52 protein-coding genes and 1 riboswitch (2 of these 53 only partly in view) are annotated in these 57013 nt (G+C 71.4%); of the genes, 11 read left to right on the forward strand and 41 right to left on the reverse strand.

Annotation, left to right across the window (positions count from 1 at the left end; all coding sequences use genetic code 11):
- Positions 1–972, reverse strand: partial view of an acyl-CoA dehydrogenase family protein gene (locus tag ABTY98_RS27290; protein WP_352223637.1) — the 5' portion only. The gene continues 201 nt to the left of window position 1, outside the view; 972 of the gene's 1173 nt are visible here — the first part of the coding sequence; the start codon lies at positions 970–972; the stop codon falls past the left edge of the window.
- Between the two features lie 329 nt (positions 973–1301).
- On the opposite strand from ABTY98_RS27290, the gene ABTY98_RS27295 reads away from it, so the two are divergent.
- Positions 1302–2543 (forward strand): glycoside hydrolase family 18 protein, encoded by a 1242-nt coding sequence (locus ABTY98_RS27295; protein ID WP_352223639.1) that lies wholly within the window; start codon positions 1302–1304, stop codon positions 2541–2543.
- 58 nt (positions 2544–2601) lie between these two features.
- Here ABTY98_RS27295 and ABTY98_RS27300 read toward each other — a convergent pair whose 3' ends face one another.
- The 5 genes from ABTY98_RS27300 to ABTY98_RS27320 all read right to left on the reverse strand — a co-directional run bounded on the left by ABTY98_RS27300 (position 2602) and on the right by ABTY98_RS27320 (position 7601).
- Entirely contained in the window at positions 2602–3261 is a 660-nt protein-coding gene (locus tag ABTY98_RS27300) for a TetR/AcrR family transcriptional regulator (RefSeq protein WP_352223640.1), read from the reverse strand.
- Between the two features lie 65 nt (positions 3262–3326).
- Positions 3327–3467: an SCO1431 family membrane protein gene (locus ABTY98_RS27305; protein ID WP_352223641.1), complete on the reverse strand. Its 141-nt coding sequence runs from the start codon at positions 3465–3467 to the stop codon at positions 3327–3329.
- 96 nt (positions 3468–3563) lie between these two features.
- Positions 3564–4943 carry a C39 family peptidase gene (locus ABTY98_RS27310; protein WP_352223642.1) on the reverse strand — a complete coding sequence of 460 codons (1380 nt, stop codon included), beginning with the start codon at positions 4941–4943 and terminating at the stop codon, positions 3564–3566.
- A 181-nt stretch (positions 4944–5124) separates the two neighbouring features.
- A complete protein-coding gene (locus ABTY98_RS27315) occupies positions 5125–6579 on the reverse strand; it encodes an amino acid permease (RefSeq protein ID WP_352223736.1) in 1455 nt (484 codons plus the stop codon).
- 71 nt (positions 6580–6650) lie between these two features.
- Positions 6651–7601: a hypothetical protein gene (locus ABTY98_RS27320; protein ID WP_352223644.1), complete on the reverse strand. Its 951-nt coding sequence runs from the start codon at positions 7599–7601 to the stop codon at positions 6651–6653.
- A gap of 204 nt (positions 7602–7805) precedes the next feature.
- Here ABTY98_RS27320 and ABTY98_RS27325 point away from each other — a divergent pair, with 204 nt between their 5' ends.
- A complete protein-coding gene (locus ABTY98_RS27325) occupies positions 7806–8483 on the forward strand; it encodes a uridine kinase family protein (protein WP_352223645.1) in 678 nt (225 codons plus the stop codon).
- 534 nt (positions 8484–9017) lie between these two features.
- Positions 9018–10877 (forward strand): AAA family ATPase, encoded by a 1860-nt coding sequence (locus ABTY98_RS27330; RefSeq protein WP_352223646.1) that lies wholly within the window; start codon positions 9018–9020, stop codon positions 10875–10877.
- A gap of 80 nt (positions 10878–10957) precedes the next feature.
- On the opposite strand, the gene ABTY98_RS27335 is transcribed toward ABTY98_RS27330, so the two are convergent.
- The 10 genes from ABTY98_RS27335 to ABTY98_RS27380 form a co-directional block, all read right to left on the reverse strand.
- Positions 10958–12046, reverse strand: a complete 1089-nt coding sequence (locus ABTY98_RS27335) for a hemolysin family protein (RefSeq protein ID WP_352223647.1) — start codon at positions 12044–12046, stop codon at positions 10958–10960.
- A complete protein-coding gene (locus ABTY98_RS27340) occupies positions 12043–13371 on the reverse strand; it encodes a hemolysin family protein (RefSeq protein WP_352223648.1) in 1329 nt (442 codons plus the stop codon). The genes ABTY98_RS27335 and ABTY98_RS27340 overlap by 4 nt, the downstream gene beginning before the upstream one ends.
- Positions 13372–13627: 256 nt before the next feature.
- Positions 13628–14083 (reverse strand): PH domain-containing protein, encoded by a 456-nt coding sequence (locus ABTY98_RS27345; RefSeq protein WP_352223649.1) that lies wholly within the window; start codon positions 14081–14083, stop codon positions 13628–13630.
- Between the two features lie 14 nt (positions 14084–14097).
- On the reverse strand, positions 14098–14955 hold the full coding sequence (hisG, locus tag ABTY98_RS27350; RefSeq protein ID WP_352223650.1) for an ATP phosphoribosyltransferase: 858 nt from the start codon (positions 14953–14955) through the stop codon (positions 14098–14100).
- A 50-nt stretch (positions 14956–15005) separates the two neighbouring features.
- Positions 15006–15278, reverse strand: a complete 273-nt coding sequence (locus tag ABTY98_RS27355; protein WP_030946750.1) for a phosphoribosyl-ATP diphosphatase — start codon at positions 15276–15278, stop codon at positions 15006–15008.
- 34 nt (positions 15279–15312) lie between these two features.
- Positions 15313–15798 (reverse strand): 6,7-dimethyl-8-ribityllumazine synthase, encoded by a 486-nt coding sequence (ribH, locus tag ABTY98_RS27360; RefSeq protein ID WP_352223652.1) that lies wholly within the window; start codon positions 15796–15798, stop codon positions 15313–15315.
- A 28-nt stretch (positions 15799–15826) separates the two neighbouring features.
- Positions 15827–17128 carry a bifunctional 3,4-dihydroxy-2-butanone-4-phosphate synthase/GTP cyclohydrolase II gene (locus tag ABTY98_RS27365; protein WP_352223653.1) on the reverse strand — a complete coding sequence of 434 codons (1302 nt, stop codon included), beginning with the start codon at positions 17126–17128 and terminating at the stop codon, positions 15827–15829.
- The gene (locus ABTY98_RS27370) at positions 17125–17766 is read right to left on the reverse strand and encodes a nicotinamide mononucleotide transporter family protein (RefSeq protein WP_352223654.1); all 642 of its coding nucleotides are present in this window, start codon (positions 17764–17766) and stop codon (positions 17125–17127) included. Before ABTY98_RS27370 ends, ABTY98_RS27365 begins: the two co-directional genes overlap by 4 nt.
- Positions 17763–18368, reverse strand: a complete 606-nt coding sequence (locus ABTY98_RS27375) for a riboflavin synthase (RefSeq protein WP_352223655.1) — start codon at positions 18366–18368, stop codon at positions 17763–17765. The genes ABTY98_RS27370 and ABTY98_RS27375 overlap by 4 nt, the downstream gene beginning before the upstream one ends.
- Before the next feature lie 156 nt (positions 18369–18524).
- A riboswitch (FMN riboswitch) is annotated at positions 18525–18655 on the reverse strand.
- Positions 18656–18901: 246 nt separating this feature from the next.
- Positions 18902–20194, reverse strand: coding sequence for an ROK family transcriptional regulator (locus ABTY98_RS27380; protein ID WP_352223656.1), 1293 nt, complete (start codon positions 20192–20194; stop codon positions 18902–18904).
- 123 nt (positions 20195–20317) lie between these two features.
- On the opposite strand from ABTY98_RS27380, the gene ABTY98_RS27385 reads away from it, so the two are divergent.
- Complete coding sequence (locus ABTY98_RS27385) at positions 20318–21532, forward strand: MFS transporter (protein ID WP_352223657.1); 1215 nt, start codon at positions 20318–20320, stop codon at positions 21530–21532.
- Here the strand turns inward: ABTY98_RS27385 and ABTY98_RS27390 are convergent.
- Together ABTY98_RS27390 and ABTY98_RS27395 are read right to left on the reverse strand one after the other, a co-directional pair.
- Positions 21492–21950: an acyl-CoA thioesterase gene (locus ABTY98_RS27390; RefSeq protein ID WP_352223658.1), complete on the reverse strand. Its 459-nt coding sequence runs from the start codon at positions 21948–21950 to the stop codon at positions 21492–21494. The genes ABTY98_RS27385 and ABTY98_RS27390 overlap by 41 nt on opposite strands.
- An 86-nt stretch (positions 21951–22036) precedes the next feature.
- Complete coding sequence (locus ABTY98_RS27395) at positions 22037–23305, reverse strand: alginate lyase family protein (RefSeq protein WP_352223659.1); 1269 nt, start codon at positions 23303–23305, stop codon at positions 22037–22039.
- 162 nt (positions 23306–23467) lie between these two features.
- Here ABTY98_RS27395 and ABTY98_RS27400 point away from each other — a divergent pair, with 162 nt between their 5' ends.
- Complete coding sequence (locus ABTY98_RS27400) at positions 23468–24847, forward strand: uracil-xanthine permease family protein (protein WP_352223660.1); 1380 nt, start codon at positions 23468–23470, stop codon at positions 24845–24847.
- Here the strand turns inward: ABTY98_RS27400 and ABTY98_RS27405 are convergent.
- Entirely contained in the window at positions 24826–25968 is a 1143-nt protein-coding gene (locus tag ABTY98_RS27405) for a glycoside hydrolase family 6 protein (RefSeq protein WP_352223738.1), read from the reverse strand. The two genes, ABTY98_RS27400 and ABTY98_RS27405, sit on opposite strands and share 22 nt — an antisense overlap.
- Before the next feature lie 149 nt (positions 25969–26117).
- Between ABTY98_RS27405 and ABTY98_RS27410 the strand changes: the two genes are divergently transcribed.
- Both ABTY98_RS27410 and ABTY98_RS27415 read left to right on the forward strand, forming a co-directional pair.
- Positions 26118–26804, forward strand: coding sequence for a DUF5995 family protein (locus ABTY98_RS27410; protein WP_352223661.1), 687 nt, complete (start codon positions 26118–26120; stop codon positions 26802–26804).
- Between the two features lie 95 nt (positions 26805–26899).
- Positions 26900–27829, forward strand: a complete 930-nt coding sequence (locus tag ABTY98_RS27415) for an LLM class F420-dependent oxidoreductase (protein WP_352223662.1) — start codon at positions 26900–26902, stop codon at positions 27827–27829.
- On the opposite strand, the gene ABTY98_RS27420 is transcribed toward ABTY98_RS27415, so the two are convergent.
- From ABTY98_RS27420 to ABTY98_RS27465, 10 genes are all read right to left on the reverse strand, one after another.
- Complete coding sequence (locus ABTY98_RS27420; protein WP_352223663.1) at positions 27826–29523, reverse strand: flavin monoamine oxidase family protein; 1698 nt, start codon at positions 29521–29523, stop codon at positions 27826–27828. The two genes, ABTY98_RS27415 and ABTY98_RS27420, sit on opposite strands and share 4 nt — an antisense overlap.
- A 61-nt stretch (positions 29524–29584) precedes the next feature.
- Positions 29585–30373, reverse strand: a complete 789-nt coding sequence (locus ABTY98_RS27425; protein ID WP_352223664.1) for a carbon-nitrogen hydrolase family protein — start codon at positions 30371–30373, stop codon at positions 29585–29587.
- Between the two features lie 152 nt (positions 30374–30525).
- A complete protein-coding gene (locus tag ABTY98_RS27430) occupies positions 30526–30906 on the reverse strand; it encodes a DUF742 domain-containing protein (protein ID WP_352223665.1) in 381 nt (126 codons plus the stop codon).
- A 7-nt stretch (positions 30907–30913) separates the two neighbouring features.
- On the reverse strand, positions 30914–31369 hold the full coding sequence (locus ABTY98_RS27435) for a roadblock/LC7 domain-containing protein (protein ID WP_352223666.1): 456 nt from the start codon (positions 31367–31369) through the stop codon (positions 30914–30916).
- A gap of 397 nt (positions 31370–31766) precedes the next feature.
- Positions 31767–34064, reverse strand: a complete 2298-nt coding sequence (locus tag ABTY98_RS27440) for a sensor histidine kinase (protein ID WP_352223667.1) — start codon at positions 34062–34064, stop codon at positions 31767–31769.
- Between the two features lie 177 nt (positions 34065–34241).
- On the reverse strand, positions 34242–35693 hold the full coding sequence (locus ABTY98_RS27445; RefSeq protein ID WP_352223668.1) for an HAD-IA family hydrolase: 1452 nt from the start codon (positions 35691–35693) through the stop codon (positions 34242–34244).
- Positions 35694–35765: 72 nt separating this feature from the next.
- Positions 35766–36842: an ABC transporter ATP-binding protein gene (locus ABTY98_RS27450; RefSeq protein ID WP_352223669.1), complete on the reverse strand. Its 1077-nt coding sequence runs from the start codon at positions 36840–36842 to the stop codon at positions 35766–35768.
- 3 nt (positions 36843–36845) lie between these two features.
- Positions 36846–37664: an ABC transporter permease gene (locus ABTY98_RS27455; protein ID WP_352223670.1), complete on the reverse strand. Its 819-nt coding sequence runs from the start codon at positions 37662–37664 to the stop codon at positions 36846–36848.
- The gene (locus ABTY98_RS27460; RefSeq protein WP_352223671.1) at positions 37649–38548 is read right to left on the reverse strand and encodes an ABC transporter permease; all 900 of its coding nucleotides are present in this window, start codon (positions 38546–38548) and stop codon (positions 37649–37651) included. The genes ABTY98_RS27455 and ABTY98_RS27460 overlap by 16 nt, the downstream gene beginning before the upstream one ends.
- The gene (locus ABTY98_RS27465; RefSeq protein WP_352223672.1) at positions 38545–39705 is read right to left on the reverse strand and encodes an ABC transporter substrate-binding protein; all 1161 of its coding nucleotides are present in this window, start codon (positions 39703–39705) and stop codon (positions 38545–38547) included. The genes ABTY98_RS27460 and ABTY98_RS27465 overlap by 4 nt, the downstream gene beginning before the upstream one ends.
- 225 nt (positions 39706–39930) lie before the next feature.
- Here ABTY98_RS27465 and ABTY98_RS27470 point away from each other — a divergent pair, with 225 nt between their 5' ends.
- Positions 39931–40671, forward strand: coding sequence for a GntR family transcriptional regulator (locus tag ABTY98_RS27470; protein WP_352223673.1), 741 nt, complete (start codon positions 39931–39933; stop codon positions 40669–40671).
- A 171-nt stretch (positions 40672–40842) separates the two neighbouring features.
- Here ABTY98_RS27470 and ABTY98_RS27475 read toward each other — a convergent pair whose 3' ends face one another.
- The 6 genes from ABTY98_RS27475 to ABTY98_RS27500 all read right to left on the reverse strand — a co-directional run bounded on the left by ABTY98_RS27475 (position 40843) and on the right by ABTY98_RS27500 (position 46470).
- Positions 40843–41295: an Lrp/AsnC family transcriptional regulator gene (locus ABTY98_RS27475; RefSeq protein ID WP_046726552.1), complete on the reverse strand. Its 453-nt coding sequence runs from the start codon at positions 41293–41295 to the stop codon at positions 40843–40845.
- Between the two features lie 8 nt (positions 41296–41303).
- A complete protein-coding gene (locus ABTY98_RS27480; RefSeq protein ID WP_352223674.1) occupies positions 41304–42758 on the reverse strand; it encodes an amino acid permease in 1455 nt (484 codons plus the stop codon).
- 238 nt (positions 42759–42996) lie between these two features.
- Positions 42997–44439 (reverse strand): GuaB1 family IMP dehydrogenase-related protein, encoded by a 1443-nt coding sequence (locus ABTY98_RS27485; RefSeq protein WP_352223675.1) that lies wholly within the window; start codon positions 44437–44439, stop codon positions 42997–42999.
- 171 nt (positions 44440–44610) lie between these two features.
- Positions 44611–44922, reverse strand: a complete 312-nt coding sequence (locus ABTY98_RS27490; protein ID WP_352223677.1) for a barstar family protein — start codon at positions 44920–44922, stop codon at positions 44611–44613.
- 82 nt (positions 44923–45004) lie between these two features.
- Complete coding sequence (locus ABTY98_RS27495) at positions 45005–45967, reverse strand: Dyp-type peroxidase (RefSeq protein WP_352223678.1); 963 nt, start codon at positions 45965–45967, stop codon at positions 45005–45007.
- 155 nt (positions 45968–46122) lie between these two features.
- Positions 46123–46470, reverse strand: a complete 348-nt coding sequence (locus ABTY98_RS27500; protein ID WP_352223679.1) for an alpha/beta fold hydrolase — start codon at positions 46468–46470, stop codon at positions 46123–46125.
- Positions 46471–46774: 304 nt separating this feature from the next.
- Between ABTY98_RS27500 and ABTY98_RS27505 the strand changes: the two genes are divergently transcribed.
- Both ABTY98_RS27505 and ABTY98_RS27510 read left to right on the forward strand, forming a co-directional pair.
- A complete protein-coding gene (locus tag ABTY98_RS27505) occupies positions 46775–48070 on the forward strand; it encodes an MFS transporter (RefSeq protein ID WP_352223680.1) in 1296 nt (431 codons plus the stop codon).
- 65 nt (positions 48071–48135) lie between these two features.
- Positions 48136–48738: a TetR/AcrR family transcriptional regulator gene (locus ABTY98_RS27510; RefSeq protein WP_352223681.1), complete on the forward strand. Its 603-nt coding sequence runs from the start codon at positions 48136–48138 to the stop codon at positions 48736–48738.
- Between the two features lie 244 nt (positions 48739–48982).
- Here ABTY98_RS27510 and ABTY98_RS27515 read toward each other — a convergent pair whose 3' ends face one another.
- From ABTY98_RS27515 to fmt, 4 genes are all read right to left on the reverse strand, one after another.
- Entirely contained in the window at positions 48983–50026 is a 1044-nt protein-coding gene (locus ABTY98_RS27515) for a sugar-binding transcriptional regulator (protein ID WP_352223682.1), read from the reverse strand.
- A 78-nt stretch (positions 50027–50104) separates the two neighbouring features.
- Positions 50105–50791: a ribulose-phosphate 3-epimerase gene (rpe, locus tag ABTY98_RS27520; protein WP_352223683.1), complete on the reverse strand. Its 687-nt coding sequence runs from the start codon at positions 50789–50791 to the stop codon at positions 50105–50107.
- A gap of 163 nt (positions 50792–50954) precedes the next feature.
- Positions 50955–52382 (reverse strand): RsmB/NOP family class I SAM-dependent RNA methyltransferase, encoded by a 1428-nt coding sequence (locus tag ABTY98_RS27525; protein WP_352223684.1) that lies wholly within the window; start codon positions 52380–52382, stop codon positions 50955–50957.
- A gap of 84 nt (positions 52383–52466) precedes the next feature.
- Complete coding sequence (fmt, locus tag ABTY98_RS27530; protein WP_352223686.1) at positions 52467–53399, reverse strand: methionyl-tRNA formyltransferase; 933 nt, start codon at positions 53397–53399, stop codon at positions 52467–52469.
- A 334-nt stretch (positions 53400–53733) separates the two neighbouring features.
- Here fmt and ABTY98_RS27535 point away from each other — a divergent pair, with 334 nt between their 5' ends.
- Positions 53734–54282 (forward strand): hypothetical protein, encoded by a 549-nt coding sequence (locus ABTY98_RS27535; RefSeq protein WP_352223687.1) that lies wholly within the window; start codon positions 53734–53736, stop codon positions 54280–54282.
- Positions 54283–54512: 230 nt separating this feature from the next.
- Here the strand turns inward: ABTY98_RS27535 and ABTY98_RS27540 are convergent, their stop codons facing one another.
- Both ABTY98_RS27540 and metK read right to left on the reverse strand, forming a co-directional pair.
- The gene (locus ABTY98_RS27540) at positions 54513–56660 is read right to left on the reverse strand and encodes a primosomal protein N' (RefSeq protein ID WP_352223688.1); all 2148 of its coding nucleotides are present in this window, start codon (positions 56658–56660) and stop codon (positions 54513–54515) included.
- A gap of 143 nt (positions 56661–56803) precedes the next feature.
- Positions 56804–57013, reverse strand: partial view of a methionine adenosyltransferase gene (gene metK, locus ABTY98_RS27545; RefSeq protein ID WP_352223689.1) — the 3' portion only. 1014 nt of this gene lie beyond the right edge of the window; the window shows 210 of its 1224 coding nt (coding positions 1015–1224); its start codon lies beyond the right edge, outside the window — the gene reads right to left on this strand; it ends in the stop codon at positions 56804–56806.

Below are 57013 nucleotides of genomic sequence, written 5' to 3' on the forward strand. Positions count from 1 at the left end.
GGCGGCCTGCTTCGCGAACGGCCGGCCCGCGTCGCGCAGCCGGGCCGCCGCGAGGTAGAGGGCCCGGCCGGCCTCGATCTGGGTGGCCATGTCGGCGATCATGAAGCGCAGGCCCTGGAAGTCAGCGATGGGGTGGCCGAACTGCCGCCGGCCGGAGGCATAGGCGACGGCCTCGTCCAGGGCCGCCTGGGCCAGGCCGATCGCGCAGGCCGCGATGCCGAGCCGGCCGGAGTCCAGTGCGGACAGCGCGATGGCGAAGCCCTGGCCCTCCTCGCCGAGCCGCCGCTCGTCGGGGACCCGGACGTCATCGAGGTGGACCTGGGCGGTGGGCGACCCCTTCATGCCCATCTTCCTCTCGGGAACCGCGCCGCTCAGCCCCTCGGCGTCACCGGGGACCAGGAAGGCGGTGATCCCGTGCGAGCCCTCCTCGCCGGTGCGCGCCATGACCGTGTAGAAGTCGGCGATGCCACCGTGGGTGATCCAGGCCTTGGTGCCGTTGATCACCCAGTCGCCGCCGTCCCTGACCGCCTTCGTGCGCAGGGAGGCCGCGTCGGAGCCGGAGGCCGGCTCGGACAGGCAGTAGGCGCCGAGCAGGCCGCCGCCGAGTATCCCGGGCAGGTGCTCGACCTGCTGCTGCTTGGTGCCGTAGGCGGCGAGCGCGTAGCTCGCGAGGGTGTGCACGCTGACCCCGAGGCCGACGGTGAGGCGGGCCGTGGCCAGCTCCTCCAGGACCTGGAGGTAGACCTCGTAGGGCTGGTCACCGCCGCCGTACTCCGAGTCGTACGGCAGACCGAGCAGGCCTGACTCGGAGAGCAGGGTGAAGACGTCGCGCGGGAAGCGTCCGGTGTCCTCCTCCTCGGCCGCCCTGGGCGCGATCTCGCGCTGGGCGATCTCCCGGACGAGCGAGAGCAGTTCCCTCGCCTCTTCCGTGGGCAGCTGACGCTCCACCGGCTGCGGGTCGCGGTCGGACATGGCGTCGGTCTCCTCCCTGTCGGGCACCGGCGGTCACCGCCCGTCGGGTAGGGGCGGCTCCGCCTGTCGTTCGAGTGCGGCCGAGGTGGGCGTTCCGGGTCACGGACCTGCTGACCAGCGGCTGCGCAGTGAGTATGCCCGATCGGGGACCTTCCGTCACCAGTTAACGACCGCTTACTTCTCGAATTCCAGGACAACATTCGTCCGCCCCGAAATTGGTCCGAACCATTGACCCGACTGGTCTAGTCCTCCTAGGGTTCATGACCAACGCTTTACCGCGTTCATGCCAATCGGCGCGCGTTCCCCTCTCCCCCAGGAGGAGACACCCGATGCACATCCCTCACCGCTCCCGGTTCCGGGCGCTGCTCTCCGCGGTCTGTTGTGCCTTCCTAGGCGCCGGGCTGCTGGCCGGCGCGGACACGGCGTCCGCAGCGGCCCCGTCCGCCCCGTCGGCTCCCCAGGTGAAAGCCGGCTCGAAGGTCTTCGGCTACTTCACGGAATGGGGCGTCTACGACCGCAAGTACCTGGTCAAGAATGTCGAGACCTCCGGCTCGGCCGCGAAGCTCACCCACATCAACTACGCCTTCGGCAATGTCACCGGCGGCAAGTGCGCGATGGGTGACTCGTACGCGGCGACCGACCGCGCCCACACCGCCGCCGAGTCGGTGGACGGGGTCGCGGACACCTGGGACCAGCCACTGCGCGGCAACTTCAACCAGCTGCTGAAGCTGAAGAAGAAGCACCCGAACCTCAGGATCCTCTGGTCCTTCGGCGGCTGGACCTGGTCGAGCGGGTTCGCCGAGGCCGCCAGGAACCCGGCCGCCTTCGCCCAGTCCTGCTACGACCTGGTGAGGAACTCCAAGTGGGCGGGTGTCTTCGACGGCATCGACATCGACTGGGAGTACCCGAACGCCTGCGGCAACACCTGTGACACCAGCGGCCGGGAGGCCTTCAAGAACCTGATGGCGGCGCTGCGCTCGAAGTTCGGCAGCAGTGCGCTGGTCACGGCCGCGATCACCGCCGACGCGACCAGCGGCGGCAAGATCGACGCGGCCGACTACGCGGGCGCCGCGCAGTACGTCGACTGGTACAACCCGATGACGTACGACTACTTCGGCGCCTGGGACGCGACCGGGCCGACGGCCCCGCACTCGCCGCTGAAGTCCTACCCGGGCATCCCCAAGGCGAACTTCTACACCTCGGCGACCATCGCCAAGCTGAGGGGCCTCGGCATCCCGGCGTCCAAGCTGCTGCTCGGCATCGGCTTCTACGGCCGCGGCTGGACCGGAGTGACCCAGGCGGCCCCCGGCGGCACGGCGACCGGCCCGGCGGCAGGGACGTACGAGCAGGGCATCGAGGACTACAAGGTGCTCAGGACCAAGTGCCCGGCGACCGGCACGGTGGGCGGTACGGCATACGCCAAGTGCGGCAGCGACTGGTGGAGTTACGACACCCCGGCGGCCATCGCGACCAAGATGACGTACAAGAACCAGCAGGGACTGGGCGGCACCTTCGTCTGGGAGCTGAGCGGTGACACCGCCAACGGTGAGCTGGTCAAGGCCGTCAACTGACCCCCGTCACGGGGGGCTTGGGGCGGGGGTTCCACGAGACCTCCGCCCCTTGCACGTGTCAGGTGTCCCGGCGGGCCGGGGCCGGGGCGCGGTAGGCGGGGTCCAGTTCCTCGATGGCGCGCATGGTGCCGCCGAGCGTCTTGACCAGCAGCTCGCGCATGGTCTCCCGGGAGAGTTCGGAGTGGGCGATCCAGTCGAGAGTGGCGCCCTCCACGCTGCACAGCCAGGAGAGCAGGCCCATCCTGGCGAGCGGGGCGATGTCGGTGCGGCCGTAGGCGCCTTCGGCGATGGTCGCGACCATCGCCTCGCGCACCCCGTCCCGGATGGCGTGCACCTCGGTGTCGAAGCCGACGCCCCCGCTGACGATCGTGCGGTACGCGGCCTGGTGGTACTCGGCGTAGCGCAGGTAGCTGTCGATGGTGCGGTGGACGCGGTCCACCTGAGGCAGTTCCAGGCCGCTCGCGGCATAGGCGACCAGGTCGGCGACGGAGTCCTGGATGATCGCCAGGTAGTAGCCGCGCTTGGACTGGAAGTAGTAGTAGATCAGCCCTTTGGCGACATGCGCCTGCCTGGCGATGTCGTCCATGGAGAGCGCGTCGTAGGAGGTGTCGGCGAACAACTTCCGCCCGATGGCGATGAGTTCGGCGCGACGGGCCACGGAGCGCTCGGTGCCGCGCGCCCGGGGACGGGCGGCGGCACGTTGTTGACTGATATTCAATTCAGACCCTGGTCTCAGCGGGCTGCGGGACATTCGCAGTATGCCAGGTCGGATAGTGGGTCAGGTCACAGCAGACCGAGTTGGGTCACCAGCATGGCGATGACCACGACAAGGGCCCAGCCCATGACGTGTTCCAGGGCCTTCGGGCCGTCGTCCTTGGGACCGCCGGTGCGGGCGCGGGCGGCGGTGGCGGAGTGCGTGGTCATGTCGTCCACCATGCCATTGATTGCGGCTTTTGCGGCGGAGAGCTTGGTCACAGGAAAGCGGCCCCCGGTCCGTACGGGGGCCGCCGTCGTGCCTGGTCAGCGCACCCCCACCGCCGCGAGCGCCTTGAGCCGGCTCGGGGTCGGGCAGGCCGGGAAGTAGAGGTAGCAGACGCCTCCGGTCCCGGAGGTGACCTTGCCGCCGGCGTTGTACCGCTTGGTGCGCAACCAGATGTTCTCGAACTCCCGCCGCAGATAGATCCGCCGGACCGCGTCGTCGCCGGGCGAGGCGGGGTCGTTGGCGATCACGTCGCCGTCCGCGGTGAAGCCGATGACGGTCATCAGGTGCCCGGAGGTGCCGTAACCGGCGCCCGTCAGCTCGCTCTCCAGGAACGACTGGGACGTTATGGCCGGGATGCCGGCCGCGATCAGCGTCTCCAGGTCGGTGAGCGAGCCGAGTCGCGTCACCACGCCCTGGAGGTCCTTGTAGGTGGACGCGTAGGCGGCGTTGAACGGCCAGTTGCCGCAGCCCGCGTACTGGTAGTCGTAGGTGTAGCGGGCCGCGTGGCAGACCTGGGGATCGGCGTACGACGGGTCGACCCAGGCCAGTTGCGCGGGGGTGAGCCGGCCGCCCCAGTACTCGACGATCATCTGCGAGGAGGTCGGGCTGCACCAGGCCTCGCCGCCGTTGTCGTACTCCGGGTACTGGCCCTTGTGGATCTCCTGCGAGTAGCGCGGGACCTTCAGTTCCTGGGCCAGGCCCGGGGTGGAGGCGGGGACGGTGAAGCGGTCCGGGATGTCCGATCCCATGGCGCCGAGCCGCCAGACGGTCGGGGTGAGCTTGGTGCCGGGCTTGCGGTAGAGGGTCAGGCGCAGCTGGTACGAGGTGAGCCGCAGGCCGGTGGTGGCGTCGTCGATGGCGAAGGTGTCCGTCCAGATGGTGCTCCTGCCGTCCGTCTGGCCGTCCACCGAGGTCCGCTTGATGTCCTGGTCGCCGGCCGCCCAGCGGCCCATCACGTACCAGGGGGTCGCGGTGCCGTCGGAGTAGGTGCCCTGCAGTTCGACCTGGATCCAGGTGCCGGCCGGGGTGTCCGCGTTCCAGGAGGCGATGGTCTCGGTGGCGGGGACGGTGAGCTGGTGCACCGGGCCGGTCCAGGTGCCGTACTCCCAGGTGGCGGTGGTGCCGGTGTGGGGGTCGGTGTAGGAGGTGGTACCGGCCGGGGTGCCGATCACCACGCCGGGGCGGGCCCCCGCGACAGCCCTGACGCCCTTGGCGGTGCCGGTCCGCCAGTTGCCGTAGGTGGTCCACGAGTGGTAGTCGACCGGACGGGTCCGGGCCCGGCCGGTGTCGTCGGTGCCGGTCTCCGGCGCCGCGGCCGCGGGGACCGCCGGGACCACTCCCTGTGCCACGGCGGCCGCCGCGACGGAGGCCGCGGCGGCCAGAACTGTTCTGCGGGACGGCTGTTCGGCTCTGCTCATGGGTGGGAGACCCCCAGGTGTGCGCGACGCTCTGGTCCGGTGCAAGACAATGCGCCAACTATGGAACAGGCGGCATGCCCCTGCCAGCACTTCCGCCCATGCCACGCCCACCAATATTGGTCTCGTCCACTGAAAGGGCCCCGGCGCCCGCGGAGCGTGGCCGGGGCCTCCTTCACCGTCGTCAGACGAGGTCCATCGCGGCGACCTCGTCGGGGCGGCCGTAGCTGACCGGGCCCTGGAAGCGGTGGCGGGCGGTGGCGAACCACCAGGCCGTGGCCACGACCAGGACGGCGGCCAGGGCGATCGGGGCGTAGTTGAAGGTGTCGACGGTGATCGGCGAGGCCTGCGGCAGCATGAACAGGACACTGCTCAGCAGGATCCAGGTCACGGCCAGCCACCCGACCGGCCTGCTCCAGCGGCCCAGGTTCCACGGCCCCGGCTGGAACTCGTCGCCGAGGCGCAGCCGCAGGAACACCGGCACGGCGTAGGCGAGGAACAGTCCGACGACGTTGACGCTGACGATCGCGGTGAACGCCGTGTGCGACCACCAGCCCGGCACGACCAGGGCGAGGGAGCAGGCCACCGCGAGCCATACGGCCTTGACGGGCGTACGGGTACGCGGCGAGACCGAGTGCCACAGGCGGGAGCCGGGCATGGCGCCGTCCCGGGAGAAGGCGAAGATCTGCCGGGTGTTGCTGGTGAGGTTGGCGAGGCCGCAGAAGAGCATGGCGCCGATGACGACGAGCAGCATCGCCTTGGCCCATCCCATGCCGAGTCCGTCGATGAGAATCTGGACGGGCGGGGCGGAAGAGCTCGCCACTTTGTCGTAGTCACCGATGCTGTACACCAGCGCGAGCATCAGGACGAGGCCCGTGATCGCCGAATAGCCGATCGAGCGGATGATCCCCCTGGGGGCGTTCACGGTCGCCCGGACCGTTTCCTCGGACATGTGGAAGCTGCCGTCGAACCCGGTGAAGGTCCAGCTGGTGACCAGCAGGCCGAGCATGCCGCCGTAAAGGCCGTTGGTGAAGCCGGTGTTGTTCGCGAAATGCGTCACGAAGGACGCCGACTGATGGTGGTCCGGCATCACGATCAGTGCGCCCACGATCACCACGAGTCCGATCAGCAGCCACCACACCGAAATCCGGTTCAGTACGGCGACGAGCTGCACGGTGTAGGTGTTGGCGAGCCCCTCGACCACGATGATGACAGCCGTGATCAGGACCGTCTGGTGGGCGGTCGGCGTGTACGAGGGCCACTGCAGGGCGATGAAGGCCTGGATGAAGGTGGCGGCCGCGTATCCGGTGGCCGCCGTACCGCCGATCTGGCCCACGAAGTTCAGCCAGCCCGTGTACCAGGACCACGCTCCCTTGTGCCGTTTGGCGAGTTTACCGGCGGAGAAATACAGCGCGCCGCTCGTCGGGTAGGCGGAGGCGACTTCCGCCATGGCGGCGCCGATGCACAGCACCATAACGCAGACGCCGATCCAGCCGAACACGAGAATGCGGGGGCCCCCCGCGTTCATTCCGAATCCGAAGGACGAGAAAATACCCGAGAGGATATTGATGATGGTGAAGGAGATCGCGAAATTGTCGAACGCCTGGAATCGGCGGGTGAGTTTGCGCGGATAACCCATCGCGTGCAGGGTCGCGTCGTCGTCGAGTGTGACGGGTTCTGCTGTGCGTTCTGACACTTGCCGGCCTTTCTCTATGAGGGGATGGGCAGACCGCAGGAGCGGCGGGCACGGGAGAGCTGGTCGGCGGGCTCGCCGAAGACGCTCCAGGGCATCCGCGAGGCATACCGCCCCATGACCGTGAAGACCGCCCGGGCCTCGAACGTGCACTGGGCCATGGCCAGCGCATGCGCGAGGTAGGCCAGGTCGAGCACCGGGGTGAAGCGGTATCCGGCCACCGTGGGCAGCCAGTTGTGGTAGGTCGACAGCGCGGTGGCGCGCCACTGGGGCTGTTCCCAGACCCGCTCGGCGAGCAGCTGGGTGGGGTTGTGGCTCTCCACCAGCGCGACCAGGGGCAGCAGCCGTAGCGCCGAGTCGGCGGGAGCGCGCTGAGCGAGGAAGGCGGCGACGTCCCAGGCCGCATTGACCGAGCCGCCGTGGCGGGTGAAGAAGAAGGACAGGAAGCGGTGGTGGGCCTCGCGGTGCCAGGGGTCGAGACCGAGGGTGTGCGCGAACAGCCGCCAGGGGCCAGGCGGCGAGGTCAGCAGGCCGCCGGGGGCGCGGTCGTGCGGGCGGTGCAGCCGGGCCATGGCCAGCTTGGCGGCCCAGGGTGTGGGGTCCGCCGGGTTCAGGGCAGTGGCCCGGTCGCAGGCGGCGAGGGCGATCCGCTCCAGCGCCTCGGCCCGCTCGTCGTGGGCGTCGGCCGCCCGGATCGCCCGCTGCACGGCCACCCGGGCCCACATCAGCGCGGACTCGGGGCTCGGCTCCTCGGCCAGCCAGCGCTCGACCAGATCGCTGCCGGCCGCCTCGGAGGCCAGGACCAGGGAGCGGTGGGCGCGCAGGGCGAAGTCGGCGCGGGTCTCGGCCAGAGCCTCGTGGGCGCTCCGATATCTCCCCGCGCGCACATCCACGCATACGCTCGCGAGCAAGCGGTCATCGGCCGCCGGGTGCCATACGTACTGCCCCTCGAATAGCTCCGCGGCCATGTTCCCCTGTCCGTCCCCGTTCGACGCGTCGAAGTCGCGCAGAAGGCACCCTACTCAGGGGCGGGCGCACCGGGAAACGTCCGATTTCGACATATCGGTCAGCGGGCCGGAAATATTGACCGGGTCGCTGGAGAACGGCTCGAAATTAGTTCAAGCCGCTACTTTTCCGGGCCGCGAACGCCCGCTATGCGCCGCACTACTAGAATGTTTCCGGAAAACACCCCACACCTCGCGACACCTCAGCACACCTCGGGAATCGTCATTCACCGTCTCGCCTCCGCACTCCAGGAGCTGCCGCCCTCCTGCGGCCCGGTCCGCCTCGTCGGCGTCGACGGGCACGCCGGCTCGGGAAAGACCACCTTCGCGGAGCGGTTGGCCACCGCGCTGGGCGGGGCGCCGGTGCTCCACCTCGACGACATCGCCAGCCACGAGGAGCTGTTCGCCTGGACCGGCCGGCTGCTGGCCCAGGTGATCGAGCCGCTCGGCCGCGGCGACACCGCGCACTACGCGCCCTACGACTGGCGTGCCCGCACCTTCGGCCCGCCCCGCACGCTGCCACCGGCGCCTGTGATCCTCGTCGAGGGCGTCGGCGCCGGCCGGCGGGCGCTGCGTCCGTTCCTGGCGCGGCTGCTGTGGATGGAGGTGCCGAGGGAGGACTCCTGGACCCGGGGCAGGCTGCGGGACGGCACGGAACAGCGGGACTTCTGGGCCGGATGGGTCAGGGCGGAGCACGCACACTTCACCGAGGACCCGTCAAGACCGTACGCCGACCTTCTGGTGACACAGTCGCAGAAGGGGTACGAGGTACTTCCGGGGCCTGTGAAGACGTTTGGACCGGACCAGGTGGTCACTCACCGTGAGGGACCGTCGGCAGTGTGCTGAACTTGTGAAGAGACGCCTGCGAGAAGTTGCCTCAGTAGCTCAACTCGGCTTGACCCAAGGGCCGTACAGGACTTACGTTCTGAATGTGCGGCCCTTGGGAGCCGCCTCACAGACGCGAAGCCCCCGGTTGTTCCCCCGTGATCGGGGGCTTCGTTCTGCCCTTTACCCCTTTTGTGTGCGCCGCGTGCGCTCCTCCGCTCACCGTCTGTCACCGATCGGTGTCCGCCCGGTCTGCTCCCACCTCGCCAAACGGCCTGTGCGGCACCCTTCGGTGGGCGGTGGAACCGCAGGTACGATGCCCTCGGTGCGACCTTCGAACGGCTGCTTCGCGCATCTGCAACTCCGGTCCGCGGCACAGCGGTTCGACCAACGGCGGCCATCGGGGGGAGCCCGGGGGCGGAGGGGGTGTCAGGTGGATCAGGCCGGATCAGGGAGCGGGGTCTGGTGCGTGCAGCCGCAAGGCAGGGGCCGCGAGCCCGGCCTGATCCACCTGACACCGCCTGAACCTCAGGGGCACGGTTTGTGGGGGACGTGATGGATTTCGGCACGCAGGGCCCCGAGGCCCCGGCCGACCTCGCCTGGCTGCGAGGCGTGGACGCCTACACGATGGGCGCCTATCCGCAGGCGGAGGAGGAGTTCCGCGCCGCGGTACGGATGGATCCCGGGATGGCCGACGCCTGGCTCGGGCTGCACGCGCTGCGCGTCGACACGACGACCGCGCTGCTCAGGATGTTCCGGCACCGGGACCGGTTCGGGGAACAGCGCGCCCGGCACCGCCGTGCGCTCAACTCCTGGTACTGGCTGGGCTGGTGGGTGCAGCCGGTCCTTGAGAACCCGCGCGATCTCCTGCTCGCCCACGCCTCGCACTGGCTGGACGGCCGGCACGTCCCGGAACTCGACCGGGCCCTCGCCGGACTGCCGCCCGTGGACGCCGACCCCCAGGTCCGCTTCCTGCACGCCTGCCGGGCCTATCTGGTCAAGGACTGGGAGCAGTTGGTACGGCACACCGACCCGCTCCTCGACGATGCCATGCTCGGCATCGAGGCGGGGCTCTTCGGCGGCATGGCCCGGGTCCGCCTGGAAATGTACGGCCAGGCAGAACCGCTGCTCTCGGCGGCACTGATGCGCTGCCGCAGCGAGCAGCCGCAGCGTAAGGAGCTGCGCTACTGGCTGGCACGGGCGCACGAGGGCACCGGGCGCAGCGCCGCCGCGCTCCCGCTGTACCGGGCCGTGCACCGGGTCGACCCCGCGTTCATGGACACCTCGGCACGACTGGCCGCGATCGCCGAGGGCGACGGGTACGACGACACCGCCGACCTAGCGGCGATCACGCTCACCGGCGTCGGGCAGGACGTCGTGGACGGGCCGGACCTGCTCGACCCGCTCTTCGGCACGGAGGGGCGCGATCTGCGGCTGGGGGACTCGGAGCCGCCGGCCGGGGCGATGCCGTCGGTGGTCGATCCGGCGGTGCGCGAGAAGGTCGTACCGTCGCCTCCGCTGCCGGCCGGGCCGACCGACCCCGCGTTACTCGAGGAGGCGCTCGCGGAGCTCGAGCGCATGGTCGGCCTTGAGCCCGTGAAGCGGCAGGTCAAGGCGCTGTCCGCGCAGTTGAACATGGCCCGGTTGCGGGCCGGGCAGGGGCTGCCGGTGCAGCCGCCGAAACGCCACTTCGTCTTCTCCGGGCCGTCGGGCACCGGGAAGACCACGGTCGCCCGCATTCTGGGGCGGGTGTTCTACGCGCTGGGGCTGCTGGGTGGCGACCACCTGGTGGAGGCGCAGCGGGCCGACCTCGTGGGCGAGTACCTCGGCCAGACCGCCGTGAAGGCGAACGAACTCATCGACTCCGCGATCGGCGGTGTGCTGTTCGTGGACGAGGCCTACTCGCTGTCCAACTCCGGCTACGGCAAGGGGGACGCGTACGGCGACGAGGCGCTGCAGGTGCTGCTGAAACGGGCCGAGGACAACCGCGACCACCTGGTGGTGATCCTGGCCGGCTACCCGGAGGGCATGGACCGGCTGCTGGCCGCCAACCCCGGGCTCTCCTCCCGTTTCACGACCCGCGTGGACTTTCCCTCCTACCGCCCCCTCGAGCTGACCTCGATCGGCGAGGTGCTGGCCGCGGAGAACGGTGACGCGTGGGACGAGGAGGCGCTGGAGGAGCTGCGGTCGATCGCCGGACACGTGGTCGACCAGGGATGGATCGACGAGCTGGGCAACGGTCGGTTCCTGCGGACGCTGTACGAGAAGAGCTGTGCGTACCGGGATCTGCGGTTGTCCACGTGCCCCGGGGTGCTGTCGAGGGACGACCTGGCGACGTTACGCCTGCCGGACCTGATGCAGGCGTACGGGGAAGTGCTGTCGGGACGGGGACCGCAGGATCCGGCCGGTATGTAGGTGCGGACGGGCAACGCCCCCGTAAGGGGCACGGGGAACTGCGCGACCAGCCCCCGCCGGCACGCAGCTCCCCGCGACGCTCAGCCCACGGCCACCTCCTCCGGCTCCCCACTCACCCGCGGCTCCGGTGTTCTGGGCGGCGTCGGCTGATCCCGGTGCGCCGGGTCCGTCACCTCGCCCACCAGCAGTTCCAGTACGTCCTCCAGTGCCGCCAGCCCCAGCACCCTGCCCTTGCCGTCGGCGACCTGCGCGAGGTGCGTCGCCGCTCGGCGCATCACCGTCAGCGCGTCGTCCAGGGGCAGCTCGGCCCGCAGGGTCGTCATCGGGCGCCATATCTGCTGCGGCACCGCCCGGTCCGAGTCCTCCAGGTCGAGTACGTCCTTCACATGCACGTAGCCCATGAAGGCACCGGACTCGGCGGCGACCGGGAAGCGGGAGTAGCCGGTGCGTGCGGTGAGTTCGACGATCTGGCCCGGGGTGACCGACGGGGGGACGGTGATCAGGGACTCGCGTCGCAGGAGTACGTCCGTCACCGGGCGGGAGCCCAGCTCCAGCGCGTCCTCCAGCCGCTCCTGCTCCTCGGGGTCGAGGAGGCCCGCCTGGCCGGAGTCCTCGAGCAGCCGGTTGAGCTGCTCGCTGGTGACGACGGCCTCGACCTCGTCCTTCGGCTCCACGCGGAAGAGCTTCAGGATGCCCTGGGCACAGGCTCCCAGGGCGACCGTGATCGGCCGGCACACACGGGCGAACGCCACCAGGCCGGGGCTCAGCCACAGCGCCGCCTTCTCGGGCGCCGCCATCGCCAGGTTCTTCGGCACCATCTCGCCGATGACGAGGTGGAAGAAGACGACTCCGGCCAGCGCGATCACATAGCCCAGCGGGTGGATCACGCCCTCGGGCAGACGCACCGCCTCGAACACCGGCTCCAGCAGGTGCGCCACGGTCGGCTCGGCCACCGCGCCCAGCGTCAGCGAACAGACGGTGATGCCGAACTGGGCCGCGGCCATCATCTGCGGGAGGCGTTCCAGGCCGTAGAGGACCTGGCGTGCCCTGGCCGTGCCCAGGGGTTCGATCTGGCTGCGGCGGACGGACACGAGGGCGAACTCGGCGCCCACGAAGAAGCCGTTGGTCAGCACCAGCAGGGCGGCGAAGACCAGTTGGAGGACGCTCATCGGGCGGCCTCCGCTACGGCGGGGGCGGTGCGGACCAGGCGGACCCGCTCGGCGCGGTAGTGGCCGACCCGGCGGACCGACAGCCGCCAACCGGGCAGCTCGGCACGGTCGCCGGGCGCCGGGATCCGGCCGAGGAGGTCGGCGACCAGGCCGGCGACCGTCTCGTACGGGCCCTCGGGCACGTCGAGGCCTATCCGCTGGAGGATGTCGACGCGGACACTGCCGTCGACATCCCACGCGGGCTTGCCGTCCTGGGGCGGGGCCGCCGCGAGTTCCGGCGCGTCCGGGCTGTCGTGCTCGTCGCGGACCTCGCCGACGAGTTCCTCGACGATGTCCTCCAGGGTGACCACGCCGGCCGTACCGCCGTACTCGTCGACGACGACCGCGATGGGCTGCTCGGAGCGGAGCCGGGCGAGCAGCGGCTGGACCGGGAGGGTCTCGGGGACCAGCAGCGCCTTGCGGGCGATGCGGCCGACGGGGGTGCGCAGCCGGTCGCGGACCGGGACCGCCAGGGCGTCCTTGAGATGGGCCATGCCGACGATCTCGTCGATCTTCTCCCGGTAGACCGGGAACCGGGACAGGCCGGTGGCCCGGGTGAGGTTGACCACGTCCTCGGCGGTCGCCGAGTCCTGGAGCGCGCTGACCTTCACTCGGGGGGTCATGACGTGCTGCGCGGTCAGCTCGCCCAGGGAGAGGGTGCGGACGAACAGGTCGGCCGTGTCCTGCTCCAGCGCGCCGGCCTGGGCGGAGTGCCGGGCCAGCGAGACCAGCTCGCCCGGGGTGCGGGCGGAGGCCAGCTCCGCGGTGGGTTCGACGCCCAGGGCGCGCACCAGGCGGTTCGCGACCGTGTTCAGCATCGCGATGACCGGGCGGAACAGGCGGGAGAAGCGGGCCTGCGGGCCGGCGACGAAGCGCGCGACCTGGAGCGGCTTGGAGACCGCCCAGTTCTTGGGCACGAGTTCGCCGATCACCATCTGGATCGCCGAGGCGAGCAGCATGCCGACGACGACGGCGATACCGGAGACGGCGCCCTCGGGGAGGCCGATCGCGGTGAACGGGCCGCGCAGCAGCTCGGCCAGTGCCGGTTCGGCGAGCATGCCGACGACCAGGGAGGTGATGGTGATGCCGAGCTGGGTGCCGGAGAGCTGGAAGGAGAGTTCCTTCAGCGATTCGACGACCGTGCCGGCGCGCTTGTCACCGTCGGCGGCGGCCTTCTCGGCCTCGGGTCGCTCCACGGTCACCAGGCCGAACTCGGCGGCCACGAAGAAACCGTTGGCGACGATGAGCAGGAACGCGGCTGCCAGGAGCAGCAGGGGGGTGGTCATGATGCCGCCGCCTCCGAAGCTTCGCGGACCTCGACAAGGCAGTCCGCGGTATGTCGGGAGGGGGCGGCGCAGGTACTACAGGACGATCCGTCCATCGCCGGAGAGGGTCACTCCTCGGGTAGCAGGAACCCCTGTGCGCCGGGCGCGCGACAGGGGCGGAGGCGGGACGTGAAAAGCCTCCGCCAACAGATTAATCAAGACAAGGGCCACTACGGCAGGGTGGACGACCCGGAGCCGGCCCCGAAGTTGCGTGATTTCAGCCCTGGTGCTGCTCGGGGTCGTGGATCGTGTGGGCCTCGGCGAGGGCCCGCAGGGCCTTGGCGTCGGCGATGGCGCGCTGCTTGGCGATGCCCGGCTGGATGCCGAGCGCGGGCAGGCTGGTGCCGTCGCTGAGGTTCAGGAACACCCACGGGTCACCCGGGCGGAGGTTCACCTGGAGGATCTCCGCCCACTCCAGGCGCCGCTTGCTGGCGATGTTGACGACGGTGACCCCGGACTCGTCGGCGACCACCTTCACCCGGGCCAGCTGGGCCAGTACCCAGAAGATCAGCGCGCCGGTGATGACGAAGCTGAGCTTCTCCCCCGGACCGAGCTGCTCGAGGAGCAGCGCGACCCCGGAGATGGTGACGAAGATGGCGACGCCCGCGGTGAGCAGGATCGCCCGGGTGCGGCCCGGCCGGAAGGTGACGGGGAGGGAAGGAAGGTCTGACATCTCTCGCGGGTGTCTCAGAGGCGGCAGGCGTGGATGGCCGTGGTCAGGATCGCGCGGGCGCCGATGTCGTACAGGTCGTCCATGATCCGCTGTGCGTCCTTGGTGGGGACCATGGCGCGGACGGCGACCCAGCCCTCGTTGTGCAGCGGGGAGACGGTCGGGGACTCCAGGCCCGGGGTGAGCGCGACGGCCCTCTCCAGCTGCTCGACCCGGCAGTCGTAGTCCATCATCACGTACGTCCGCGCGACCAGGACGCCCTGGAGGCGGCGCAGGAACTGCTGGACCTTCGGCTCGGCGACGTCCTCGGCGTCGGCGCCGGCCCGGCGGACGACGATCGCCTCGGAGGTCATGATCGGCTCGCCGAAGACCTCCAGGCCCGCGTTGCGCAGCGAGGTGCCGGTCTCGACGACGTCGGCGATGACCTCGGCGACACCCAGTTCGATGGCGGTCTCGACGGCGCCGTCCAGGTGGACGACGGAGGCGTCGACGCCGCTGTCGGCGAGGTGCTTGGCGACGATGCCCTCGTAGGAGGTGGCGACCGTCTTGCCCTTCAGGTCCGCCAGGCCGTCGGCCGCGCCGGGCTTGGAGGCGAAGCGGAAGGTGGAGCGGGCGAAGCCGAGCGGCAGGATCTCCTCGGCGTTGGCGCCGGAGTCGATGAGCAGGTCACGGCCGGTGATGCCGATGTCCAGGCGGCCGGAGGAGACGTAGATCGCGATGTCCCGCGGACGCAGGTAGAAGAACTCGACGTCGTTGACCGGGTCGACGATGCGCAGTTCCTTGGACTCCCGGCGCTGCCGGTAGCCGGCCTCATGCAGCATGTCCGCCGCAGGGCCTGAGAGGGAACCCTTGTTGGGGACGGCGATGCGCAGCATGAGGTCGGCTTCCTTCGCTCAAAAAAAGGGGGGTTTGTCCGGAAAGGGTTTTACAGGTGGGCGTAGACGTCGTCCAGCGAGATCCCGCGGGCGACCATCATCACCTGGACGTGGTAGAGCAGCTGCGAGATCTCCTCGGCGGCCGCCTCCTTGCCCTCGTACTCGGCGGCCATCCAGACCTCGGCGGCCTCTTCGACGACCTTCTTGCCGATGGCATGGACGCCCTTGCCGACCAGCTCGGCGGTGCGGGACGTGGCGGGGTCGCCGTGGGCGGCCTTGTGCTGGAGCTCGGTGAAGAGCTCCTCAAAAGTCTTGTTGGACATGGTGAGCGCCAGACTACGCCAAATGCTGCTTCGCTCAGTGCCAGGGTTCGGATACTGAGCGGAGGGTCGCCGCCGTCGCCACCGCCGCCGTCACCGCCTCGTGGCCCTTGTCCTCGTTGGAGCCCGCAAGACCGGCCCGGTCCAGGGCCTGCTCCTCGTTGTCGCAGGTGAGCACGCCGAAGCCGACCGGGACACCGGTCTCGGCGGAGACCTGGGTGAGACCCTGGGTGACGCCCTGGCACACGTACTCGAAGTGCGGGGTGCCGCCGCGGATGACCACACCGAGGGCGACCACCGCGTCGTAGCCGCGGCCCGCGAGGACCTTGGCGGCGACCGGGAGTTCCCAGCTGCCGGGGACCCGCAGCAGGGTCGGCTCGTCGATTCCCAGGTCCCGCAGGGCGCGCAGGGCGCCGTCCACCAGACCGTCCATCACCTTCTCGTGCCACTGGGCCGCGATGACGGCGACCCGCAGGTCGCTGACGTTGCGTACGGACAACTCCGGTGCACCCTTGCCGCTCACGTTCTTGTGTCTCCCTCAGTGCTGTTCTCTACTGGTTGCCGCAGGTGGCCACGGCGGCTGTCGCAGCCGGTGTGTCCAGCCAGGGCAGGTCGTGGCCCATCCGGTCCCGCTTGGTGCGCAGGTAGCGGAGGTTGTGCTCGCCCGCCTCGACGGGCATCGGCTCCCGGCCGCTGATCTTGAGGCCGTGGCTGAGCAGCGCGTCACTCTTGTCGGGGTTGTTGGTCATCAGCCGCACGCTGCGCACGCCGAGGTCGGCCAGGATCTGGGCGCCGGCGCCGTAGTCGCGGGCGTCGGCGGGCAGGCCGAGTTCGAGGTTGGCGTCGAGGGTGTCGCGGCCGCGCTCCTGGAGTTCGTAGGCGCGCAGCTTGGACAGCAGCCCGATGCCCCGCCCCTCGTGTCCGCGCAGATAGACGACGATGCCCCGGCCCTCGTCCTGGATGCGCTCCAGGGCGGCGTCGAGCTGGGGGCCGCAGTCGCAGCGGGCGGAGCCGAAGACGTCGCCGGTGAGGCACTCGGAGTGGACGCGGACCAGGACGTCCTCGCCGTCGCCGATCTCGCCGTGGACGAGGGCGACATGCTCGACGCCGTCGGTGGTGGAGCGATAGCCGTACGCCGTGAAAGTCCCGTATTTGGTGGGGAGGTTCACCTCGGCCTCGCGGCGGACGGTGGGCTCGGCGCCGCGGCGGTAGGTGATCAGGTCCGCGATGGAGATGATCGTCAGGCCGTGCTTGCGGGCGAACGGGATCAGCTCGGGGAGGCGGAGCATACGGCCGTCCTCGCCGGCGATCTCCACGATGGCACCGGCCGGGCGCAGGCCCGCGAGCCGGGCGAGGTCGACGGCGGCCTCGGTGTGACCGTTGCGGGTGAGGACACCCCCGGGCCGGGCGCGCAGCGGGAAGACATGGCCGGGGCGGACGAAGTCCGAGGGCTCGGCGTCGCCGTGGGCCAGCAACTGGAGGGTGGTGGCGCGGTCGGCGGCGGAGATACCGGTGGTGACGCCGTGCGCGGCGGAGGCGTCCACGGAGACGGTGAACGCGGTCTTCATGGACTCGGTGTTGTCCTCGACCATCTGCGGCAGCTGGAGCCGGTCGAGTTCCGCGCCCTCCATGGGGGCGCAGATCAGACCGCGGCACTCGCTCATCATGAAGGCGATGATCTCGGGGGTGGCCTTCTCGGCGGCGATGACGAGGTCGCCCTCGTTCTCGCGGTCCTCGTCGTCGACGACCACGATCGGGCGGCCGGCCGCGATGTCGGCGATGGCCTGCTCGACGGGGTCGAGGGCGAGGTCGTCGACGCCGTCGGTGCTGTAGAGAATCGGTGCCGCAGTCATGCGGGTGCCCCTTCCAGAGCGGGCCGCGAGCCCTGGCGGGAGCGCAGCCACCAGTCGCGCATGCCCCACAGGACGAGCGCGCCGTAGATGACGTAGACGAAGCCGGAGAAGGCGTAGCCGTTGGCGAAGTTGAGGGGGACGCCGACCAGGTCGACCAGGAGCCAGGCGATCCAGAACTCGACCATGCCGCGCGCCTGGGCGTACATGGCGACGACCGTGCCGACGAAGATGTAGGCGTCCGGCCAGGGGTCCCAGGACAGGGACGGGTAGGCCTTGAAGAGCAGGGCGACGGCGACGGTGCCGACGGCCGCGGCGGCGACCATCGCGCCGCGCTCGCGCCAGGTGGCGAACCGGGGGGCGATGTGCCCGTCGGCGCCCTGGCCCTTGTTGCGGTTCCACTGCCACCAGCCGTACAGCGCGACGACCATGACGACGGCCTGCTTGCCGGCGCTGCCGGTGAGGTGGCCGTAGAAGGCGCCGAAGAGGATGAGGCCGGAGGCGAACTGGACCGGCCAGCTCCACAGGTTGCGGCGCCAGCCGAGGGCGAGGGCGGCCAGGCCGAGGATGTTGCCGATCATGTCCGACCAGAGGATGTGCTGGCCGAACAGGACGAAGGCCTCGGAGTTGAGCGAGTTCACCGCCCGGCCCCCTGACCGGCCGCGAGCAGCCGCTCCACGTACTTGGCGACGACGTCGACCTCGAGGTTGACCGGGTCGCCGGGCTGCTTGAGGCCGAGGGTGGTCAGGTCGAGGGTGGTCGGGATGAGGCTGACGGTGAAGTAGTCGGGTCCGGCCTCGACGACGGTGAGGCTGATGCCGTCGACGGTGATGGAGCCCTTCTCGACGACATAGCGGGCGAGGTCGGCGGGGAGGGAGACCTTGACGATCTCCCAGTGCTCGGAGGGGGTGCGGGACAGCACCTGACCGGTGCCGTCGACGTGGCCCTGCACGATGTGGCCGCCGAGCCGGGAGCCGACGGCGGTGGGGCGCTCCAGGTTGACACGGGAGCCGACGTCCAGCGCGCCGAGGGAGGAGCGCTTGAGGGTCTCCTGCATGACGTCGGCGGTGAACTCGTCGCCCTCGTGCTCCACGACGGTCAGACAGACCCCGTTCACGGCGATGGAGTCGCCGTGCTGTGCGCCCTCGGTCACTACGGGGCCACGGAGCCGGAAACGGGAGGCGTCGCCGAGGTTCTCGACGGCGGTGATCTCACCCAGCTCTTCGACGATTCCGGTGAACACTTCCCGGGTCCTCCTGCCTCAAAGGGGCACGGACTCCGGGGCCTGTCGACGAACGACAGAAGGGACGGAAGAGCACACCGGGAGCGACGCCGACAAGGTCCCGCCCGTGACGGACGAGACCAGATACGGCGGCGCGCACAGGTAGATGCTCGCCCGCCGCGCACTGCCTCCCATCCGGACTTTAACCGTCGGTCCAGGAATTTCACCTGGTCAACCGGCCGCTGGAAGCGGACGGGTCGCGGACTGTAACCGCCGGTTCGGAGTTTCACCGACCCCGGAGTGCGCTGCTTCTGGTACACGGCCAGTGTGCCACGCCAGGCGGTGGTCCATACAGGGGAGCCATGTGGGCTGCCTCACAACCCGTGCCGCTGGACTTCCCTGACGGGCCGCCATATGCCCAACCGGCCCTTGGACCAGGCATCTTGACCTGATCCACAGCTATTGACCCTCTGGTCTAGTCCATTTATCGTTCGAGCGGGCCCGGCGGCGGTGACGACGGCCCTTGCCCGTCGCCGGGTCGCCCACCCGCACGGTCAGCGGTCCTGCGGTGCGAACAGTTCGTCCTGGGCGCGCTCCCGTGCCGTCAGAAGTGCTCCGCGAAGGACCGCCGATCCTCCCAGGCCGCTCGCCCGTACCTCGGTGGCCAGCGGGGACATCCGGCGCAGCCGCTCCTCGACCCGCGTGGCGAGCGGCGCGCCGCCGACCGAGCCGATCTCGCCGCCGAGGACCACGCAGCCGGGGTCCAGGACGGCTACGACGGCTGCCACGCCGACGGCAATTCGGTCGGCGAGAGAGTCGAGGAAGCGGTCGGGGTGTGCCGGGCGGGGTCGGCGGCCGCCCGGGGGTCCGTCGTGGCCCGTCTCTCGGCTCTCCGCACCCCTGTGGGGCAATACGGGCCCACCATCGGCTTCACCGGTGTTCCGTACCGCCTCCCTGACCAGCCATGCCGCGGCGGGCTCGGGGCCGGTCGAGGCCGCCGGTCCCAGACCGTGCTCCTCGGCCAGTTCCGCGATCGCGGCCGCCCCCACCAGGGAGTGGTATCCACCCGCGCAGTCCGTCGCCGACGGCAGTGCGCGCGTGCCCGGGACCGGCAGGAAGCCGATCTCGCCCGTGCCGCCGGAGGCGCCCCGGCGCAGGCTGCCGTCAAGGACTACGGCGGCGCCGCAGCTGTGCCCCAGCCAGAGCAGTACGAAGGTGTCGCGGCCGCGGGCGACGCCCTCCTGCTGTTCGGCGAGGGCGGCCAGATTGGTCTCGTTCTCGACGCTGACCCGGGCCTTGGGGAACCGCTCCTGGAGGGCGGCGACCAGCCGGCGGTGCCAGGCCGGCAGGCCCGCCGAGCCGCGGAGTTCACCGCTCGCCGGGTCGATCAGCCCGGGCGCCCCGATGCCGACGGTGTGCAACCGGCCGCCGCCGGAGACCCCCGCCTCCTTGGCCGCCCGCTCCACCAGCTCCACCGCCTGCTCGACGGCCGCCGCCTCCCCCGCCTCCGGGCCGACCGGCACCGCCCCTTCGGCCAGCACCCGCCCCACCAGGTCGGACACCAGCACCGAGACGCCCTCGGTGCGTACGTCGAGGGCGGCCAGACAGGCGCGGTCGGCGACGATGCCGTACAGCCGGGCGTTCGGTCCCCGGCGCTGTTCGCCGGATTCGCCGACCACCGCGATCAGGCCGGACTCGCTGAGCCGTTCGACGAGGTCGGCGACGGTCGGCCGGGACAGCCCGGTCAGCTGTTTCAACTGCCCTGCTGTCAGCGGACCTTCCTGCTGGAGCAGGGTCAGGGCGAGCCGGTCGTTGATGGCCCGGGCGGTGCTCGGTGATGCGGGCATGGCGGGCATCCTCCCAGATCGTCGCGGCCCAGGACGGCCACATCACTCCCTGTCTATCAGGCAGGCTCCCTGATAGTTTACGGCCGACAGCGGGGCCGCACCCGCCCGGGGAGGGGCAGGACCATGAAAGACGTGGGTCACGAGCGGCACGAGGTGAAGCGCGCGCGGTACGCCGTCGCGGCCGTGTTCACCGTGCACGGTGCCGTCACCGGCTCGTTCGCGACGCGGGTGCCCTGGATCCAGGACCATGCCGGGCTGAGCGCGGGCCAGCTCGGCTTCGCGCTCGCCTTCACCGCGTTCGGCGCCTCGTGCTCGATGCCGCTGGCGGGCCGGATCAGCCACCGCTTCGGCAGCCGCACCGCACTGCGCGCACTGATCGCGATGTGGACGCTGTCCCTGGTCCTGCCGTCCCTCGCGCCGAACCTGTACACACTCTGCCTGGCGATGTTCGTTTACGGCGCGAGCGCGGGCATGGCCGACGTCGCGATGAACGCGCTCGGCGTGGAGGTCGAGCAGCTGCTCGGCAGGTCGATCATGTCGGGGCTGCACGGCATGTGGAGCGCGGGCGCCCTGCTCGGCTCGGCGGCGGGCACCCTCGCCGCGCACCTCGGCTCGGACGCCCGGCTGCACTTCACACTGGCCGCCGCCACCCTCACCGTGCTCGGCGTCCTGGCGGCCGGCTGGGTGCTGGACGTGCGGCCCGCCGAGGACGAGGAGCCGCCGCCGCGGTTCGCGCTGCCGCCCCGGTCGGCGCTGCTGATCGGCGCTGTCGGCTTCTGCGCGGTGTTCGCGGAGGGGGCGAGCCTGGACTGGTCGGCGGTGTTCCTGCAGGACCGGATGGACGGTTCGGCGGGGCTCGCGGCGGCCACCACCACGGGGTTCATGCTGACCATGGCGGTCGCCCGGATCAGCGGGGACGCGGTGGTGAACCGCTTCGGCACGGTGCGTACCGTGCGCGCCGGGGGTGTGCTGGCCGCGCTCGGCGGTCTGCTGATCGTCCTCGCCGGGCATCCGGCGGTGGCCATGACCGGGTTCGCGCTGATGGGCCTCGGCATCGCCGTCGTCGTACCGCTGTGCTTCGCGGCGGCCGGGCACGCCGGGCCGAACCCGAGTCAGGCCATCGCCGGCGTGGCGACGATCACCTACACCTCGGGGTTGATCGCACCCGGTCTGATCGGCGGTGTGGCCCAGGCGACCAGCCTGGTGGTGTCCTTCGGTGTGGTCACGGCGCTGACCTGCGGCCTGGTGGTGTTCGCGGGCGTGTTGCGCGCCGGGGAACGGGGGGTGCGGGCGGAGGTCAGCTCGCGGGCCGCAGCAGTTCCCGACCCGCGGTCCTGAAGCGCTCGCTCCAGGGGGCGGGGCGCAGGGTGGCCGCGTCCAGCCGGACCAGGACCCGGGTGCCGTGCGCGTAGGTGGTCGCCCCGTCCGCCGAGCAGAACCGGAAGCCGTAGGTCAGGCCGGTGTTGCCGAGCCGTTCCAGCCACAGATGGACGGCGTGGGTGCCCGGCCGGGTGACCGGCGCCTCGTAGCTGATCCGGAGTTCCCTGACCGCGTTGCAGGCGTCCTCGGCCGCGGCCCAGTCGCCCTCGAAGGCGAAGCCGTGCCCCTGCCAGAGCTCGGCCCAGGCCCGCTCCACCATCACCGGGTAGCGGGCGTTGTGGAGCAGCCCAAGCGCGTCCAGGTCGTCGAAGTGGACGGTGACGGGGATCAGCCGGCCGTAGGTCAGGGCGGGGGCGATCGGGGCTTCGGCGGTCACGGGTGGGGCTCCTGGGTGTTGCTGACATGTCGCTGACCTTCAGTCTAAGCGGGCGCTCAGCATGCCCGGCCAGGAGCCCCCTGGTCTCAACCCGCGATCGAGTCCAGCTGCTCGGCGGCCGGCCGCAGCGCCCAGAGGTCACCGCCGGGCGGCGCCTCCAGCTGTCGAACCGCCCGCTGGGCCGCCTTGTCGCCGGCGTCGGCCGCCCCGTGCACGACGTCGGCCGCCGCGTAGCGGTGGAATTCCAGCTCCGGGTACGGCCAGGCGGTGGCCCCGGTCGCGGCGGGCAGCAGATAGTCCACGGCCTTGAACAGGCTCTGCCCGTCCGGTCCCCGGTAGGTCCAGAGGTTCACCCCGACATGCCGGCCGATGGTCGCGAGCCGGGTGTAGGCGACCAGGTCGAAGGTCGAGTAGTGCCAGCTCCTGGTCCGGGTCAGCTCCTGCGGCTGGCTTCCGTCGGCGGCGATCTGCGGGTCGATCCGCCTGGTCCGCGCGTCCAGCACGGTCTTCCTGGCCAGCGCCCTGTCGCCGGTCGCGTAGGCGAGGGCGGCGATCTGCATGTCGTAGAAGGTGCCGTGGTTGTTTGCGGCGGCACCCTCTTCCTTGCCGAAGTCGCTGTTCTTCAGCCAGTCACGGAAGTCCGTGTTCCAACTGAGCATCCCGGCACGGTCCTTGGCGCTCCAGCCGGGTGCCCCGGTGGCGAGGATGGCGAGAGCGTCGACCACGCTCGTGTACGACTGGGAGAAGTCGATGATGCCGATGGCCCGGCCGTCGTACTTGCAGGGGATGAACTGGGCATGGTTCAGGTTCGGGTTCATCCGGGTCGCCGGGTCGAGGAACCAGGTGCGCAGGACCTGTCCGGCCTTCTCGGCGTACTCCCGGTCACCCGTGTAGTACCAGGCCAGGGAGAGGTCGTACGTCGAGTCGAAGACCTTCTCCACGTCCTGGCGGTCGGTGCCGCTGTCGACCTCGGGGTTGCGCTGGCCGTCGCGCTGGACGTAGGGGCAGCCCCATGGGTTGTCGGCGGTGGGTGTGGTGGTGGGCCACCAGTAGGGGGCCTGGCTCAGGTAGTCGTGGACGTCACCGCCGGGGGCGGGCTTCGGTTTGTCGACGACCGTCCAGGGGCCCTGGTCCAGCCAGGCGTCGGCGCGGCTCGTCAGGTCCTTCAGGGCGCGGCGGAGTTGGGGGTTGCCGCGATCGAGGTCGGCCTTGGTCCACTGGAGCCGGGTGCCGTCCAGGACGGCGGTGTCGGGAGCTTTCGGGGCCCTCGCGGTCGCATGGGCGGAGGGGACGAGGACGGCCCCCATGGCCGCCAGCGCCGTCAGGACGACGGCCGTGCGGGATCTTCCACTCATCGAGCACTCCGATCAGCATGAAGCGGTGAATCATATACGTGAACAGCGTTCACGAGTAGGACCGTGTGAGCGTAGGACCGCCAGGTAGCCATGACAATGGTTCGGACCGTCTTCATGTACGAAGCCGTCTTCACAGCACTTCGAAGAAAGCGAACCCCCACCATGGATCTCGGCGTGCGCTGGAAACTGCACGGCGACGGGCGCACGCCCGCGCCCGGAGCGGTGGTACGCCCCGACGAACGGCTCTCCTGGCCCCGCACGATCGGGCTCGGCGCCCAGCACGTGGTCGCGATGTTCGGTGCGTCCTTCGTCGCCCCGGTACTGATGGGCCTGGACCCCAACCTCGCGATCATGATGTCCGGCGTCGCGACCGTGATCTTCCTGCTCGCGACCCGCGGCCGGGTCCCCAGCTATCTGGGCTGTTCCCTGTCCTTCGTCGGGGTCGCGGCCGTGATCCGCGCGCAGGGCGGCACCAGCGCCACCGTGACCGGCGCGGTCTTCGTGGTCGGCGTCGTGCTCTTCCTGATCGGCCTCGCCGTCCAGCGCTTCGGCGCCCGGATCATCCATGCCGCGATGCCGCCGATCGTCACCGGCGCGGTCGTGATGCTGATCGGCTTCAACCTGGCCCCGGTGACCGCCTCCACCTACTGGCCGCAGGACCAGTGGACCGCCCTGCTGGTGATGGCCTTCACCGGTCTGGCCGTCGTCTGTCTGCGTGGTTTCTGGTCACGTATCGCGATCTTCCTGGGCCTGGTCTTCGGGTACGTCCTCTCCTGGGCCCTCGACCGCGTCTTCGGCAAGATCCATTCCATGAGTCCGAGCGGCAAGGTCACCGACCACTGGCGGCTGGACCTCTCCGGCGTCGGCAAGGCGGACTGGATCGGGCTGCCGTCCTTCCACGGACCGTCCTTCCATTGGTCGGCGATCCTCGTCGCCCTCCCGGTCGTGATCGCCCTGGTCGCGGAGAACGCCGGACACGTCAAGGCAGTCGGCGAGATGACCGGCGATCCGCTCGACGACAAGCTGGGCACGGCGATCTCGGCCGACGGCGTCGCTTCCATGCTCTCCACCGCCGTGGGCGGCCCGCCCAACACCACCTACTCCGAGAACATCGGCGTGATGGCCGCGACCCGTGTCTACTCCACCGCCGCCTACTGGGCCGCCGCCTGCTTCGCGCTGCTCTTCGGCGTCTGTCCCAAGTTCGGTGCGGTCGTGGCCGCGATCCCGGGCGGGGTCCTCGGTGGCATCACCGTCATCCTGTACGGCATGATCGGCCTGCTCGGCGCCCAGATCTGGCTGCACGCCAAGGTCGATCTGCGCAACCCGCTGAACCTGGTCCCGGCGGCCGCGGGCATCATCATCGGCGTCGGCAACGTCACCATGAAGTTCACCGACACCTTCTCCCTGAGCGGCATCGCCCTCGGCACCCTGGTCGTCATCACCGGCTACCACGCCCTGCGCGCCTTCGCCCCCGCCCACCTCAAGCGGCAGGAACCCCTCTTCGACGAGGGCACCAGTTCCTACGACGAGGCCAAGTCGTAGGCGTAGGACGGGGTGAAGGTCCCGGCGGTGCCCTTGCAGCCGTCGGACTCCCCGGGCAGTTTGACCCACAGGTAGGCGTCGATCCGCGCCTGACCGGTGTCGAGCGTGGGTGCCTGCCCGATCCGCCGCCCCGCCGGATCGCACCAGGCGCCGTTCGCCGAGGGGCCGTTGCCGTTGCGGCTGGTGTCGATCACCGCGCCGAGCGAGGCCGGACCGCCGAGGGCGTCGAGGACCTTGCGGTCGTAGGTGATCTCGTCGGCGGTGGTACGGAAGTTGGAGACGTTGCTGAAGATGCCCTTGCCCGACCTGGCTCCCGCCTGCCTCAGCAGGGCCGCCTGCCGGGCGGGCGGGTTCCAGCCGGAGTGCCCGGCGTCGTAGTAGACCCGCGTCCTCGGGCCGGCCGCCTTCAGCACCCGGCCCGCGCGGGCCAGCGAGGCGAACCGGGCGGCCCGGTCGGCGGCGGAGAGGCACCCGGACTGGGCAATCGAGTCCGGCTCCAGGATCACGATCACCTCACCGGAGCCCAGCCCCCGTGCGAAGGCGTCGATCCAGCCGTCGTACGCGGCGAGATCCGGGGCACCACCCTGCGAGGCCCCGCCGCAGTCCCGGTTCGGGATCGCGTACGGCACCAGCACCGGGACCCGGTCCTGCGCCAGAGCCGCCGAGGTGACATCGCGGACACGTGAGGTGATGGTCGCCGGGGTGAAGTCGGCGAACCACACGGCGGCCGGCCGGTCGGCGATGCGGTGCGCGATGACGGCGGCGCGCGGATCGTCCGGATGGGCGCGGACCCAGTCGGCGACCTGGGAGTCCGGGTGATGGTAGAGGCGGGGCGACTGCTGCTTCCGCGCCGTGGGAGCATTCGGCGTCGCGGTGGCGCGCCGGGGAGTCGGTGAGGGCTTCGGAGCAGGCGCCGCGGAGGCGGACGGTGAACGGGACGGTGTCTTCTTCCGCGGCAAGGAAGCCGTCGTACGGACCGCCGTCGAACCCACCGCCGTCGAACCCACCGCGGTCGTACGCGCCACCGCCGGCCGGGCTCCCCCGCCGCTCTCCTCGCCGAGCGCCGAGAGCATCCCGGTCGCGGTGCCGACAGCGGCCACGACCGAGGCGACGGCGAGCATGACCGCCCGCCTGCGCTCGCCGCTCCGCCGGGCCTGTGAGCCAGGCACGCTGTGCTCCCCCTTCCGCACCCCGGGTCCGTTCCCCCGTTCCGGGGAAGCGCCGGGCCCGTCGGCACGCCCGCCGGCCCCGGGGCTGGGACCCTTCCCCCATGGCGCAGTCGGAACACCTCACCGCTCCGGTCGACACCGTCGTCTCCCGGATGCGCGCCCTGGACGCGGCCCTCCCCGAGCGGGACGGTGTCGCGGTCTTCAACCGTGTCTACCTCTCCGTCACGGAGGAGGTCGAACGGCGTCTGGACGCGGGGCGGTTCGGAGATCCCAGAGCCGCCGCGACGCTGGACGTGCGGTTCGCGGAGCGGTATCTGGCCGCCGTGGACGCGGCCGCCGGCGACCGCCGTCCGCCGGCCTGCTGGCGGCCGCTGTTCCAGTTCCGCCGCCACCCCGGTGTACGACCGCTGCAGTTCGCACTCGCGGGCATCAACGCGCACATCGGGCACGACCTGGCGCTGGCCGTGGTGGACAGCTGTCGTACCCTCGGCTGCGAACCGGCCGATCTTGAGGACGAGTTCGACCGCGTGGGCGAGCTCCTCGTCTCGCTGGAGGAACGCATCCGCGAAGATCTGATGCCGGGGCCCGACCTGCTCCAGATCGCCGATCCGCTGACCCATCTGCTCGGTTCCTGGAGCCTGGAGCGGGCGCGGGACGCGACCTGGTCGGCGGCGCGGGCACTGTGGGCACTGCGCCGGTTCGAGGACCTGGTCGAGGAGTTCACCGAGCGGCTGGACGCGGCCGTCGGGCTGGCGGGCCGGATGCTGCTCACCCCGCTGCCCGACTGAGGTGGCTTGATCCGCTCGTGTGCGCGCCGCGTCCGGAATCCCCGGGCGCCCCCCGTACGTTGACGGCAGGCACCCGACTGCAAAGGAGCACCGCTATGACCATCCCGCTCGGGCTTGCTCTCCCCCAGACGCGGCAGTACTCCCTCGGCACGGACGTCCCCGACGTGGCACGCACCGCCGAACAGATCGGCTACGAGAGCCTGTGGGTCTTCGAGCGCGCGCTGTTCCCGGAGCCCGCGACCCAGGGCCTGTACGACATGGACGGGGTGCCCTGGCCCGACCACTACCGGAACGTGGCCGACCCGTTGGTCACGCTCACGCTCGCCGCGGCGGCCACCGAGCGGGCACGGCTGGGCAGCAGTGTCCTGGTGGCGCCGCTGCACCTCCCCTTCCAACTGGCCAAGGCCCTGGCCTCGCTGGACGCCGCAAGCGGCGGCCGGGTGGTGGCGGGCCTGGGCACCGGCTGGTCCCTCGACGAGTACGCGGCCTCCGGTGTCCGGCCGTTCGAGGAGCGCGGCAAGGTCCTCGACGAGATCATCGAGGTGTTCCGGGCGGTGTGGGGCCCCGACCCGGTGCGTTACGACGGGGAGCTCACGAAGATCGCCTCCGCCGTGGTCGGCCCCAAGCCCGCCCGGCGGATCCCGATCATGCTGGCGGCGAACAACAAGAAGGCGCTGCGCCGGCTGGTCGACCACGCGGACGGCTGGGTGCCGGTGGGCATGGGCGCCGAGCAGCTCGCCGCCCAGTGGCGGCAGCTGCAGGACGTGGCGGCCGAGCGCGGGCGCACGGAACCGATCCGGACAGTCCTGCGCGTCAACGCCACGTACACGCCCAAGGCCTACGACGGCTCCGACCGCCGCCCCTTCCAGGGCAGCGTCGACCAGATCGTCGAGGACGTCGTGGCCCACGCGGCGGTAGGCCTGGACGAGATCTTCCTCGACCTCCAGTCCACCCCGCGCGACGCCCAGGAACTCAAGGACGTCGCCACCGAGGCGTACGAGAAGGCGCGGGCGGCCGGGGTCTAGTCCTCGGGGAGTTCGACCGGCGCGATCTCGTCGTAGACGTCACCGGGGCCCGGGTTGGCCGGGTCGGTCGTGCCGCCGAAGTGGTGCATGACGCCCCAGACCGCGTTCAGCGCGGTCTGGACGGCGCCCTCGGCCCAGCCCGCCGTCCAGGAGATGTCGTCGCCGGCGAGGAAGATGCCCCGCTTGTCCGCGGGCAGCCGGTCCTGCACGAAGTGCGTGAACAGGCGCCGCTGGTAGCGGTAGTGGCCGGGCAGGTTGGCCTTGAACGCGCCCATGAAGTAGGGCTCGTTCTCCCAGGAGACCGTCACCGGGTTGCCGATGATGTGCTTCCTGATGTCGACCTTCGGATAGATCTCGCCGAGCGACTTCAGCATCACCTCCATCCGCTCGTTCGCGGACAGCGGCAGCCACTTCAGGCTGTCGTCGCACCAGGTGTAGGAGAGGCAGATGACGGCGGGCTTGTCCGGGCCGTCGTCGAGCAGGTAGGTGCCGCGGGTCATCCGGTCGGTGAGCGTCATCGACATGACGTCCCGGCCTGTGTCCTCGTCCTTGTCGAGCCAGAAGGGCCGGTCGACCGGGACGAACAGCTTGGAGGACTCCATGTAGTGGGTGCGCTCGATCGCGGTCCAGTGGTCGATCGGGAAGAGCGAGTCGTCGCAGGCGATCTTCGAGAGCAGCATCCAGGACTGGGCGGTGAAGATCGCCGCCTTGTACGTGCGGATGTCTCCGTTGGCGTCCGTCACCGTGATCCGGTTGCCGGTGGTGCGGTGCAGCCGGGTCACGGCGGGGCGGGGCTCGCCGTTCTCGTGCAGTTTCGCGAGCGAGGTCCCGTACGCCCAGTGCACGGTCTTCTCCGGCTCGCGCTCCCAGAGTCGCAGCGGGAGCTGCTGGCTGCCGCCGACGATGCCGCGGTGGTGGTCGTCGGCCTCGGTGTAGACGACGCGCAGGATTTCCAGGATCGAGTTCGGGAAGTCCGTGTCCCAGCCACCCGTCCCGAAGCCGACCTGGCCGAAGATCTCGCGGTGCCGGAAGGACCTGAAGGCCTCGGAGTCGCACAGGAAGCCGTAGAAGGTCTGGTTGTCGAGCTTCTCCACGAGCCGGGACCAGATCTCGCGGATGCGCGGCACGTCCCGTTCGCGCATGGCGCGGTTCATGTCGGAGAAGTCGGCGCCTTCGTCGAGGCACTTGTTCCAGGCGTCGGCGACGTCACGGTAGACCTGCGGCAGGTCGTCGGCCGTCTCGGCGTAGTGCGACTCGCCCTTGAGGTCGACGACGGTCGAAGGGGTCGCCTCCGCGAGGGGGTTGGGGAAGGGCCGGGTCTCAAGGCCCACCAGGTCGATGTAGTGCTGGAGGGCGGTGGAGGAGGGCGGGAAGCGCATCGCGCCCATCTCGGCGCTCAGCGAGGGGTCGCAGCCCTCGAAGCCGACGGTCCGCAGCCGTCCGCCGATCCGGTCGGCCTCGTACACGACCGGCTTCAGGCCCATCTTCATCAGCTCGTACGCGGCCACGATGCCGGACAGTCCGCCGCCGATCACCGCGACCTCGGTGCCGTGCTCGCTCGCCGGTATCTGGCCGAGGCCCGCCGGGTGGGCGAGGAAGTCGTCGTACGCGTACGGGAAGTCCGGGCCGAACATGGTGATCGGCGGCTGCTGCTCGTCTGCGTGCTCGACGGCGTTGGGCACGGTGGACGTCATGGGGTACGGACTCCTTGCGACTTGCGAGTGCGAAAAGGAAGCGGGGGAGGCGGGAGGGGGGTCAGACCAGGGACCCGTAGAGGCCGGGGCGGCGGTCCTTCAGATAGGGGTTCGCCTCGCGGGAGGCGGCGAGCAGGGCGGGGTCGAGGTCGGCGAGGACGAGTTCCTCGCCGCGTCCGGCCCGGGCGCGGGCCACGCCGTCGGGGCCGGCGAGGGCGGACAGGCCGAAGAAGTCGAACTCGCCCTCCTGGCCGACCCGGTTGACGTACGCCACGTACATCTGGTTCTCCCAGGCCCGCACCGGGACCAGGGACTCGGCCACCAACTGGAACGGGTGCATGTTCGCCGTCGGGACGAGCAGCAGGTCGGTGCCGGCCAGGGCGTGGGCGCGGACGGGCTCCGGGAACTCCACGTCGTAGCAGATCATGATCCCGACGGTGAGGCCGTTCAGCTCGGCCTGGACGACCGGCTGCTCGCCCGGGGTGAAGTGGTCGCGCTCGAAGCCGCCGAAGAGGTGGGTCTTGCGGTAGTTCGCGAGCCGGGTTCCGTCGGCGGAGATCAGCTGGGCGGAGTTGTGGACGGCGTCACCGGCGCGCTCCGGGTAGCCGTAGGCGATCGCCAGGCCGTGCCGGTGGGCCAGCTCGGCGACCGAGTCCGCGCAGTCGCCGTCGGCGGGCTCGGCGAGGCGGGCGATGTCGTCGCCGATGGCGTAGCCGGTCAGGAACATCTCCGGTGCGACGAGCAGCGCGGCGCCCGCGCCGGCGGCCCGGCCGGCGGCCTCGTCGAGCACCTTGAGGTTCTCGACGGTCGAGCCGGGGCGGCCGGAGCTCTGGAGCAGGGCGGTGCGCATACGGGTCCTCGCCGGGTACGGAGGGGGTCTGGGGGTCCTTTAGACGGTAAGTCGGCGGGCCGGGCCGGACAAGGAGGAGCCGTTGCGCGTGGCCGAGCGGTTCGTTGCGTGATACAGGCGTCCGGCGGCGATTCGTTGCGCCGGAGTTGTCCCTACAGCTCCCTCAGCCGCTCGACGATCTCCTTCAGCAGTGCGGGATCGGCGGCCGGGCCGCCCGGTTCCACCCGGCGCGGCTGGTCGATCCGGACCAGGCCGGCCTCGGCGAGGTCGCCGAGCAGGACGCGTACGACGGTGAGCGGCAGATCGGCGTCCGCGGCGAGTTCGACGACCGGCCGGGCACCGCGCCGCACCAGGGCGAGCAGGGCGACGCGGGCATGGTCGACCTCCGGGTCGGCCGGATCCGCGTCCACCGCCGTGACCTGGGACATGAGGTCGATGATGTGCCGTCCGGACGGCTCGGTACGGCCCCGGGTCACGGTGTAGGGACGGACCAGCGAGCCGGTCTCGTCCTCGTACCAGTGCTCGTCGCTCACCGGAGGGTCAGGGGGTCGAGCGGGCGGCCGCGTCCAGGTGGCGGCCGAGCCGGCGGACGAGCAGGGCCATCTCGTGGGCCAGCTGGCCGACGTCGGTGCGGACGTCACTGAGGACGGCGAGCCGGCTGCCGTGCCCGGCCGGGGTCACGAAGAGATAGGCGTCGTCGAGCATCACCATGGTCTGCCGCACCTCTCCGGCGCCGAACCGGTCCCCCGCCGAACGGGCCAGGCTGTGGAAGCCGGAGCAGACGGCCGCGAGATGCTCGATGTCCCGTCGCCGCATGCCGTCGGAGTGGCTGAGCGGAAGCCCGTCCGCGGTGAGCAGCACGGCCTGCCGGACGTGGTCGGTCCGGGCAACGAGATCGTCGAGAAGCCACCCGAGGTCACTGCCGGGCCGGACGCCGGGCCCCGGCCCGACGGGGGCGCGGCCGGAGCCGGGACCGGCACTGGGGCCAGGATCCACGTCGGGGGCAGGACCGTCGCTGCGGCCGGGATCCGCAGCAGGGCCGGGACCAGCAACGCGGCCGGCATCCACGCCAGCGCCAGGACCGCCACTGCGGCCGGAATCCACGACGGAACCAGAACCAGCACCGCGGCCGGCATCCCCGTCAGCGCCGGGACCAGAAACGCGGCCGGCATCCACGCCAGCGCCAGGACCGCCACTGCGGCCGGAATCCACGACGGAGGCAGGACCAGCAACGCGGCCAGGATCCACGGCGGAGCCAGGGCCGACACTGCGACCGGGATCCGCGGCGGAGGCAGGACCAGCACCGCGGCCGGGATCCGCAGCAGGGCCGGGACCAGCACTGCGGTCGGCATCCGCGTCAGGGGCGGGGCCTGGGTTCGGGGCGGGGCGGTTGTCAGTGGTCATCGGCGGAGGGCGTCCTTTCCTCGGTGGGGGGCGGCTCGTCCGTGTCGACGGGTAGTCCCTTGCGCCCCCGGTCCAGGCCCCGCTGGAACGCTCCGAAGACCGCCCTCATCTCCTCGGCGTCCAGGTCGCGTGCTTCCCTGGGCGCCGGCTCGGTGCGCAGTTCGGGGGCGAGGGAGGCCTGGCGCCGCCGGGTGGGCAGCGCGGGGGCGACGGGCGCGCGGGACACGTCGTAACCGGATTCCGCAGTCCCGCCCGACCGGGCGCCCGGCTCCGCTCCCGTGTCCGGCCCGCCCGGCCGCATGTCCTCCGCGAGGAGCGCGGCACCACCCCGCGCCGGCAGCGCGCCGCCCACCGCGCCGGGCCGGCGTCCCTGGGCCGACGCCGACGCCGACGCCGACGGCGCTCGCCGCTCCCCCTCCTCCGACACCTCCGCCAGCACCGCCCGCGGCAGCAGCACCACCGCGGTGGTACCCCCGTACGGCGACTCGCGCAGGGTCACCTCGATGCCGTGCCGGGCGGCCAGGCGGCCCACGACGTAGAGGCCGAGGCGGTCGTGGCGGGTCGGGTCGAAGGCCTCGGGGTCGGTGAGGGTGCGGTGGGCCTCGGCGAGCTGCTCGGCGTCGAGGCCGAGGCCCCGGTCGTCGATCTCCAGGGTGAAGCCCTGGCCGACCCGGCCGGTGCGCAGCGTGACCTGGGTGTGCGGCGGCGAGAACACCGTGGCGTTCTCCAGCAGCTCGGCGAGCAGGTGCACGACGTCGGCGACGGCGTCCGCGGCGACCCCGACCTCGGGCATCGGCGGCACCACGACCCGTGTGTAGTCCTCGATCTCGCCGACCGCCGAGGCCACCACGTCGGCGACGGGCACGGGCCGCCGCCAGCGCCGCCCGGGGGTCGCGCCGGAGAGGATGATCAGGCTCTCCGCGTGCCGGCGCATCCGGGTGGTCAGATGGTCGATGCGGAACAGCTCGCCCAGGACGGCCGGGTCGTCGGTGCGTCGCTCCAGGGTGTCGACGAGTTTCAGCTGCCGGTGGACGAGGGCCTGGTTGCGGCGCGCGATGTTGAGCAGGACCGCGAACAGGCCCCTGCGCAGCGTGGCCTGCTTCACCGCCGCCTCGACCGCGGCCAGCCGCGCCCTGTTGAACGACCGGCCGACGTCCCCGATCTCGTCGTCCCCGGCCTCCCGAGCGGCCAGCGGCGGTGCCTCGGTAACCGCGTCCACGTCCTCACCGGTGCTCAACCGGTCCATCAGGGCGGGCAGTTGGTGTGCGGTGAGCAGATCGGCCGCGTCCCGCAGGGTTTCCAGGCGGCGCGAGATGCGGCGCGCCCCGCGCACCGCGAACCACAGCGAGAGCACCACCGCCGCCAGCCCGACCACACCGACGACGGCCGCCTCGGTCAGCTCCCGGTAGGCGAAGGCCCGGCCGCGCGCGGCGGAGTTCTCCGCCGACTTGGTGCACAGCAGCATGTACTGCTTGACGGCCCGGCCCATGGTGGAACGCCAGGTGTCCGCCGCGACGGCCGCGCCGGCCCGGGTCGCACCCGCCCGCAGCAACGCGTCCTCGCCACGCACCAGCGAGCGGTGCAGTTCGCCGCGCTGGAACTCCTCGAACAGCGCCCGTGAGTCCGACGGCAGGTCGGGGACATAGGTCCGTTCGAAGACGCGCCGGTCCTCGATGGTCTCGGTGAGGCCGGCGTACTGCCCGTCGGTGAGCCGCCCGGCGGCGCGTGCGCCCGCGACCAGTGCGTCCTCGCGGGAGACGAACTCCCGTACCCGCACCAGCTCGATCACCACCTGGGCCTCCCGGGCCAGTTGTCCGGCCTGGAGTGCGGTGAGGGTGGACTCGACGTCGAAGCCGGGCTCCACGAGCGCGCTGTAGTCGCTGACGGCGCTGTCCCAGGAGATCTTCCGGGACAGCACCCGCTCGCGCAGTCTCTCCAGCCTGCCGGTGGCGGTCACCATCGCGTCGAGGGCCTCGCGCTGCCGCTCGCTGAGTCGGCCGCGGTCACCGCCCTGGATCGCGTCCCGCATGGCGTCCACCGCCCGGTCGGTGCGCCGCTGCTGTCCGAGCAGGTCGGCGGCGGTCGCCGTGTCGAGCCGTGAGCCCAGGTAGGCCGCCGACAGCCGCCGTTCGATCTGGATCTGCCCGACGGCGGTGTCGACGGGGGTGCCGAAGTCGTCGTACACCCCCTGGAGCCTGATCAGCGCGCGTAGTTCGGCGGTGACCGAGACCATTGCGAAGCTCCACAGGGCCGTCAGTGCGACGGCCGGGGCGAGGGCGAGCGCCACGATCCGCGCGCGGACTGTGGTGGGTCGGCGAGCGAAGCGAGATGGGTGTCCCCCCGGCCGAAGGGTGGGGGAGGGCGAGCGCATGGATACCTACCGGTGTTACCAGCGAGTAAGGAGCCCGGCACAACCTACGGGATGGCCCCCATGACCGCAATGGCTGCCCCGGGTAACCCCGGGTTAAGGCTCGACGGTGAACGTGCTGACGACGGCCGCGTGGTCGGAGGGCCAGTCGTTGCCCGCCACCTCGGGCCAGGGCGTCGGGGTGCCGCTGACATAGGTCCGGGAGTCGAGCACGCGCAGCCCCCTGTGCAGCACGTAGTCGATCCGGTCCTGCGGCTCGGGCAGCCCGCTGCCGTCCTCCCGCACGGGGTGGATCGGCGACCAGGTGTGCCCCGGCGCGGCGACCGGATCCGGATGGACCTCCCGGTAGGAGTCGCGGAACCCCGCCTCCTCGGCGGCCCTGGTCACCGGCCACTCGACGTCCGTCCAGTCCAGGTGGGAGGGGCAGTTGAAGTCCCCCACGAGCACCACGGGCACCGCGCCGTCCCCGATCCACCGCAGCGCCTCCCGCAACTGCCCGAGCCGCACCTCCTCGTGGGCGATCAGCTCGGCCGCCCCGAGCCCGTCGAAGTGGAACTCGTAGGGCCCGTACGGCGTGTAGTGCAGATGCGCGGTCCAGATGTCGACCTCGCGTCCGGGACGTACGGCGATCCGCACCCCGGCGGCTCCGTAGAAACCGACCTCCGGGTCGCCGAGGCGGGCGGTGATGGGATAGCGGCTGACGATTCCGAGGTTCTCCCCGGCGGAGTGGTGGTGCCAGCCGAGGGCCTCGGCGAGTTCCCGGGCCGAGGTGCCGGCGGTCTCCTGGAGGCCGACGACGTCCGCACCGGTGTCGAGGACGGCCTTGACCTGCTTGGCGCGGTGGTCGTCGATGCGGCTGCCGCCGAGCCACAGGTTCCAGGACATGACCCGCAGTTCCGGTACGGCCATGTCGCTCAGCTCCTTGGGGGTGACCCCGACGAGGGTGTCCCGGACGGTCCGGCCCGGGGCGCCGCCGATCGGTGCGAGCGAGGGTACGGCGAGGACCGCGCAGCCGGCGGCCTCGGCGGAGGCGACCCCGGTCTCGGTGTCCTCGACGGCGACACAGGCCGCCGGGTCGACAGCGAGGGCGCGGCAGGCGGCGAGGTAGGGGTCGGGGGCGGGCTTGGTGCGGCCGGTGTCGTCGGCGGTGACGGATACGGCGAACCGGCCGGGGCCGAGCGCGTCGAGCACGAGGTCGGCGACCGCGCGTGGGGACGCGGTGACCAGGGCGGTGGGAACGTCGGCCGCGGCCAGCGCGTCCAGCAGGTCGAGGGCGCCGGGGCGGGGCACGATGCCGGTGCGGACGCGGCCCGCGAACTCCCGGTGCAGCTCGGCCGCGAGGTCGGTGCCGGACCTGCCGGTGCTGTCGGCCAGCCACTGGGCGGTGTGCTCGACCGGCCGGCCCAGCACATCGGGCTCGTCGGCCTCGCCGAGCGTCCGCCCGGCAACGCGTTCCACCGCCTCCCACCACAGTCGCTCGGTGTCGACGAGCGTTCCGTCCATGTCGAACAGGACGGCTTGGAGCGGGAGCCGGGGGTGGGGGGTCACGTTGTTGTCATTCCTTACTTCTGGACTTCTGGACTTCTGGACGAATGGCTGTGGTTCTCCGGCGGGGGCTCCTCACCCCTGCGCACGGTCCGCCACGAGCACCGGCCGCTCGGGCAGCGACACGCTCACAGCGGCTCCGGCGCCGAGCCCGGCGGCCTCATGGGCGGGCAGATCGGCCTTGGCCTCGGTGCCGTCGGCGAGCCGTACGGTGACCCGGACGACCGCGCCCAGGAAGGCGGTGGCGACGACGGTGGCCGTACCGGTGCCGTCCGCGCGCACCCGGACCGCCTCGGGCCGCACCAGCACGTCGACCTCGCTCGCACCCGGCACCGGCCCGTCGACCGGCAGCCGCTGCCCGAGCACCTCGACCCGGTCGTCCTTCACCGTGCCCGGGATCCGGCTCATCGTGCCGACGAACTCGGCGACGAAGGCGGTGGCCGGACGGCCGTACAGCTCGGCGGGCTCGGCGCACTGTTCGAGCCGCCCGGCGCGCATCACGGCGACCCGGTCGGCGACGGACAGCGCCTCCTCCTGGTCGTGCGTCACGAACAGTGTGGTGATGCCGAGTTCCTGCTGGAGCCGGCGGATCTCCTCGCGCAGCGTCAGCCGGACCTTGGCGTCGAGGGCGGACAGCGGCTCGTCGAGGAGGAGCACCCGGGGCCGCAGGGCGAGGGCACGGGCGAGCGCGATGCGCTGCTGCTGGCCGCCGGAGAGCTGGTGGGGGAACCGCTCCCCCTTGTCGGCGAGTCCGACCAGCTCCAGCAACTCGGAGGCCGTGGCCCGCCGTTCGGCCGTACGGACCTTGCGCATGCGCAGCCCGAACGCCACGTTGTCGACGGCGTTCAGATGCGGGAAGAGGCTGTACGACTGGAAGACCATCCCGGCGTCACGGCGGTGCGCCGGGACGTGGGTGACGTCCTCGCCGTCCACCAGCACCGCGCCGGAGTCGGGGTGTTCGAACCCGGCGAGCATGCGCAGCGCGGTGGTCTTGCCACAGCCGGACGGGCCGAGCAGGGCCAGGAACTCCCCCGGGCGGACGGTCAGATCGAGTCGGTCGAGGGCGACGGTGGCGCCGAACTCCCGTCGCAGCGACCGGAATTCGACGGTGGCGGCCGTGGTGGTGGCCTTCTCGGGCGTGCTGACACTCATGGTTCATCCCCGGGAGGAAGCGGTACGGTCACGGCCGCCGGCACCGGCGAGCGCGAGGAGCAGGGCCCAGGTCACGAGGAGACTGAGCACGGACACGGCGACGGACATCTGGGCCTGCGAGCCGCCGACGTTGTAGATCCAGACGGCGAAGGGCTCGAAGCCGAGCAGCCGGGCGACGGTGAACTCGCCGAGCACCAGCGCGAGGGTGAGGAAGGCCGCGTTGAGCAGCGCCCCGCGCAGGTTGGGCAGGACGGCCCGGACAAGGGCCTGCGGCCACGAAGCCCCACAACTGCGGGCGGCCTCGACGAGGGTGCGCACATCGATCGCCCGCAGTCCGGCGTCCAGCGCCCGGTAGACGAAGGGCAGCGCCATCACGACGTACGCGAGGACCAGTACGACCGGGAAGTCCGGGTTCTGGATGGCGACGAACGTCTCGAAGAGCGGGGTCCTGGACAGGTAGTCCGGCCCCCACTTGAGCACGCTCGCGATCCCGGCGACGAACGCGATCGGCGGCACCACCAGCGGCAGTGAGCAGACGATCTCGACAACGGGCCGCAGCCTGGGCGCGCTCAGCCGCAGGGCGACCACGGCCGGCACCATCAGCAGCAGCACGACGACGATGGTGGCCACCGCCAGCTCCAGCGAGAGCAGCAGGCTGGAGAGGAAGCCGTCGGCGGACAGGATCTGGGTGTACGCGTCGAAGGTGACGCCCTGGCCCGGCACGTCGACGGTGAAGACGACGGAGGCGCCCAGCGGGACCAGGAAGTACAGGGTGGCAAGGCCGAGGACGGCCCAGCGCCAGGGGGTCAGGCGTCGAGCCATCGGGCACTCCGTCGTTGCAGGGGCAGGTACACGGCCATCACCAGGCCCGCCACCAGCACCATGTCGAGGCTCAGGGCGAGGGCCACGTTCTCCTGGCCGACCAGGACGTTGCCGGAGAGGGCGTCGGCGATCTGCAGGGTGACCAGCGGGACCGCGCTGCCGACCATCGCCGCGGCGGTGGCGTAGGCGGCGAAGGCGCTGCCGAAGAGCAGCACAAGGCCGCCGAGCAGCGAGGGCGCGAGCACGGGCAGCGCCACGAACCGCCAGTACTGCACACCGGTGGCGCCGTTGTTGAGCGCGGCCTCCCGCCACTGTGCCCGCAGTCCGTTCAGGGCGGGGGTGATGGTGAGGACCATCAGCGGGATCAGGAAGTAGAGGTAGACCAGGACCAGTCCCCAAAAGCTGTACAGGTCCCAGCCGTGGTCCGCGAGCCCGAGGTGCACGGTCAGCACACCGGCGTTGCCGAGGGTCGCCACGAACGCGAAGGCCAGCGGTACACCGCCGAAGTTGGCGAGCACACCGGAGGCGGTGAGCACGGCCTCGCGCAGCGCCCGGGAGCGCGAGCTGACGACGGCCTGCGCGAGCGGCAGCCCGAGGACGGCCGCGAGCCCCGCGGAGAGAGCGGACAGCTTGACGCTCCCGACGAGGGCGGTGAGATACGGCCCCTGCAGCGAGTCGCTGAGATTCCGCCCGGTGTACGAACTTGCCCCACTGGCCGGGTCCTTGACCGTGAAGGCGCCGTTCAGCATGGCCACGGCCGGCAGCCCGAAGGCGACGGCCGTGAAGACGAGCAGCGGGACGACGGCCAGCCAGCCGGGGGCGCGGCGCCGCCGCTTCTGGGAAGCGGCGGACGCCACGTCGGCCCGCGTGAGCGTGGCCGTCATCCGGAGACGGCCTTCGACCAGCCCTGCGCAAGGACGGTCTTGGCCTTGTCCTGCTGCGCCTCGGTCGGGAAGGACGGCGTACCGGAGACCGCGGGCAGCTTGGCGGCGGCGGTCTTGTCCAGCGTGCCGGCGGACTCCAGGGAGGTCATCAGGACCGGACGGGCGTAGCCCTTGAGCCACAGGTTCTGGCCCTCGGTGCTGTACAGGTACTCCTGCCACAGACGGGCGGCCGCCGGGTGCGGGGCGTCCTTGTTGACGGCCTGCGAGTAGTACTGGGCGTACTGGCCGTCGGTGGGGATGGCGACCTTCCAGTCGACGCCCTTGGACTTGAACTCGTCGGCGTACCCGGCGTTCAGGTAATCCCAGTCGATCGAGATGGGTGTCTCGCCCTTCTCGACGGTGGCCGGGGTGGACTCGACGGGCGTGTAGTTGCCGTTCTTCTTGATCTTGGCGAAGAAGTCCAGACCGGGCTGGATGTCGTCGAAGGAGCCCTTGTTGGCGAGCGCGGCCGCGTACACGCCGCCGAAGGCGGAGCCGGACTTGGTCGGGTTGCCGTTGAGGGCGACCTGGCCCTTGTACTGCGGCTTGAGCAGGTCGGCGAAGGTGGTCGGGCAGGTCTTGACGCGCTTGGCGTCGCAGCCGATGGAGATGTAGCCGCCGTAGTCGTTGTACCAGCGGGCCTGCGGGTCCTTCTGGCCGGTGGGGATGTCGGCGTACGAGGTGACCTTGTACGGCGCGAGCAGGCCCTGCTGGGCCGCGCTGAGCGCGAAGGACGAGCCGAGGTCGAGGACGTCCGGGGTCCGGTCCTGGCCCTTCCGCGAGGTCACGGCGTTGATCTCGTCCTGGCTGGAGCCGTCGGGGCTCTCGTCCTCGATCTTGATGCCGTACTTCTTCTGGAAGCCGTCGATGATGGCGCCGTAGTTCGCCCAGTCACGGGGCACGGCGATGATGTGCAGCGTGCCCTCCTTCTTCGCTGCGGCGACCAGCTTGTCCATGCCGCCGAGGTCGGCGGCGGAGGTGGCGGTGGCGGCGTTCTTGCCGTCGGAGGTGGTGGACGACGCGTTGTCGGGGGCGGCGCCGCAGGCGCTCAGGGCGAACGCGGCAACGACGGCGAGGGAGCCGCCGAGGACGGCGGTTCTCGGCAGGGACACGGTCACGGTCTCTCCAGGGAGTACGCACGAGGGTGGGTAGCGCTGTGGGCGGCGCCGAGCGAACTTGTCTGAACAAGTCGGCCCCAGTACGCCCGGCGTGAGTGACCTGTTCATGAACACAGCAGAAACACCGGCCCCCGTTTCCCTGCACATTCACGGCTGACACGAATCACCCCACACCGTCGATTAGGCTGGTCACGCTGTGCACAGCGGCCTACTCAGAGGGGAAGCATGACGGCGCGACACGAGGAGATCGCCGACGAGTTGCGGTGCGCCATCGACCGCGAGGAGTACACCGTCGGCAGTCGGCTGCCCTCGGAGACGGAGCTGGCGGCGCACTACGGCGTGTCCCGCGGCACCGTCCGCCAGGCCGTCGCCGCGCTCACCTCCGAGGGCCTGATCGGCTCCCGCCAGGGCGCCCGCCGGGTGGTGCTGGCCAGCCGCCGCAGCCAGAGCTTCGCGGAGCTGCGCAGTTTCGCGCAGTGGGCGAAGGCGATGGGCCGCGAGGCGACGGGACACGTGGTCTCCCAGGAGTACCGGCCGGCCGCACAGGAGGACGCGGTGCGCCTCCAACTCCCCGTCGGCACACCCGTGTTGCACGTACTCCGGGTACGCGGCCTGGACGGCGAGCCGGTGTTGCTGGAGCGCACGGTGTACGCGGACTGGATCTCCCCGGCGGTGGAGGCGATAGAGCCTGAGTGTCCGTCAGTCACACAACGGCTTTACGACGACACGGGGTTGGTCTTCGCGTACGGGGAGCATGTCATCGACGCGGTCGCCTGCGGCGCGCGGGACGCCGAATTGCTGGGCGTACGCCGGTCGAGTCCGCTGCTGCGGGTGCGGCGGGTGACGACGACGCGGGAAGGGCGGCCGGTGGAGTGGTCGGACGACCGGTATCGGCCGGATGCGGTGAGTTTCAGCGTGCACAACTCCATTGGGAGCAATGCGCTGGCGCGGAAGACCGCGGAGTAGGGGGCGGGGGTGCGGTCGTATGCCGGGTGCGGGTGAGTGGTGGCTGATCGCGCAGTTCCCCGCGCCCCTATAGGTGGGAATCAGCTGAGTTGCCTTTAGGGGAACTGCGCGACAAGCCACACACCACCCGCACCCGGCATACGACCGCACCCCCCGAGCTCTCCCCGTCCCTCACCCCGGCGCCCCCGAAGAGAACCTCCTCAGCAGCGGCGACAGCACCAGCACCGACTTGGTCCGCTCGACGAACGGCTCACCGGCGATCCGCTCCAGCACCCTCTCGAAGTGCCGCATGTCCGACGCGAAGACCTGCACGACCGCGTCGGCCTCGCCGGTGACCGTGGACGCGGCCACCACCTCCTGGTAGCGCTCCAGGCCCCGCTGGATGGTCTCCGGTGAGGTGTTGCGCCGGCAGTAGATCTCGACGAACCCCTCCGTCTCCCAGCCGAGGGCCGCCGGATCGACCCGCACGGTGAAACCCGTGATCGCGCCGGTGGCGCGCAGCCGGTCCACGCGCCGTTTGACGGCGGGCGCGGACAGGCCGACCAGTTGCCCGATGTCCGCATAGGAGCGGCGGGCGTCCTCGGCGAGGGCGTGCACGATGCGTTCGTCGAGATCGTTCAGCAAGGGGTCGTTCAGCTTTCAGGTGTTGCAAGACGGGACCGGCGATAGCCGTATACGAAGTAGAACACGAGCCCGACCGCCATCCAGACACCGAAGACCACCCAGGTGACGGCCGAGAGGCTGCCCATCATCCAGACGCAGAATCCGAAGCCCAGCGCGGGCAGCAGCGGGGACAGCGGGACGCGGAAGGTGCGGGGCATGGCCGGGCGCGTGCGGCGCAGTACCACCACCGCGATGTTCACCAGGCCGAAGGCGAACAGCGTGCCGATGCTGGTGGCGTCGGCGAGCTGCCCCAACGGGATCGCGGCGGCGAGGACCCCGCAGAAGAGGGAGACGATCACGGTGTTGGCCCGGGGCGCTCCGGTCTTCGGGTGGACCTTGGCGAACACCTTGGGCACCAGGCCGTCCCGGGACATCGCGAAGAGGATGCGGGTCTGGCCGTAGAGCACGGTCAGGACCACGCTGGCGATGGCGACGACCGCGCAGGCGGCCAGCAGGGTGCCCCAGAAGCTCTGGCCGGTGACGTCCCGCATGATCTGGGCGAGGGCGGCCTCGGAGTCGTTGAACTGCCGCCACGGCTTCGCACCGACGGCAACCGCCGCGACGAGGACGTACAGCGCCGTCACGATGACCAGCGACAGCATGATGGCCCGGGGCAGGTCGCGCTGCGCGTTCTTCGCCTCCTCGCCGGCGGTGGAGGCGGCGTCGAAGCCGATGTACGAGAAGAACAGCGTCGCCCCGGCCGCGCTGACGCCGGCCATGCCCAGCGGCATGAAGTGGGCGTAGTTGCCGGACCTGAAGCCCATGAAGCCGATGGCGCAGAACAGCACCAGCGCGGCGATCTTCACAGACACCATGATCGTGTTGGCCCGCGCCGACTCCTTGGCACCGCCGAGCAGGAACACCATCGCGAGGAGCACGACGATCAGGGCGGGCAGGTTGAAGACACCGCCGTCGACACCGGGCGGCGCGGACAGGGCCTTCGGGAGGGTGACGCCGATGGTCCCGGCGAGCAGCTCGTTGAGGTACTCGCCCCAGCCGACCGCGACCGCGGCGACCGAGACGCCGTACTCCAGGAGCAGACACCAGCCGCAGACCCAGGCGATCAGCTCGCCCATCGTCGCGTATGCGTAGGAGTACGAGGAGCCGGCGACCGGGATGGTGCCCGCCAGCTCGGCGTAGGAGAGCGCCGAGAAGAGCGCGGTCAGCCCGGCGATCACGAAGGAGAGGGTGACGGCCGGGCCGGCCTTGGGGACGGCCTGGCCCAGGACCACGAAGATGCCGGTGCCGAGGGTGGCGCCGATGCTGATCATCGTCAGCTGCCAGAGCCCGAGGGAACGCCGGAGCGTGCCGCCTTCACCCTGCCCGCCTTCGGCCACCAGCCGCTCGACGGGCTTCCGCCGCATCAGACGGGCGCCGACGGAGGGGGAAACGTCGGTTCGTGGGGGTGCGCCTTGGTCAAGCACGCGCGGCTCCTTCGTCGCTGCGGGTCTGGGCGGCCGGGGACCGACGGCGCCCATCCCGCTGGGACCCGCCGAGCGGGGTCCCAGCCACGCCACGTACAGCGCACGACCCTATGAGCCGACGCTTCACGGACGTAATGCAGCAACCTTGCACGTACACGCAAAATCGTTGCGTGTGGGGTCGGAGGGTGCACATTCATTGCGCGCACCGGCAACGCACCCCTTCAGGGGCGCGCGGAGGTCAGCTCCAGCTCGCGTGCAGCGGCTTGCCCTCCGCGTAGCCCGCGGCGCTCTGGATGCCCACGATCGCCTTCTCGGCGAACTCCTCCAGGGACCCCGCACCGGCGTACGTGCACGAGGACCGCACGCCCGCGATGATCGAGTCGATCAGGTCCTCCACACCCGGCCGGGCCGGGTCGAGGAACATCCGGGACGTCGAGATGCCCTCCTCGAAGAGCGCCTTGCGGGCCCGGTCGTAGGCCGACTCGTCGGACGTACGGTTGCGCACCGCACGCGCGGAGGCCATGCCGAAGGACTCCTTGTACAGCCGCCCGTCGGCCGCCTGCTGGAGGTCGCCCGGCGACTCGTAGGTGCCGGCGAACCAGGAGCCGACCATCACGTTGGACGCGCCCGCGGCCAGCGCCATGGCGACGTCACGCGGGTGCCGGACACCACCGTCGGCCCAGACGTGCTTGCCGTACTTCTTCGCCTCGGCGGCGCACTCCAGGACCGCCGAGAACTGCGGCCGGCCGACGCCGGTCATCATGCGGGTGGTGCACATGGCGCCGGGGCCCACGCCGACCTTGATGATGTCCGCGCCCGCGTCGACGAGGTCCTTGACGCCCTCGGCGGAGACGATGTTGCCGGCCGCGATCGGGACCTGCGGGTCAAGCCCGCGGACCAGCCTGATCGCGCTGATCATCGACTCCTGGTGGCCGTGGGCGGTGTCGATGACGAGCGTGTCGACGCCCGCGTCGAGCAGCTGCTTGGCCTTGTCCGCGAAGTCCCCGTTGATCCCGACGGCGGCGGCGATGCGCAGCCTGCCGTGCGCGTCGGTGGCCGGGGTGTACAGCGTGGCGCGCAGGGCGCCCTTGCGGGTGAGGATGCCGGCGAGCTTGCCGTCCTGGTCGACGGCCGGGGCGTAGCGGCGGTTGGCCGCGTCCAGCTTGTTGAACGCCTCGCGCGGGTCGATGTCCGCGTCGAGGAGCAGCAGGTCACGGGACATGACCTCGGCCAGCTGGGTGAAGCGGTCGACGCCGTTGAGGTCCCGGTCGGTGACGACACCGACAGGGCGGCCGTCCTCGTCGACGACGACACCGGCGTTGTGCGCGCGCTTGGGCAGCAGGGCCAGCGCGTCGGCGACGGTCTGGTGCGGGGCGAGCACGATCGGGGTGTCGAGCACCAGGTGGCGGCTCTTCACCCAGGTGATGACATCGGTGACCACATCGATCGGGATGTCCTGCGGGATCACGACGAGTCCGCCGCGCCGGGCCACCGTCTCGGCCATCCGCCGGCCCGCGATCGCGGTCATGTTGGCGACGACCAGCGGGATGGTGGTGCCCGTGCCGTCCGGCGAGTTGAGGTCCACGCCCTGACGCGAGCCGACCGCGGAGCGGCTCGGCACCATGAAGACGTCGTCGTACGTCAGGTCGTACGCGGGCTGGATGTCATTGAGGAAACGCACGTGCCGCACATCCCGGTCGATCAGAGGTGACCCCCGGACCGGCCGGCCAAGGGGAAAAGCACGTACTTGATTGTCCCATGGCGACCGGTATGCGGTGCCCGGGACGAACGTCCAGGCAGGTCAGCGGCCCTTGGGAGGAACATCCAAGGGCTGTGCGCGGGGCTCCTCGCGTCAGCCGAGGGCAAGCGCCACCGTCAGCCTCGGTTCTCCGGCGGCCGCCTGGGCGAACACGTCCTGGGCGGTCTTCCACTCGTCCGGCCGGGTCCCCGCGTATCCCTGCCAGCCGGTGACGACGACGAGGAGCCCGCGGTCGAGGGCCTCCGGCGGCCAGACCGAGGGGTCGCGGAGACTGTCGGCGAGGGCGTCCCAGTTGCGGCCGAACCAGTCGGGCAGGCTCAGCGCGGCGGCGGCGCGGTCCATGAGGCCGGCCTTGTCGGCGACCTCGGTGAGGTCGAGCATGACCAGATGCGGACTCGTCGTCATCTCAGCACCGCCCGGGAGGGGTTGTGGACATCACCGGTGTAGTAGATCCCACCGGTGCGCCGGGTGACAATGCGCACCGGCGTCATGCCTTCCCGGCGGTCTCGGGAGCCGCGGGCAGGTCGTCGAGGAAGTCCGCGGAGGGCACATGGAAGAGGGTGCCGGTGACCGCGGTGGAGAAGTCGAGGATCCGGTCGTGGCCGGCGTCCGCCGTACCGAGGAACATGTTGCGCAGCATGCGCTCGATGACGTCCGGCGTACGGGCGTACCCGATGAAGTAGGTGCCGAACTCGCCCTGGCCGGGGCTTCCGAAGGGCATGTTGTCGCGCAGGATGTCCTGCTCCTCGCCGTCCTCTCCGGTGACCGTGTTGAGGTCCACGTGGGAAGCGGGCTCCTCCAGTTCGATGTTGGTGGCCTTGGTACGGCCGATGATCCGCTCCTGGGTCTCGACCGGCAGCGCGTTCCAGGCGTCCAGGTCGTGCAGGTACTTCTGCACGACCACATAGCTGCCGCCGGCGTGCGCGGGGTCCTCCGCGCCGATCAGGACGGCCCTGCGGGCGGCGGCGCCGACCGGGTTCTCGGTGCCGTCGACGAAGCCCAGCAGGTCGCGGGCGTCGAGGTACTTGAAGCCCTGCACCTCGTCCTCGACGGTCACCGCGTCCCGCAGCCTGTGCATGATCTCCGCCGCGAGCCCGAAGCAGAGGTCGAAGCGGGTGGCCCGGATGTGGAAGAGGAGGTCGCCGGGGGTGACGACCGCGGTGTGCCGGGAGCCTGCCAGGGGCCGGAAGGGATGCAGCCCGGCCGGGCGCGGGTGGTCGAACAGCCGGTCCCAGGCCTCGGAGCCGATCCCCGCGACACAGCTCAGGGCGGCTTCGGGCCAACCGAACCCGAAGCTGCGCCGCAGCGCGCTCAGGTCACCCAGCACCTGCCGTACCTGCTCCTCGTGCCCGGGGCGGACGGTGACCACCAGGAAGATCGCGGCGGTGGTCAACGGGCTGAGCACGGGCTGTGGTTCGGCTTCCCCTGCGGGCTGGGGTTCAGTGGTCACCGCGTCCTCCCGATGCGATCGACACTCGGCCTGCCGTACACATACGCCGTGCACGCAAGTCGTACAGGTACGTCGTACACATAATCGGGGTCGGCGGCGCTCAGCCGATGCCGACGCTCCATACGACAGCGTCGAGATCGGCTCCCGGAGTGCGCTCACAGAGTCCGGAGGAAGACCTCGATGTGCCGGGCGACCCGGTCCGGTGCCTCCAGTGGGGACAGATGGCCGACCCCGTCCAGCTCGGTGAGGGTCGCGGTGGGGATCAGGGGGAGCAGGTGCTCGCGCAGCACCTGCGGCGGGTCGACCCTGTCGTCACTGCCGGCCAGCACCAGGACCGGTACGTCGATCTTCCCGACGCCGCCGGAAAGGTCCTCGACGAGCCCCTGCCACGGCCAGGCCGAGCGGGCCGCCTCCCCCGCCCGGGAGCTGTCCTCCTGGACCTGGCGGCGCAGGAACTCGGGCGTCACCCCGACCGGGGCGGGCGGCGCGGGCGCGACAAGCACCAGGCCCTTGAGCCCGGGCGGGAGGCGAGGAGCTGGGCGACCTTGCCGCCCATGGAGTGGCCGACGACCACGTACTCGCGTAGCCGAGCTGGTCGATGACCGGCTGGGGCGTCGTCGGCGAGCTGACCTCCGGCCACCCGGTTCGACCGAAGATTGTTTCGCTCCGCCGGAATAGACAGATCTGTCTATGAGGTTGACCGGGTCAGTTAGACAGACTGGTCTACTCACTGCACACGTCTGCGAACCGACGATCTCCCGCCCCGCCCCGCCCCGCCCCGCCCCGCCCCCGCGAAGGATCTCCCCGATGAACCACCTCGCATCGCCCGAGCGAACCAAGGCGTCGAGCAAGCCGATCCCGCCCCGCGCCGCGTTCTACGTGCTCGCCTCCATCGTCGTCTCCTTCCTCGCCGCGTCCAGCGCGCCCACCCCGCTCTACGCGTCCTACCAGGCCGAATGGGGCTTCAGCCCGATCACCACCACCGTGGTCTTCGGCATATACGCGATCGCCGTGCTCTCCGGCCTGCTGGTCCTCGGCAAGCTGTCCGACCACGTCGGCCGCCGCCCCGTCCTGATCACCGCGATCGCCGCCCAGGCCGTCGCGATGGTGCTGTTCTCCGTCGCCGGGGGCGTCGGCGAACTGCTCGTCGCCCGGGTCGTGCAGGGCCTGTCCACCGGTGCCGCGCTCGGTGCGGTCGGCGCCGCGATGATGGACATCAACCGCTCCCGAGGCACCGTGGCGAACGCCTTCGCTCCCGGCCTGGGCACCGCGACGGGTGCCCTGATCAGCGGCTTCGTCGTGCAGTACCTGCCTGCCCCGACCCATATGATCTACCTCGGCCTGCTCGCCGTGTTCGTGGCCCAGGCCGTCGCCATCACCCTGATCGACGAGACCGTCACCCGTGAGCCGGGCGCGCTGGCCGCCCTGGTGCCCGAGATCAAGCTGCCGCGCACGGTCCGTGGCGCCGCTCTCGCGGCCGCCCCGGTCATCTTCGCCGTCTGGGCGCTCGCCGGGTTCTACGGCTCCCTCGGCCCCGCCCTGGTCCGCACCCTGGTCGGCTCCGACTCCGCGGTCTACGGCGGCCTCGGCCTCTTCGTCCTCGCGTTCGTCGCGGCCGCCTCCGTCCTCGTCCTGCGCAGCGCCGGGGCGACGACCGTGATGTACACCGGCATCGGCGCGCTGATCGTCGGCGTCACCCTCACACTGCTGGCCGTCGCCCAGAGCGCACCGGTGCTGTTCTTCGTCGGGACGGCCGTCGCCGGCTTCGGCTTCGGCAGCGGCTTCCAGGGCGGCATCCGCACCGTGCTGCCGCTGACCAAGGCGCACGAGAGCTCGGGCGTGCTGTCCCTGCTGTTCGTCGTCGCCTATCTCGGCATGGGCGTCCCCGCCGTCATCGCCGGGGCGCTGGTGGTGCACGGCGGCGGGCTGGTCCCGACCTCCGAGGAGTACGGGGCGGTGGTCATCGCCCTGGCACTGCTGGCCCTCGCCGCCCTGCTGCTGCGCGGCGGTCCGCAGAGCGCGCCCGGGGTGCTGGTGACCGCCGGAGGCTCGCCGGCCGTCGAGGCCCGGGAGGCCGAACGCGCGGACACGGCGTCCCGGTGACTGAGTAGACCGGTCTGGTCAGCCATAGGCTGGAAGTTGTCGAGAAGGTGAGTGGGGTGAGTGGCATGACGAAGACGTCGAGTGCAAAGGCGTCGAGTGCCAAGGCTTCCACGGCACGGGAGCGGCTGCTCTCGGCCGCGAACGAGTTGTTCTACGCGGAGGGCGTGCAGACGGTCGGGATCGACCGGATCATCGAGCACGCCGGGGTCGCCAAGGCCTCGCTGTACAACACCTTCGGCGGCAAGGAACAGCTCATCCGCGCCTACCTCGACTCCCGGTACGCCAGGGTGTCCGCTCGGCTGCTGCGCGCCGTCGACGGCACCGACGATCCGCGGGAGCGGCTGCTGGCCGTCTTCGACGCGCAGGCCGCGCTCTTCACCCAGCAGGGCTACCACGGCTGCGCCTTCGTGGCGGCCAGCGCGGAGGCCAAGCAGGGCAGCGCCATCGAAGAGGTCTCCGATGCCTACCGCGCCTGGGTGCGGGCCCTGTTCGCCGACCTCGCCCGGGACGCCGGCGCCCCGGACCCCGAGGGCCTCGCCCGCCAGCTCCACCTGCTGTACGACGGGGGCGGCCTGTCCGCGCGGATGGACCGCGACCCGTCGGCGGGCGCGGTCGCCCGGCAGGCAGCAGCAGTCCTGATCGACGCGGCGCTGGCCGCACGTTCCTGAGCCTGAGAGCCCGTTTCCCGAGGCCCGCTCCAGAGAGCGAGTTCGTCGACAACCGCCGTCTGCTGGTTCGGCGGCAACTGCGGCTTCGACACGGCGGTCATCGCACGAGGGCAGGAAAAGGCTTCACCGGCCCCGGAGTTGGGCGCCCGCCACTGCCGTCCTCGCGACCGCGGCCAACGCCGACGCCATGGAGCGCCGCGGCAGCGTCGTCATCGATGCCGCCGCGGCGTTGCCATGATCCCCGTCAGGTTCCGTCGGGGTCGGAACGGTTCAGCGTCGGCTTGGGCGTCGGCCCGGTCGTCATCAGGTAGTCGGCGGCCGAGGTGTCGGTGACGAGGCTGGTGACCAGCCCCGACCTCAGCACCGCGTCGATCGCGGCCGCCTTGCGCTGCCCGCCCGCGATCGCGACGACCTCGGGGATACGGCGCAGCTGGTCGGCCTTGACCGTGATGCATCGTTCCCCCAGGTCGCGTCCGACTCGGCGGCCGTCGGCGTCGAAGAGGTGCGCGGCCATCTCGGCGGCGACGCCGAGCGTGGCGTAGTGCGCACGCTCCTCGTCACTGAGCATGTCGTGCACCGTCGAGATGCCGCGCTCCCAGGAGCCGATGGAGACACAGGCGACCGTGACCTTGTCGAAGTACTCGAAGGCCCGGGCGATGCCGGTCTGGTTGCGCAGCGCGGCCGCGGTGGCCGCGTCCGGCAGCAGCATCGGCGCGTAGATGGGGTGGGCGTCGCCGCCGGACACCTGCGCGGCGCGCCGGACGGCCTCGACCGAACCCCGCTCGGAGGTCCCGGCGTCGTACACGCCCGTCAGCTGCACCACCGTGCACGGGGGCAGCCGGTCGAGCGCCGCCGCCATGTGGATGGTGGACCGGCCCCAGGCGAGACCGAGCACATCGCCCTCGTTGACGAGTTCGCCGAGCAGGTCGGCGGCGACCTCGCCGAGGTTCTCGGGGTCGGGGGTCTCCTCCGCCTCGGCCGGGGACTCGACCACGACGGCGTGCCGTAGACCGTAGCGGGCGCGGAGCGCGTCGGAGCGCTCCGCGTCCAGTTCGGCCGGCACACGGATCTCGATGCGTACGAGATCCCTTTCGAGGGCAGTCTCCAGTACCCGGGCCACTTTGAAGCGGCTGACGCCGAACTCCTCAGCGATCTGGATCTTGGACTTGCCCTCGAGGTAGAAGCGGCGGGCCATGGCCGCCGCCTGCACCAGCTCAGCGGGTCCCATCCGCATGGCTGACCGGCCCGCCGACATACCCGACACGGCCATCTCCTCACTGCTGTTCACACTCTGGATACGCCGTTCATCCTTGCAGATCCGGCGCAGTCGATCAGCCCTGATCGGAGCCGTTCACGTTCCCGTACCTCAGTGGTCGCACGCCCACGACGCGGCGGCCGTGGCCGCCTCTGCCTGGGTGCGTAGTGCACGTACCGCCTCTGCCGGGTCGTTTGCCCCGTACACCGCTGAACCTGCCACAAAAACGTCGGCTCCGGCGTCCGCGCACCGCTCGATCGTCGTCGCCGAAACTCCACCGTCCACCTGCAGCCACAACTCCAGCCCGTGCTTGCTGATCAACTCCCGGGTACGGCGGATCTTCGGCAGCATGATGTCGAGAAACGACTGGCCGCCGAAGCCCGGCTCCACCGTCATGACCAGCAGCATGTCCAGCTCGGGGAGCAGGTCCTCGTACGGCTCGATGGGCGTCGCGGGCTTGAGCGCCATGGAGGCACGGGCACCCTTCGCCCGGATCTCACGCGCGAGCCGCACCGGGGCGGCCGCCGCTTCCACATGGAAGGTGACGGAGGAGGCACCCGCTTCGACGTACTGGGGTGCCCAGCGGTCGGGGGCCTCGATCATCAGATGGCAGTCCAGCGGGGTGTCCGTGGCCCGGGCCAGGGACTCTACGACCGGCACACCGAGCGTGAGGTTCGGGACGAAGTGGTTGTCCATGACGTCGACGTGGAGCCAGTCGGCGCCTTCGACCGCCTTGGCCTCGTCCGCGAGGCGGGCGAAGTCGGCGGACAGGATGCTGGGGTTGATCTGCACGGCCATGCGTCAAGCGTGCCATGCCCTGCCGGGTTCGGGCCCCGTGGGGTTCGGGGGTGGTCGGGGTTGCGGGTCATCCGCGGGTGGCTGGGGGCTGGTCGCGCTCACGCGGCGGTGGCCGCAAATCGACACAGCCGCGCGCCCCTGACGGGGCGCTCCTCAGCCGACGTCAGCCAGTCCTTCGGATCAGCGCCAGGTACATCGCGTCCGTACCGTGCAGGTGGGGCCAGAGCTGCACGTCGGGCCCCTCGCCCAGCTCCGGCACACCCGGCAGCAACGGGCGCGCATCCACCAGCTCCGTCTCCGGGTGCTGCTTCAGCACGTCCTGGACCACCGCGCGCGTCTCCGCGAGATGCGGCGAGCACGTGGCGTACCCGACGATCCCGCCCACCCGCACCGACTCGATCGCGGTACGCAGCAGCGCACGCTGCAGCGGGGCGAAGTTGTCGAGGTCCTCGGGCCGGCGGCGCCAGCGCGCCTCCGGGCGGCGGCGAAGGGCACCGAGCCCGGTGCACGGGACGTCCATCAGCACCCGGTCGAAGGTGCCGGGACGCCACGGCGGCCGCGTGCCGTCGGCGGCGATGACCTGGTACGGCCCCGGATTGCCGTGCAGCGCCTTCTCCACCAGACCGGCCCGGTGCGGCTGCTTCTCCGAAGCAAGAAGTACGGCCCCGCGCTCAGCGGCGAGCGCGGCGAGCAGCGCGGCCTTGCCGCCCGGCCCGGCGCAGCCGTCGAGCCAGGTCCGGTCCGGGCCGTCGAGCGGCACGTTGGCGAGCGCGAGGGCCACCAGCTGGCTGCCCTCGTCCTGCACACCGGCCCGGCCCTCCCGCACGGCCTCGATGGCGCCGGGCTCCCCACCCTCGCTGAGCCGCACCGCGTACGGCGACCAGCGCCCCGGCACGGCCGCTTCCTCATCGAGCAGCTCCTCGGCGGTGGCCCGCCCCGGCCGGGCGACCAGCGTCACCTCGGGCCGCTCGTTGTCGGCGGCCAGCAGTTCCTCGATCCCCGCACGGCCCCCGCCCAGGGAGTCCCAGAGTGCCGAGACGACCCACCGCGGGTGCGAGTGCACCACGGCGAGATGGTCTTCGGGGTCCTGGTCGTAGGAGGGCGCGACCTTCGCGAGCCAGCCGTCGAGGTCCTCCTGCGCGACCTTGCGCAGTACGGCGTTGACGAACTTGGCCCGTCCGTCTCCCAGCACCACCCGGGCCAGCTCGACGGAGGCGGACACGGCGGCGTGGGACGGGATCCGCGTGCCGAGGAGCTGGTGGACACCAAGGCTCAGCACGTCCAGCACCGGCGGGTCGACCTCGCGCAGCGGCCGGTCGACGCACTCGGCGATGATCGCGTCGTACGTCCCCTGCCGGCGCAGCGTCCCGTACACCAGCTCGGTCGCGAGGGCGGCGTCCCTCGCGTCGAACTTGTCGAGCCCCTCCTTCTCCCGCGCCTTGCGCAGCAACGGCGGCAGCACGAGGTTGGCATACGCGTCCCGCTCGTCCACGGCGCGCAGCGCCTCGAAAGCGAGGAGGCGGACGGGGTCCTTCTGGGGACGACGGTAGGGCTTGGCGGGCCGACGCGGCCCCCGCGACTGCTGGCTCACGAAAAAGGTGCTCCGGTTATGGGAATGATGCGACTCCCAGGGTACGCCGCGCACGCCGGAAAGCCGCTGCTGAGAAGGGGCGGCTCAGTCGCCGAGGGTCTCCCCGGCGCCGATGCGCACGCCACGCGCCCAGTCGGCCGCCCGCATCGGCTTCTTGCCCTGGGCCTGCACCCAGAGCAGTTCCACGGCGTAGGACCCCGTCCCCACGTGCGCGCTGTGCTTCCCGACGGCGATCTGGGCCGGCGCGAGGTCGGTCCGCTCGGGCACCGGCGTGACCTGGATCAGCTTGAGCCGCTCACCGCGGAAGGTGGTCCAGGCACCGGGGGCGGGAGTGCAGCCGCGCACCACCCGGTCGACCCGCAGCGCGGGCGCCGACCAGTCGACCCTGGCGTCCTCGACGGTGATCTTCGGGGCGAGGGTGATGCCCTCGGCCGGCTGCGGTACGGCCTTGAGCGTGCCGTCCTCGATGCCGTCCATGGTCGCGGCGAGCAGCCCGGACCCGGCGAACGCGAGCCGCGTCAGCAGATCACCGCTGGTGTCGGTGGGCCGGATCTCCTCGGTGACGGTCCCGTAGACGGGCCCGGAGTCGAGGCCCTCCTCGATCAGGAAGGTGGACGCGCCCGTGATCTCGTCGCCCGCCATGATGGAGTGCTGGACGGGCGCCGCCCCACGCCAGGCGGGGAGCAGCGAGAAGTGCAGATTGACCCACCCGTGGGCCGGCACGTCGAGGGCGACCCGCGGCAGCAGCGCACCGTAGGCGACGACCGGGCAGCAGTCCGGCCCGATGGCCTTCAGCCGCTCAAGGAACTCCGGATCGCGCGGCTTCTGCGGCCTCAGCACCTCGATCCCGGCCTCCATCGCCCGCTCGGCCACAGGGGAAGCGACCAGCCTGCGGCCCCGCCCGGCCGGCGCGTCGGGCCGCGTGACCACGGCGGCCACCTCGTGCCGCCCGGAGGCGATGAGAGCGTCCAGAGCGGGAACGGCGACTTCGGGGGTACCGGCGAAGACAAGCTTCATGGGCGACTGAGGGCCTCTCGGACGGGACGAACACGGGCAACGCACAAGTCTATGCCGCAACCCGAAACCACCACCCACGAACCGCAAGCCGCCGACGGCGAAGGCCCCACAGGTCGCCTCAGCCTCTCTGCCGGCCCGAACGGGCGGTGCGCGGCCCGGAGAGAACGCCACAACACTCCGGGTGGTGCACACCCCGGCGCACGGCGTACGCATATGCCCATACGCCCCCACACCGTGACCAGCGGAGCGCCCACGCGTTGGTCAAGAAAGAGTTGACCACAACGGGCCGCATACGCGGCCCATTCCTTTCAACGCCGGTTCGAGAGGCTTGTTCATGGCCGACCACGCAACCCACGACGCCCAGGCCCGGGCCAGCCTGCACTTGTTGGTGCGGGACATCGAGCGGGTCCGCCGGCAGGTGGACGCACTGCGCACCCTCACCGCCCAGTTGGGCAACGTCTACCGCCCGCGCCGCTCCGGCCCGTCCACGGGCTTCGTCGTCTACGGACGCGCCCCCGCCCCGACGGTCCGCCTTGCCCAGGAACTCCGGGACAGCGTCGAAACCCTGGTCACGGCCGCCGTGGACTTCGACCGCTCACTCGGCTTCTCGTGGGACGCGGTGGGCTCCGCGCTCGGGGTGACCAAGCAGGCGGTGCACCGCCGTTACGGCGCCCGTCGCGCCGCGGCCCAGCCGACGCCGGTCGCCGAGACCGAACGGCCGACGGAGCCGTCCGGCACCCGCACGATCAACGTGGGCGCCGGCCTGCCCACGGTCCCCACGGTCCCGGCCGCCCGCTCCATGCCGACCCAGCCGACCGCGGGCAGCCCCACCCTCCGCGACGAGGCGAGGCCAACAGCCTTCCCAGGCCCGCGCAACGGCTGACCCGCGCAACGGCAGACCCGGACAGCGGCAAACCCGGACAGCGGCAGACCCGCGCAACGGCAGACCCGGACAGCGGTTGACCGGACAACCGCTGACCAGAAACAACAGCTGACCAGGACAACGGCTGACCTCAAGGGGCTGCCCCGCCCGCCCTCTGCCCTCCCGGCAAGCGCCCGGGCGGGCAGCCGTCTGCCCGGCCGCCCGCTCCCCCGCCTCCCGTCGTCTCGCCCTCAGCCGATGTCCGGCGGATCGACCCGGACCCGTACGGGCTCCGCACCCCCCCGCGCCATCCGCGCGGCCTGAGCCGTCTTCAGCGCGGCCGCCAGCGCGGCACCGCTCCCGGGCGGCACCCGTACCAACGCCCGCTCCCAGTGCTCACCGGGCGGCGGCGCCCCCGCCCGCCGAGGCGCCCCGGCCCGCACCACGGGCACCGGCACCGGCCCCAACACCTCCGCGTCCGGCGGCAGTTCGGCCGTAGCGAGGAACTCCGCGACTGCCTCCGCCGGCCCCGACACCGCCGCCATCCGCGACACCGGCGGAAACCCCAGCTCGGCCCGCTCGGCGAGTTCCCGTACCGCGTGCCCGACGGGATCCCAGCGCACCAGCGCCTGCACGGGCCGCAGCGTGGGCTCCGCGACGACGACCACGGTGCCGCCCTCGTCCTGCGGCCGCACCAGCGCCCCGGCCGCGATCCACCGCCGCAGCGCGTCCTCACCGGCCCGCAGATCCGGCCGCCCGAGCATCGCCCAGCCGTCCAGCAGCAGGGCTGCCGCATAGCCGCCCTCGGCGACCGGCTCGGCGCCCGGTGTGCTCACGACCAGCGCGGGCGTCTCCGGCACGGTGTCCAGCACATGCTCCCGCCCCGAGGTCCGTACCGGTACGGCGGGAAACGCCCGCCCCAGCTCCTCGGCGGTCCGCCGGGCCCCGACCACCTGGGCACGCAGCCGGAAACCACCGCACTCGGGGCAGTGCCAGTCGCTCTCCTCGCGCCCGCACCACGCACAGCCCAGCGCTCCCGCGTCCCGCGCCTCCAGCGGGCCGGCGCAGTGCCGGCAGCGGGCGGGCGCACGGCACTGGGCGCAGGCCATGCGCGGCACGTATCCCCGCCGGGGCACCTGCACGAGCACGGGTCCGTGCCGCAGACCGTCCCGGACCGCCTGCCAGGCGAGCGTCGGCAGCCGCGCGGCCCGCGCGGCCTCATCCCGCGCGAGATCTCCGTCGCCCACCGTCCGCACAAGGGGCGCGGACCGCCGTACCTGTTCCCGCCCGGCGACCAGGGGCCGCGCCCAGCCGTTCTCCACGAGTTGCGCGGCCTCCACCGTGCAGCTCCAGCTCCCCAGCAGAAAGCCGCACTTGTCCAGCGCGGCGCGCAGCAGCAGGACATCCCTCGCATGCGGCTGCGGGGCGTGCTGCTCGCTGTGGCTGTCGTCCCCGTCGTCCCAGACGGCGACGAGCCCGAGGTCCCGTACCGGCGCGAACATGGCGGCCCTCGTTCCCACCACCGCCCGCACCGAGCCGCGGCTGACGGCGAGCCACTGCCCGTACCGCTTCTCGGGCCCGGCATCGGCGGTGAGCAGTGCATGCCGGCCCGGCCCGAGGACATCGCTCAGCGCGGCATCGACCCGTGCGGCGGCCCGCCCGTCCGGTACGACGACGAGCGCGCCGCGTCCCGAGGCGAGCGTGGCGGCGACGGCCCGGGCGAGTTCGTCGCTCCACTCGGGTCCCGGCAGGGCGTTCCACACGGCGCGCGGCGCACCACCGGAGGCCAGCGCCTCGATGAAGGCGGGCCCGTGCTCGTACCGAGTCCAGGAACCGGCGTCCGGTGGGCTCGGCGGCGGCAGCGGTTCGGGCGAGGGCCGCTTCTCGGCCCGTGCGCTGCGTGGCGGCACGGCCAGCTGCAACACGTCCGCGAGGCTCCCCGCGTAACGGTCGGCGACGGCCCGGGCGAGCCGCAGCAGTTCCTCGCTCAGTACCGGCTCGGGCGACACCACCTGGGCCAGTGCGGCCAGCGGCCCCGGGTAGTCGGACTCGGGGAGCCGCTCCACGAGGAACCCGTCGATGAGCCCCCCGCCCTCGCGGCGTCCGTCCCGCACCCGGTGCCGACCGGCTCCGAACCGCACCCGCACCCGCACCCCCGGCTGGGCGTCGGCGTCCAGCTCGGCCGGGACGGCGTAGTCGAAGTACCGGTCCAGGTGGAGCACGCCCTTGTCCACGAGCACCCGCGCGACCGGCAGTCGCTCCGCCAGCTCGGCCCCCCGCCAGGTCCGTGGCTTGGCCCGGGGCACCTTGGCCCCCCGCACGCTCTCCCGGATGAGCGCGAGCTGCTCCGGCGGCGCCCCTTCGGCGCCGCCGCCCCCCTGCCCGTTCTCGCTGCTCACGCTTGCATTCCTACCAAACGCCACCGACAACGGCCGTGCCGCGAAGATTCGTCTCCCTGCCCTGCCAACCGGCCCGGAACGGCCTCGGCTCCTGTGACAACCGGGCGGTGATCACAGGAGCCGAGGTCAGTCGCGTCTGCGGGTCAGAGGCCCGCGGCCTTGCGCAGGGCGTCCACGCGGTCCGTCTTCTCCCAGGTGAACTCGGGGAGCTCGCGGCCGAAGTGGCCGTACGCGGCGGTCTGCGCGTAGATCGGGCGGAGCAGGTCGAGGTCGCGGATGATCGCGGCCGGACGCAGGTCGAAGACCTCGTCGATCGCCTTCTCGATCTTCTCGGCGTCGATCTTGGCGGTGCC

Source organism: Streptomyces sp. NPDC096040 (genome assembly GCF_040303265.1).
GTDB lineage: Bacteria > Actinomycetota > Actinomycetes > Streptomycetales > Streptomycetaceae > Streptomyces.

Bases quoted from the DNA above. Each gene is read 5' to 3' on its own strand.
- ABTY98_RS27295 (WP_352223639.1), top strand. From the start codon at position 1,302: ATGCACATCCCTCACCGCTCCCGGTTCCGGGCGCTGCTCTCCGCGGTC.
- ABTY98_RS27305 (WP_352223641.1), bottom strand. From the start codon at position 3,467: ATGACCACGCACTCCGCCACCGCCGCCCGCGCCCGCACCGGCGGTCCC.
- ABTY98_RS27310 (WP_352223642.1), bottom strand. From the start codon at position 4,943: ATGAGCAGAGCCGAACAGCCGTCCCGCAGAACAGTTCTGGCCGCCGCG.
- ABTY98_RS27315 (WP_352223736.1), bottom strand. From the start codon at position 6,579: ATGGGTTATCCGCGCAAACTCACCCGCCGATTCCAGGCGTTCGACAAT.
- ABTY98_RS27320 (WP_352223644.1), bottom strand. From the start codon at position 7,601: ATGGCCGCGGAGCTATTCGAGGGGCAGTACGTATGGCACCCGGCGGCC.
- ABTY98_RS27325 (WP_352223645.1), top strand. From the start codon at position 7,806: ATGTTTCCGGAAAACACCCCACACCTCGCGACACCTCAGCACACCTCG.
- ABTY98_RS27330 (WP_352223646.1), top strand. From the start codon at position 9,018: ATGGATTTCGGCACGCAGGGCCCCGAGGCCCCGGCCGACCTCGCCTGG.
- ABTY98_RS27335 (WP_352223647.1), bottom strand. From the start codon at position 12,046: ATGAGCGTCCTCCAACTGGTCTTCGCCGCCCTGCTGGTGCTGACCAAC.
- ABTY98_RS27340 (WP_352223648.1), bottom strand. From the start codon at position 13,371: ATGACCACCCCCCTGCTGCTCCTGGCAGCCGCGTTCCTGCTCATCGTC.
- ABTY98_RS27345 (WP_352223649.1), bottom strand. From the start codon at position 14,083: ATGTCAGACCTTCCTTCCCTCCCCGTCACCTTCCGGCCGGGCCGCACC.
- hisG (WP_352223650.1), bottom strand. From the start codon at position 14,955: ATGCTGCGCATCGCCGTCCCCAACAAGGGTTCCCTCTCAGGCCCTGCG.
- ABTY98_RS27355 (WP_030946750.1), bottom strand. From the start codon at position 15,278: ATGTCCAACAAGACTTTTGAGGAGCTCTTCACCGAGCTCCAGCACAAG.
- ABTY98_RS27365 (WP_352223653.1), bottom strand. From the start codon at position 17,128: ATGACTGCGGCACCGATTCTCTACAGCACCGACGGCGTCGACGACCTC.
- ABTY98_RS27380 (WP_352223656.1), bottom strand. From the start codon at position 20,194: ATGCCCGCATCACCGAGCACCGCCCGGGCCATCAACGACCGGCTCGCC.
- ABTY98_RS27385 (WP_352223657.1), top strand. From the start codon at position 20,318: ATGAAAGACGTGGGTCACGAGCGGCACGAGGTGAAGCGCGCGCGGTAC.
- ABTY98_RS27395 (WP_352223659.1), bottom strand. From the start codon at position 23,305: ATGAGTGGAAGATCCCGCACGGCCGTCGTCCTGACGGCGCTGGCGGCC.
- ABTY98_RS27400 (WP_352223660.1), top strand. From the start codon at position 23,468: ATGGATCTCGGCGTGCGCTGGAAACTGCACGGCGACGGGCGCACGCCC.
- ABTY98_RS27405 (WP_352223738.1), bottom strand. From the start codon at position 25,968: ATGCTCGCCGTCGCCTCGGTCGTGGCCGCTGTCGGCACCGCGACCGGG.
- ABTY98_RS27410 (WP_352223661.1), top strand. From the start codon at position 26,118: ATGGCGCAGTCGGAACACCTCACCGCTCCGGTCGACACCGTCGTCTCC.
- ABTY98_RS27415 (WP_352223662.1), top strand. From the start codon at position 26,900: ATGACCATCCCGCTCGGGCTTGCTCTCCCCCAGACGCGGCAGTACTCC.
- ABTY98_RS27420 (WP_352223663.1), bottom strand. From the start codon at position 29,523: ATGACGTCCACCGTGCCCAACGCCGTCGAGCACGCAGACGAGCAGCAG.
- ABTY98_RS27425 (WP_352223664.1), bottom strand. From the start codon at position 30,373: ATGCGCACCGCCCTGCTCCAGAGCTCCGGCCGCCCCGGCTCGACCGTC.
- ABTY98_RS27450 (WP_352223669.1), bottom strand. From the start codon at position 36,842: ATGAGTGTCAGCACGCCCGAGAAGGCCACCACCACGGCCGCCACCGTC.
- ABTY98_RS27455 (WP_352223670.1), bottom strand. From the start codon at position 37,664: ATGGCTCGACGCCTGACCCCCTGGCGCTGGGCCGTCCTCGGCCTTGCC.
- ABTY98_RS27460 (WP_352223671.1), bottom strand. From the start codon at position 38,548: ATGACGGCCACGCTCACGCGGGCCGACGTGGCGTCCGCCGCTTCCCAG.
- ABTY98_RS27470 (WP_352223673.1), top strand. From the start codon at position 39,931: ATGACGGCGCGACACGAGGAGATCGCCGACGAGTTGCGGTGCGCCATC.
- ABTY98_RS27490 (WP_352223677.1), bottom strand. From the start codon at position 44,922: ATGACGACGAGTCCGCATCTGGTCATGCTCGACCTCACCGAGGTCGCC.
- ABTY98_RS27505 (WP_352223680.1), top strand. From the start codon at position 46,775: ATGAACCACCTCGCATCGCCCGAGCGAACCAAGGCGTCGAGCAAGCCG.
- ABTY98_RS27510 (WP_352223681.1), top strand. From the start codon at position 48,136: ATGACGAAGACGTCGAGTGCAAAGGCGTCGAGTGCCAAGGCTTCCACG.
- rpe (WP_352223683.1), bottom strand. From the start codon at position 50,791: ATGGCCGTGCAGATCAACCCCAGCATCCTGTCCGCCGACTTCGCCCGC.
- fmt (WP_352223686.1), bottom strand. From the start codon at position 53,399: ATGAAGCTTGTCTTCGCCGGTACCCCCGAAGTCGCCGTTCCCGCTCTG.
- ABTY98_RS27535 (WP_352223687.1), top strand. From the start codon at position 53,734: ATGGCCGACCACGCAACCCACGACGCCCAGGCCCGGGCCAGCCTGCAC.